52 protein-coding genes and 1 pseudogene (1 of these 53 cut by a window edge) are annotated in these 56,627 nt (G+C 74.7%); 16 read left to right on the forward strand and 37 right to left on the reverse strand.

Annotation, left to right across the window (positions count from 1 at the left end; translation table 11 throughout):
- Positions 1–147 carry the final stretch of an NAD-dependent epimerase/dehydratase family protein gene (locus OF117_RS00250; RefSeq protein WP_263550775.1) on the forward strand. The gene continues 813 nt to the left of window position 1, outside the view, so only the last 147 of its 960 coding nucleotides appear in the window; its start codon lies beyond the left edge, outside the window; it ends in the stop codon at positions 145–147.
- Between the two features lie 87 nt (positions 148–234).
- Here the strand turns inward: OF117_RS00250 and OF117_RS00255 are convergent, their stop codons facing one another.
- Positions 235–3,366 (reverse strand): efflux RND transporter permease subunit, encoded by a 3,132-nt coding sequence (locus OF117_RS00255; RefSeq protein ID WP_263550776.1) that lies wholly within the window; start codon positions 3,364–3,366, stop codon positions 235–237.
- A 91-nt stretch (positions 3,367–3,457) separates the two neighbouring features.
- Between OF117_RS00255 and OF117_RS00260 the strand changes: the two genes are divergently transcribed.
- Complete coding sequence (locus OF117_RS00260; protein WP_263550777.1) at positions 3,458–3,958, forward strand: MarR family transcriptional regulator; 501 nt, start codon at positions 3,458–3,460, stop codon at positions 3,956–3,958.
- A 72-nt stretch (positions 3,959–4,030) separates the two neighbouring features.
- Here OF117_RS00260 and OF117_RS00265 read toward each other — a convergent pair whose 3' ends face one another.
- Genes OF117_RS00265 through OF117_RS00275 form a run of 3 tightly spaced genes read right to left on the reverse strand, consistent with a single transcriptional unit; the run spans position 4,031 to position 5,616 of the window.
- Entirely contained in the window at positions 4,031–4,408 is a 378-nt protein-coding gene (locus OF117_RS00265) for a DUF4267 domain-containing protein (RefSeq protein WP_263550778.1), read from the reverse strand.
- A 6-nt stretch (positions 4,409–4,414) separates the two neighbouring features.
- The gene (locus tag OF117_RS00270) at positions 4,415–4,990 is read right to left on the reverse strand and encodes a hypothetical protein (protein ID WP_263550779.1); all 576 of its coding nucleotides are present in this window, start codon (positions 4,988–4,990) and stop codon (positions 4,415–4,417) included.
- Positions 4,987–5,616: a class I SAM-dependent methyltransferase gene (locus tag OF117_RS00275; RefSeq protein WP_263550780.1), complete on the reverse strand. Its 630-nt coding sequence runs from the start codon at positions 5,614–5,616 to the stop codon at positions 4,987–4,989. Before OF117_RS00275 ends, OF117_RS00270 begins: the two co-directional genes overlap by 4 nt.
- Before the next feature lie 65 nt (positions 5,617–5,681).
- On the opposite strand from OF117_RS00275, the gene OF117_RS00280 reads away from it, so the two are divergent.
- Positions 5,682–5,984, forward strand: coding sequence for a YciI-like protein (locus OF117_RS00280; RefSeq protein WP_263550781.1), 303 nt, complete (start codon positions 5,682–5,684; stop codon positions 5,982–5,984).
- A 64-nt stretch (positions 5,985–6,048) separates the two neighbouring features.
- Here OF117_RS00280 and OF117_RS00285 read toward each other — a convergent pair whose 3' ends face one another.
- The 13 genes from OF117_RS00285 to OF117_RS00345 form a co-directional block, all read right to left on the reverse strand.
- Positions 6,049–6,879: a DUF1932 domain-containing protein gene (locus tag OF117_RS00285; RefSeq protein ID WP_263550782.1), complete on the reverse strand. Its 831-nt coding sequence runs from the start codon at positions 6,877–6,879 to the stop codon at positions 6,049–6,051.
- A 156-nt stretch (positions 6,880–7,035) separates the two neighbouring features.
- The gene (locus OF117_RS00290; RefSeq protein WP_263550783.1) at positions 7,036–7,671 is read right to left on the reverse strand and encodes a superoxide dismutase family protein; all 636 of its coding nucleotides are present in this window, start codon (positions 7,669–7,671) and stop codon (positions 7,036–7,038) included.
- 227 nt (positions 7,672–7,898) lie between these two features.
- The gene (locus tag OF117_RS00295; protein ID WP_263550784.1) at positions 7,899–8,738 is read right to left on the reverse strand and encodes an ABC transporter permease; all 840 of its coding nucleotides are present in this window, start codon (positions 8,736–8,738) and stop codon (positions 7,899–7,901) included.
- Positions 8,735–9,736 carry an ATP-binding cassette domain-containing protein gene (locus OF117_RS00300; RefSeq protein ID WP_263550785.1) on the reverse strand — a complete coding sequence of 334 codons (1,002 nt, stop codon included), beginning with the start codon at positions 9,734–9,736 and terminating at the stop codon, positions 8,735–8,737. The genes OF117_RS00295 and OF117_RS00300 overlap by 4 nt, the downstream gene beginning before the upstream one ends.
- Before the next feature lie 261 nt (positions 9,737–9,997).
- Positions 9,998–11,626 carry an alpha/beta hydrolase gene (locus OF117_RS00305; RefSeq protein ID WP_263550786.1) on the reverse strand — a complete coding sequence of 543 codons (1,629 nt, stop codon included), beginning with the start codon at positions 11,624–11,626 and terminating at the stop codon, positions 9,998–10,000.
- A gap of 234 nt (positions 11,627–11,860) precedes the next feature.
- Positions 11,861–13,477, reverse strand: a complete 1,617-nt coding sequence (locus tag OF117_RS00310) for an alpha/beta hydrolase (RefSeq protein WP_263550787.1) — start codon at positions 13,475–13,477, stop codon at positions 11,861–11,863.
- 223 nt (positions 13,478–13,700) lie between these two features.
- Complete coding sequence (locus OF117_RS00315; RefSeq protein ID WP_411969408.1) at positions 13,701–14,171, reverse strand: acyl-CoA thioesterase; 471 nt, start codon at positions 14,169–14,171, stop codon at positions 13,701–13,703.
- 170 nt (positions 14,172–14,341) lie between these two features.
- Positions 14,342–15,325 (reverse strand): zinc-binding dehydrogenase, encoded by a 984-nt coding sequence (locus OF117_RS00320; protein ID WP_263550789.1) that lies wholly within the window; start codon positions 15,323–15,325, stop codon positions 14,342–14,344.
- A gap of 51 nt (positions 15,326–15,376) precedes the next feature.
- Entirely contained in the window at positions 15,377–16,909 is a 1,533-nt protein-coding gene (locus OF117_RS00325) for an aldehyde dehydrogenase (NADP(+)) (protein WP_263550790.1), read from the reverse strand.
- Between the two features lie 24 nt (positions 16,910–16,933).
- A complete protein-coding gene (locus OF117_RS00330; RefSeq protein WP_263550791.1) occupies positions 16,934–18,106 on the reverse strand; it encodes an L-talarate/galactarate dehydratase in 1,173 nt (390 codons plus the stop codon).
- Between the two features lie 23 nt (positions 18,107–18,129).
- Positions 18,130–19,461, reverse strand: a complete 1,332-nt coding sequence (locus OF117_RS00335) for an enolase C-terminal domain-like protein (protein ID WP_263550792.1) — start codon at positions 19,459–19,461, stop codon at positions 18,130–18,132.
- A 26-nt stretch (positions 19,462–19,487) separates the two neighbouring features.
- The gene (gene kdgD / locus OF117_RS00340) at positions 19,488–20,393 is read right to left on the reverse strand and encodes a 5-dehydro-4-deoxyglucarate dehydratase (RefSeq protein ID WP_263551425.1); all 906 of its coding nucleotides are present in this window, start codon (positions 20,391–20,393) and stop codon (positions 19,488–19,490) included.
- 184 nt (positions 20,394–20,577) lie between these two features.
- A complete protein-coding gene (locus OF117_RS00345; protein ID WP_263550793.1) occupies positions 20,578–21,465 on the reverse strand; it encodes a LysR family transcriptional regulator in 888 nt (295 codons plus the stop codon).
- A 149-nt stretch (positions 21,466–21,614) separates the two neighbouring features.
- Here OF117_RS00345 and OF117_RS00350 point away from each other — a divergent pair.
- From OF117_RS00350 to OF117_RS00365, 4 genes and pseudogenes are all read left to right on the forward strand, one after another.
- Positions 21,615–22,538 (forward strand): annotated as a pseudogene (locus OF117_RS00350) (tripartite tricarboxylate transporter substrate binding protein); the annotation flags it as partial.
- Between the two features lie 163 nt (positions 22,539–22,701).
- On the forward strand, positions 22,702–23,364 hold the full coding sequence (locus OF117_RS00355) for a tripartite tricarboxylate transporter TctB family protein (protein WP_263550794.1): 663 nt from the start codon (positions 22,702–22,704) through the stop codon (positions 23,362–23,364).
- A gap of 10 nt (positions 23,365–23,374) precedes the next feature.
- Complete coding sequence (locus OF117_RS00360; protein ID WP_263550795.1) at positions 23,375–24,889, forward strand: tripartite tricarboxylate transporter permease; 1,515 nt, start codon at positions 23,375–23,377, stop codon at positions 24,887–24,889.
- Complete coding sequence (locus tag OF117_RS00365) at positions 24,886–25,275, forward strand: universal stress protein (RefSeq protein ID WP_263550796.1); 390 nt, start codon at positions 24,886–24,888, stop codon at positions 25,273–25,275. Before OF117_RS00360 ends, OF117_RS00365 begins: the two co-directional genes overlap by 4 nt.
- 49 nt (positions 25,276–25,324) lie before the next feature.
- Here the strand turns inward: OF117_RS00365 and OF117_RS00370 are convergent, their stop codons facing one another.
- Positions 25,325–26,743 (reverse strand): ATP-binding protein, encoded by a 1,419-nt coding sequence (locus OF117_RS00370; RefSeq protein ID WP_263550797.1) that lies wholly within the window; start codon positions 26,741–26,743, stop codon positions 25,325–25,327.
- Complete coding sequence (locus OF117_RS00375; RefSeq protein WP_263550798.1) at positions 26,740–28,398, reverse strand: FAD-dependent oxidoreductase; 1,659 nt, start codon at positions 28,396–28,398, stop codon at positions 26,740–26,742. Before OF117_RS00375 ends, OF117_RS00370 begins: the two co-directional genes overlap by 4 nt.
- Positions 28,399–28,531: 133 nt before the next feature.
- On the opposite strand from OF117_RS00375, the gene OF117_RS00380 reads away from it, so the two are divergent.
- Positions 28,532–28,879 (forward strand): UBP-type zinc finger domain-containing protein, encoded by a 348-nt coding sequence (locus OF117_RS00380; protein WP_263550799.1) that lies wholly within the window; start codon positions 28,532–28,534, stop codon positions 28,877–28,879.
- 161 nt (positions 28,880–29,040) lie between these two features.
- Here OF117_RS00380 and OF117_RS00385 read toward each other — a convergent pair whose 3' ends face one another.
- A complete protein-coding gene (locus OF117_RS00385; protein WP_263550800.1) occupies positions 29,041–29,517 on the reverse strand; it encodes a winged helix-turn-helix transcriptional regulator in 477 nt (158 codons plus the stop codon).
- Between the two features lie 85 nt (positions 29,518–29,602).
- On the opposite strand from OF117_RS00385, the gene OF117_RS00390 reads away from it, so the two are divergent.
- Positions 29,603–30,133: a GNAT family N-acetyltransferase gene (locus OF117_RS00390; RefSeq protein WP_263550801.1), complete on the forward strand. Its 531-nt coding sequence runs from the start codon at positions 29,603–29,605 to the stop codon at positions 30,131–30,133.
- 61 nt (positions 30,134–30,194) lie between these two features.
- Complete coding sequence (locus OF117_RS00395) at positions 30,195–30,338, forward strand: hypothetical protein (protein WP_263550802.1); 144 nt, start codon at positions 30,195–30,197, stop codon at positions 30,336–30,338.
- A 124-nt stretch (positions 30,339–30,462) separates the two neighbouring features.
- On the opposite strand, the gene OF117_RS00400 is transcribed toward OF117_RS00395, so the two are convergent.
- The 6 genes from OF117_RS00400 to OF117_RS00425 all read right to left on the reverse strand — a co-directional run bounded on the left by OF117_RS00400 (position 30,463) and on the right by OF117_RS00425 (position 37,958).
- Positions 30,463–32,922: a xanthine dehydrogenase family protein molybdopterin-binding subunit gene (locus tag OF117_RS00400; protein WP_263550803.1), complete on the reverse strand. Its 2,460-nt coding sequence runs from the start codon at positions 32,920–32,922 to the stop codon at positions 30,463–30,465.
- Positions 32,919–33,440 (reverse strand): (2Fe-2S)-binding protein, encoded by a 522-nt coding sequence (locus tag OF117_RS00405; protein WP_263550804.1) that lies wholly within the window; start codon positions 33,438–33,440, stop codon positions 32,919–32,921. Before OF117_RS00405 ends, OF117_RS00400 begins: the two co-directional genes overlap by 4 nt.
- 8 nt (positions 33,441–33,448) lie before the next feature.
- A complete protein-coding gene (locus tag OF117_RS00410; RefSeq protein WP_263550805.1) occupies positions 33,449–34,318 on the reverse strand; it encodes an FAD binding domain-containing protein in 870 nt (289 codons plus the stop codon).
- Positions 34,319–34,464: 146 nt separating this feature from the next.
- A complete protein-coding gene (locus OF117_RS00415; protein WP_263550806.1) occupies positions 34,465–36,309 on the reverse strand; it encodes a helix-turn-helix domain-containing protein in 1,845 nt (614 codons plus the stop codon).
- 127 nt (positions 36,310–36,436) lie between these two features.
- Positions 36,437–37,198 carry a BTAD domain-containing putative transcriptional regulator gene (locus tag OF117_RS00420; RefSeq protein ID WP_263550807.1) on the reverse strand — a complete coding sequence of 254 codons (762 nt, stop codon included), beginning with the start codon at positions 37,196–37,198 and terminating at the stop codon, positions 36,437–36,439.
- Between the two features lie 253 nt (positions 37,199–37,451).
- A complete protein-coding gene (locus OF117_RS00425) occupies positions 37,452–37,958 on the reverse strand; it encodes a MarR family winged helix-turn-helix transcriptional regulator (protein WP_263550808.1) in 507 nt (168 codons plus the stop codon).
- Positions 37,959–38,047: 89 nt separating this feature from the next.
- On the opposite strand from OF117_RS00425, the gene OF117_RS00430 reads away from it, so the two are divergent.
- The gene (locus OF117_RS00430; RefSeq protein WP_263550809.1) at positions 38,048–39,058 is read left to right on the forward strand and encodes an EamA family transporter; all 1,011 of its coding nucleotides are present in this window, start codon (positions 38,048–38,050) and stop codon (positions 39,056–39,058) included.
- Here the strand turns inward: OF117_RS00430 and OF117_RS00435 are convergent.
- Both OF117_RS00435 and OF117_RS00440 read right to left on the reverse strand, forming a co-directional pair.
- Positions 38,998–41,241 carry a PhoX family protein gene (locus OF117_RS00435; protein WP_263550810.1) on the reverse strand — a complete coding sequence of 748 codons (2,244 nt, stop codon included), beginning with the start codon at positions 41,239–41,241 and terminating at the stop codon, positions 38,998–39,000. The genes OF117_RS00430 and OF117_RS00435 overlap by 61 nt on opposite strands.
- Before the next feature lie 125 nt (positions 41,242–41,366).
- Positions 41,367–43,049: an AMP-binding protein gene (locus OF117_RS00440; RefSeq protein WP_318014201.1), complete on the reverse strand. Its 1,683-nt coding sequence runs from the start codon at positions 43,047–43,049 to the stop codon at positions 41,367–41,369.
- 381 nt (positions 43,050–43,430) lie between these two features.
- Here OF117_RS00440 and OF117_RS00445 point away from each other — a divergent pair, with 381 nt between their 5' ends.
- The 3 genes from OF117_RS00445 to OF117_RS00455 all read left to right on the forward strand — a co-directional run bounded on the left by OF117_RS00445 (position 43,431) and on the right by OF117_RS00455 (position 46,299).
- The gene (locus tag OF117_RS00445; protein WP_263550811.1) at positions 43,431–44,516 is read left to right on the forward strand and encodes an S-(hydroxymethyl)mycothiol dehydrogenase; all 1,086 of its coding nucleotides are present in this window, start codon (positions 43,431–43,433) and stop codon (positions 44,514–44,516) included.
- The gene (locus tag OF117_RS00450; protein WP_263550812.1) at positions 44,516–45,130 is read left to right on the forward strand and encodes an MBL fold metallo-hydrolase; all 615 of its coding nucleotides are present in this window, start codon (positions 44,516–44,518) and stop codon (positions 45,128–45,130) included. Before OF117_RS00445 ends, OF117_RS00450 begins: the two co-directional genes overlap by 1 nt.
- A gap of 230 nt (positions 45,131–45,360) precedes the next feature.
- Positions 45,361–46,299, forward strand: coding sequence for a quinone oxidoreductase family protein (locus tag OF117_RS00455; RefSeq protein WP_263550813.1), 939 nt, complete (start codon positions 45,361–45,363; stop codon positions 46,297–46,299).
- 32 nt (positions 46,300–46,331) lie between these two features.
- Here OF117_RS00455 and OF117_RS00460 read toward each other — a convergent pair whose 3' ends face one another.
- Entirely contained in the window at positions 46,332–46,775 is a 444-nt protein-coding gene (locus OF117_RS00460; protein ID WP_263550814.1) for a hypothetical protein, read from the reverse strand.
- Between the two features lie 146 nt (positions 46,776–46,921).
- Between OF117_RS00460 and OF117_RS00465 the strand changes: the two genes are divergently transcribed.
- Complete coding sequence (locus tag OF117_RS00465) at positions 46,922–47,683, forward strand: class I SAM-dependent DNA methyltransferase (protein ID WP_263550815.1); 762 nt, start codon at positions 46,922–46,924, stop codon at positions 47,681–47,683.
- Positions 47,684–47,690: 7 nt separating this feature from the next.
- Here OF117_RS00465 and OF117_RS00470 read toward each other — a convergent pair whose 3' ends face one another.
- From OF117_RS00470 to hppD, 5 genes are all read right to left on the reverse strand, one after another.
- The gene (locus OF117_RS00470; protein WP_263550816.1) at positions 47,691–48,350 is read right to left on the reverse strand and encodes a class I SAM-dependent methyltransferase; all 660 of its coding nucleotides are present in this window, start codon (positions 48,348–48,350) and stop codon (positions 47,691–47,693) included.
- A 280-nt stretch (positions 48,351–48,630) separates the two neighbouring features.
- Positions 48,631–49,839, reverse strand: a complete 1,209-nt coding sequence (gene fahA, locus OF117_RS00475; RefSeq protein ID WP_263550817.1) for a fumarylacetoacetase — start codon at positions 49,837–49,839, stop codon at positions 48,631–48,633.
- Positions 49,836–50,693 carry a hypothetical protein gene (locus tag OF117_RS00480; RefSeq protein ID WP_263550818.1) on the reverse strand — a complete coding sequence of 286 codons (858 nt, stop codon included), beginning with the start codon at positions 50,691–50,693 and terminating at the stop codon, positions 49,836–49,838. Before OF117_RS00480 ends, fahA begins: the two co-directional genes overlap by 4 nt.
- On the reverse strand, positions 50,690–51,895 hold the full coding sequence (locus tag OF117_RS00485) for a homogentisate 1,2-dioxygenase (protein WP_263550819.1): 1,206 nt from the start codon (positions 51,893–51,895) through the stop codon (positions 50,690–50,692). Before OF117_RS00485 ends, OF117_RS00480 begins: the two co-directional genes overlap by 4 nt.
- Before the next feature lie 111 nt (positions 51,896–52,006).
- A complete protein-coding gene (gene hppD / locus OF117_RS00490) occupies positions 52,007–53,212 on the reverse strand; it encodes a 4-hydroxyphenylpyruvate dioxygenase (protein ID WP_263550820.1) in 1,206 nt (401 codons plus the stop codon).
- A 184-nt stretch (positions 53,213–53,396) separates the two neighbouring features.
- On the opposite strand from hppD, the gene OF117_RS00495 reads away from it, so the two are divergent.
- Entirely contained in the window at positions 53,397–53,918 is a 522-nt protein-coding gene (locus OF117_RS00495; RefSeq protein ID WP_263550821.1) for an Lrp/AsnC family transcriptional regulator, read from the forward strand.
- A gap of 282 nt (positions 53,919–54,200) precedes the next feature.
- Here the strand turns inward: OF117_RS00495 and OF117_RS00500 are convergent, their stop codons facing one another.
- From OF117_RS00500 to OF117_RS00510, 3 genes are all read right to left on the reverse strand, one after another.
- A complete protein-coding gene (locus OF117_RS00500) occupies positions 54,201–54,776 on the reverse strand; it encodes a hemerythrin domain-containing protein (RefSeq protein ID WP_263550822.1) in 576 nt (191 codons plus the stop codon).
- A 119-nt stretch (positions 54,777–54,895) separates the two neighbouring features.
- A complete protein-coding gene (locus tag OF117_RS00505; RefSeq protein ID WP_263550823.1) occupies positions 54,896–56,059 on the reverse strand; it encodes a DUF6221 family protein in 1,164 nt (387 codons plus the stop codon).
- Between the two features lie 57 nt (positions 56,060–56,116).
- The gene (locus OF117_RS00510) at positions 56,117–56,479 is read right to left on the reverse strand and encodes a zf-TFIIB domain-containing protein (RefSeq protein WP_263550824.1); all 363 of its coding nucleotides are present in this window, start codon (positions 56,477–56,479) and stop codon (positions 56,117–56,119) included.
- Positions 56,480–56,627 lie beyond the last annotated feature (148 nt).

Below are 56,627 nucleotides of genomic sequence, written 5' to 3' on the forward strand. Positions count from 1 at the left end.
CCGCTGACCCGGTTCCTCGCCGAGCAGCTGGCCACCGCCCACTGGTTCGACCAGCGCCGCACCCGGGAGGCGCTGGGCTGGGCGCCGCGCGTGCCGCTGGACGCGGGGTTCGCCCGCCTGGCCGCCTGGTACGCCGCGTCTGCGTGAGGAGGCGCCGGCGCCGCGGCGCGGCCGGGCGCCGGTCGCAGCGGGGTGACCGGCCGCCGCGGGGTGACCGGCCGGCCCGACCGCCCGTCAGGGCACCGGCACCGGCTCCCGCGGCCGCTCGACCTCCGGGGCGTCGGCCCGGTGCCGCGGCCGGCGGGCGCGGCGGCGCTCCCGCCGGGTCTCCAGCGACGTGTACAGGACCGGCACCAGCAGCAGGGTCAGCAGCGTCGAGCTGATCAACCCGCCGATGACCACCAGCGCCAGCGGCCGGGAGATGAACACCCCACCCCCGGTGAGGCCGAACGCCATGGGGGTCAGCGCCAGCACGGTGGCCGCCGCCGTCATGACGATCGGCCGGACCCGCTTGCGGGCGCCCTCGGTGACCGACTCGGCCAGCGAGCGGCCCTGCCCCCGGTACTGGTTGACCAGGTCGATGAGAACGATCGCGTTGGTCACCACGATGCCGACGAGCATCAGCACGCCGATCAGCGCCGGGACGCCGAGCGGGGTGCCCGTGGCCAGCAGCACCAGCAGCGCCCCGGTCGCCGCGAACGGCACCGACACCAGCAGGATCAGCGGCTGGGCCAGGCTGCGGAAGGTCCCCACCATCACGAGGTAGACGATCACCACCGCGACGGCCAGCGCCAGGCCGAGGTCGGCGAAGGCCTCGCTCTGGTCGGACGCGACACCCCCGATGGACACCTGCACCCCGGGCGGCAGGTCGAGCCCGTCGACGGCGGCCTGCAGCTCGGCGGTGAGCGTGCCCAGGTCGGCACCGGACGGGGTGGCCGAGATCGTCGCGCTGCGCTCGCCGTCGACGCGGCTGACCGAGCTGGGCACCTCCACCTGCTCGACGTCGGCCACCCGCGGCAGCGGCACCGGCCCGGTCGGCGTGGGCAGGACGACCGCGCGCAGCTGCTCGACGGTCTGCGGCGGGGCCGGCGGCCGGAGGACGACCGGCGTGGCGACGCCGTCGACGTCGACGCTGCCCACGGGCACGGCCGACGACAGGCCGGCCAGCGTCTGCGTCACCTGCGCCTCGGTCAGCCCGACCCGCGCGGCCGCCACCGGGTCGACGACCACCCGGACGACCGGCAGGGCACCGGTGAGGTCGTTGGTCACGTCGGTGGCCCCGGGGACGCCGGCGACGGCCTCCTCGACCCGCTCGGCGGCCGCGGCCAGCTCGCCGGCGTCCCCGGCCCGCACCAGCACGTCGACGGTGCTCGGGCCGAAGCCCGAACCGGCCGCGGCGACGGTGACGTCCCCGACCCCGGCCAGGCCCTCGGCGGTCGACCGGATGCGCTCCCGCGCCGCCTCGGCGTCGGCGTCCGCGTCCAGCGTCACCGCGAAGGTCGCCCGCGGAGCGCCGCCCCCGCCGGCGAAGGCGGCGAAGCCGCCGGCCGAGCCGACGGTGGTCTGAACCGTCTCCACCCCCGGCAGCCCGACCAGCTCCTGCTCCAGCGTCCGGGCCCGCTCGTCCTGCGCGGCCAGGCTGGTGCCGGCCGGGTGGGCGGCGGTCACCGTGACCGTGTTCTGCCCCGAGTCCCCGATGAAGTTCGTCTGCAGCAGCGGGGTGAGCGCCAGCGTGCCGACGAGGAGGACGAGCGCGCCCGCCACCGTCCACCGGCGGTGGGCCAGCACCGCCGCGAGGGCCGGCACGTAGAGCCGCTGCAGCCAGGTGCGCCGCTCGGCGGCCTCCGCCTCCGCCCGTTCGCGGGCGAGCTCGACCGGGTCCCGGTCGCCCTCGGGCGCCCGCAGGAACACCGAGGCCAGCGCCGGCACGATGGTGAGCGAGACGACCAGCGAGGCGAGCAGCGCGATGGCGACGGTGAGCGCGAACGGCCGGAACAGCTCGCCGACCATGCCGCCCACGAGCGCGATGGGGACGAACACCGCCGCCGTCGCGATCGTCGACGAGGTGACCGCCGCGGCGACCTCGCCGACCGCCCGCACGATGGCCGCCGTCCGCCCCTCGCCGTAGGACAGGTGCCGCCTGATGTTCTCGATCACCACGATCGAGTCGTCGACCACGCGGCCGATCGAGACGGTCAGCGCGCCGAGCGTGAGGATGTTCAGCGAGAAGCCCGCGACCTGCAGCGCGATGAACGTGACGCACAGCGAGACGGGGATCGAGACGGCCGACACCAGGGTGGAACGCACCGACGTCAGGAACACCAGGATGATCACCAGCGCGAAGACCAGGCCGAGCCCGCCCTCGGTCGCCAGCCCCTCGATGGACTCCTCGATGAACGGCGCCTGGTCGAAGACGACCGCCACGACGCTGCCCTCGCCCAGCGCCGACCGGACGTCGGGCAGCACCTCCCGCACCGCGCGGGAGATCTCCACGGTGTTCCCGTCGGGGGTCGAGGTGAGGCCCACCGCGAGCGCCGGTTCGCCGTTGACGCGCGAGTAGGCCGTCGGCGGGGCCGTGCCCGGCTCGACGCGGGCTACCTGGCCCAGCGTCGTCACGGCGCCGGCGGCGCCGGTGAGCGGCACGGCGCGCAGGTCCTGGACCGAGGTGAGCCGCGAGCCGGCCTGGACCGGCAGCGAGCGGTCGCCCTCGGTCACCGTCCCGGCCGGCAGCACCACGCCGTTGTCCTGCAGCACCGTGGTGACCTGCGCCGGCGACAGCCCGGCGGCGGCGAGGCCGGCGGGGTCGAGCGTGATCTCCACGCGGGGCTCGTCAGCGCCGGTGACCGTCACCTCGCGGACGCCGTCGATCCGCTCGAACAGCGGGACGACGTCGGCCTCGACCCGGTCGGCGACGTCGGCCGGGTCGCCGCGTGCGGCGACGGCCAGCTGGACGACGGGGAGGTCGGCCAGGGATCCGACGAGGACCTCCGGCTCGACGCCCTCGGGCAGCTGGGTGGCGGTCCGCGCGACCGCCGTCCGCAGCTCGTCGGTCGCGGCGTCGAGGTCGGAGCCGTACTCGAGCTCGACGGCGATGGTGGCCAGCCCGGTGCTCGCGGTGGAGGTGACGGCGAGGACGCCGTCGACCGAGCCGATCGCCTGCTCGAGCGGCTCGACGACCTGCCGTTCCACCACCTCGGGCGAGGCGCCCGGCTGGGCGGCCAGGACCGCGGCGGCCGGGATCCGCAGCGACGGGATCAGCTCCTGCTTCAGCGAGCCGGCCGACACCAGGCCGAAGACGAGGACCGCGATCGTCGCGAGCGCGACCAGGGCCCGGTTGCGCAGCGACAGGACGGCGAGACGGGACACCGGGCCTCCAGCGGCAGCGGACCGCCGGCCCGCGAGGTACTTTGCGTGAGCCAAAGTACCGGGCGCGAGCCGCACCGCAGGGAGGACGCGCGTGACACCCGACACCTCCGGCGACACGGGCTCGGTGGCGGGGCGCAGCGTGCCCCCGGACGTGGCCGAGGTGCTCCGCCTGGCGGAGGAGGTCGGGGCCTACGGCGTCCGCCGGCGGCTGGGCACCCTGCTGCACACGCCGCTGACGGTGCAGCAGCTGCGCTGCCTGACGATCCTCGTCGTCCAGGGGACGGCGACCCCCCACGTGCTCAGCGAGGCGCTGGAGGTGACGCCGGCGACGCTGACCGGCATCGCCGACCGCCTGGTGCGGGCCGGGATGGTCACCCGGCGGCCGGACGAGCGGGACGGCCGGGGACGGCGGCTGGCGCCCACACCGGCGGCGCAGGAGGTCGTGCGTCAGCTGATGGCCTCCGACATCGAGGCCGACGCCGCCGTGCTGTCGGCCCTGACGGCCGAGGAGCTGGCCGGCATCCGCCTCGGGCTGTCGGGGGTGCTCCGCGTGCTCCGCGCCTCGGCGGACGACGGTCCGGCCGCGCGCTGACCCCGACCCGCACGTCAGCGCACGCCGTCGGCCGGCGGCGCACGCCGCCGGCTCGGCTCGGCTCGGCTCGGCTCAGCGGCGGTGCCAGCGGACGGCGCCGCCCGCGGCGAGCCCCAGCACGACCGAGGACAGGACGGCGCTGCGGCGGGCGACGTCGCCGGTGTGCCGGGAGGTCCAGACCGCGGCGGCGTCCAGCGCGGTGAGCAGCAGCGTCACCTCGGTGGTGCGGCGGGCCTGCGGCGGCGGGCTGGCCAGGAGGGCGGCGCCCATGGCGATGTTGCGCGCGGCGACCAGCCGCACCAGCAGCGGCAGCGCCGCGTCGTCCGTGGTCGCGTCCCGGCGCACGCCGAGCAGACGGGTGATCGCCCGGGGCGCGAACAGGCCGGCCGTGCCCAGCCAGATCGACAGGGTTCCGACGCTCTTCCGGCTGACGTCCCACTCGCTGGTCACGGTCGCCTACTGCCCGGTGCCCGGGTCGCTCGAACCCCCCGCCCGCGCACCGGCGGCGCGGGCGGCCAGCACGAGGACCAGCGCGAGGATCGGCAGCGTTCCCCACGTGGCGACCACGTCGCTGACCGTGGCCACGGCGAACGCGCCGGCGGCCGGGGTGTCGAGCGGGCCCAGCACGTGCTCCGCGCCGAGGGCGGCCACGGACACCGGGACGGTGATCAGCGCCGAGATGCCGCCGCCGACGACGACGCCGGCGGCCACCGCGCTCGGCGCCGTCCGCACCGCCCGCCAGGCCAGGCCGGCGCCGCGGCCCAGCGCGCCGCGCGGCCGCAGGCCGCCGCCGTCGGGCAGGGCGGCGACCGCGCCGGTCACCCACAGCTGGGCGGCCAGGCCGGTGAGGAAACCGACCAGGTCGACCGCGAGCGCGGCGGCGAGGCTGGGGCTGCTCCACACCGGCAGGTGCCGGAGCACGTCGGGCACGGCGTTGACCAGCGCGGCCGCGCCCGCCGCCAGGAAGGCGGGTCCCGGGGAGCGGACCAGCAGGCGCAGGGCGGCCCGGACGACGGCGACCGGCCCGGTCACCGCGAGCGCGGGGCCACGATCTGCACCCAGCGGTCGCCGGCGCCGGTGCGGAGCCGGCTCGGATCGACCTGCAGGCCGGCGTCGCGGAGCGCGGTCACCAGCTGCCGGACGTCGAACCGGTCGGCCGGGTGGCGGGAGACGGCGCGCAGCCACGGGGCGTCGACCACGCGCGAGGTCATCTCGGTGAGCGCGAACAGCCCGCCCGGGCGCAGCACGCGGCCGGCCTCCCGCACAGCGGCCCGCCAGTCGTCGACGTGGTGCAGGGCGTGGAAGCTCACGACCAGGTCGACGCTGCCGTCGTCCACGGGCAGGGCGGTGGCGTCGCCGACCTCGAACCGCACCCGGTCGCCGAGGTCGGCGCAGCGGCGGCGCGCCCGCTCGACCGACGCGGCGTGCACGTCGAAGGCCCGCACGTCCGTGGCGCCGAACCGGGTGACCGCCACCCGGGCACCCAGGCCGCGCCGGCCGGTGCCGATCTCGACGCAGCTCCCCCCCAGCGCGCCGAGCCGGGCCAGCCGGGACCCCTCGATCCGCAGGCCGAACTCGTAGCGCAGCCGCGAGTCGACCCACAGGCGGTTGGCGTCCAGGAAGGTGGGGGGCGGGGTGCTCCGCCGGGTGCCGGCCATGGCGGGCGACCTACCCGCGCGGGACGACCCGACACCCGCTGCGGCCGGCGTGCGAGAGTGGCGCCGTGCAGCCGACACCGGAGTACTCCGTGCTGGAGTACACGCTGGCCGACGACTACCTGGAGCGCCGCGCGGCGCTGCGCGCGGACCACCTGGCGCTCGCCCGCGCGGCCCACGAGCGGGGCGAGCTGCTGCTCGCCGGCGCGCTGCCCGACCCCTACGACCGGGCGCTGCTGGTGTGGATCGCCCCTCGCGAGGTGGTCGAGCGGTTCGTCGAGCAGGACCCGTACGTGGTCCAGGGTCTGGTCACCGGGTGGACCGTGCGCCCGTGGAACGTCGCCGTGGGCGGGTCCTCCGGCGCGGCCTGAGCCGTCCGGGGTGGGTCACCGGGCAGGACCCGGACCCCGCGGCGGCCGGGATCCGCCGGGCCGGTCAGCGCAGCGTCCACCGCTCCGGCCGGTCGCGGAGCTCGGCGAGCTGGTCGCGGGCCGCGGCGGCCACCCGGGGCTCGACGCCGAGACCGACGAGCTGCTCGGCCGCGGCCGCCATCTCGTCGGCGCGGCGACGCGCGTGCTGGCGGGAACCGGCGACCATCCGGTCGACCGTCGCGGGGCCGAAGCGCGCCATCTCGCGGCCGATGTCCTCGCGCAGCCAGTCGGCGAGCCCGGCCGTCTCCGCTCCCTGCATCGCCTCGACGACCGCCGCCGCGGTGCCCTTCCAAAACACGCTGCGCAGCAGCTTGCGGCTGCTGGCCGCCCCGGCCGGGCCGTTGACGACCTGCACGACGACCCCCAGGTCCGCGAAGATCCCGGCGTACCGGACGGCGCCCTCTCCGGAGACCACCTGCGGCGTGTGCATGCCGTTGCCGGGGACGACGGCCATGAGTGCCACGTCGACGACCGGGACGCCGGTGTCGGCCAGCTCCGCGACGAGCGCGACCTTGACCGCGGGGGCGGCGGCGTTGAGGTCGGCCCACACCGTGCCCGGCCGGAGCGCGGGGCGGGCGTTGACCAGCGCGAGCACGGCGTCGTGGGAGCTGTTCACGCTCAGCACGAGGTCGGCGTCGCGCACGGCGTCGGCCTCGTCGGACCGGACCTCGACCCCCTCCGGGGGCACCACGCGCGCCCGGCCGGGGGGCAGGTCGGACGGCGGGTCGACCAGGGGGTCGTAGCCGCGGACGTCGGCGCCGGCGGCGACCAGGTCGCGGGCGATCTCCGAGCCGGCCTCGCCGAGGCCGAGCAGGGCGATGCGGACGGCGCTCATCGCTGCGCCGTCCCGGCCGGGGCCGTCGCGGTCGTCGGCCGGGAGCCGTCGGGCGGGAGCGGCACGGTTCCTCCGGTGCGGTCGGTGTCCTCGCGGGCGAGAGGACACCCTGCCACGGACACCCTGCCACGCCCGAGCCGGCGACCCGGACGCCGGTCAGCCCTCGACCGCCCCGCAGGCGATGCGGCCGCCGGAATCGCCGGTGCCGCGCGTCGTCTCGTCCGGCCCGCCCGCGGCGTACCGCTCCGGGATGTTGGCGAAGTTGTCGGCCCCGGCGTGCACCATGACCGCGCTGCCGTCGTCGTCGGTCAGGTCGGCCGGCGTGAGCGCGCCGGTGACCGCGGTGAGCGATCCGGTGCCCGACTCGGCCACGTACAGGCTCGGCAGGTCGCCGGGGTGCTGGCCGTGGTCGGACTCCCCCGCGCCGATGTGCCCGCCGGCCGACAGGAAGTCGCCGGTCATCGAGGGGTCGGTGGGGTTCGCGCTGTCCGGCTCGCAGACGCCGATCGAGTGCAGGTGCAGCCCGTGGAACCCCGGCGGGAGGCCGTCCACCTCCACGACCACCTCGGTGCCCTCGTCGACCTCGGTGATCTCGACCGTGCCGACCTCGGTGCCGTCGGGGTCGACCAGGGTGGCGCTGAGCTCCGGCTCGTCGGTCGACTCGGCCGGCGAGGTGTCCGCGGCGGCGGTGTCCTGCCCGGCGTCGGCGGGCGGGTCCTCGCCGCCTCCGCAGGCCGTGAGCAGGGCGACCGCGCTGGCGGTCACGAGCAGCGGGACGGGGGTGCGGCGCACGGATGTCTCCCTCGGTCGGCGTCGGCGGGCTGCGATGCAGCGGTGATGGTCCGTCATCCGCGGGTTGACCGGCGGGTTTCCGGCCACGCCGAGCGACGGAGGTGGCCCGTGGCCCCGGCGCGTCGACGCCCGGCATCACGGGAGGACGACGACGGGTCGTCGAGGGAGCCGTGCGCGCAGGGACCCGCCGACCTGTCCGGTTCGGTCGTCGTCCGCGCCGACCCGCGTCAGCGGCTGCGGTAGAGGCGCGTGGTGAGCGGCAGGAACACCAGCGCCAGACCGGCGGCGACGGCGAGCGACACCAGCACGGCACCGGTGTCCGGCGTGCCGGCCATCAGCGACCGCGAGGCCGTCGACAGGATCGAGATCGGGTTGACGTCGACGAACGCCTGCAGCGGCCCGGGCAGCGTGCGCGGGTCGACGAAGACGTTGGACAGGAACGTCAGCGGGAAGATGCCGGTGAAGCCGGCGTTCATGACCGCGTTGGGGGAGCGCAGCAGCAGGCCGAGCACCGAGAACACCCAGGACAGGCCGAACGAGAAGACCACGACCAGCGCGAGCGCGGCGACCACGCCGAGCAGGCCGCCCTCGGGCCGGTACCCGAGCACGACACCGACCACGAGGATCACCGTGCCGGCGAGCACGTAGCGCACGCTGTCGCCCAGCAGGGCCCCGAGCAGCGGGGCCGGCCGCCAGATCGGCAGCGAGCGGAAGCGGTCGACGACGCCCTTGGTGAGATCGGTGTTCAGCGAGACGCCGGAGTAGACCGTCGTGAACAGCACCGACATGACCAGGATGCCCGGCAGGATGTACTGCAGGTACGCGCCGGTGGAGCCGGCGATCGCGCCGCCGAACAGGTACGTGAACATCAGCACGAACATGACCGGTGAGATGGTCACGTCGAGCAGCTGCTCCGGCACGTGCTTGATCTTGAGCATGCCCCGCCAGCCGAAAGCCAGGGCGGTCGCCAGCCGCCCCGGGCGGGGCGGCCGGGCGGTGGATGCGATGGCCCGGCGGACGGCGGCGGTGTCGGCGGCGCCGGCCGGCGTCGTGGTCGTGCTGGTCATGACGCCTGCTCCTGCAGGGTGTCGGCGGCCGGGGCGGACGCGGCCGGGCCGTCGTCGGCGGTGTGGCCGGTGAGCGCCAGGAAGACCTCGTCCAGGCTGGGCCGGGCGAGGGAGAACTCGGCGATGCCGACGCCCGCGCGGGTCAGCGCCGCGACACCGAGCGCCGCCCGGCCGGCGTCCGGGCACTTCACGGTGAGGGCCGCCGCATCGGGGGCGAGCAGGACGCCGCCGACCGCGGCCTCGAGGATCTGCGCGGCCTCCGCGCGCCGCACGGGGTCGAGCAGGCGCACGTGCAGCGCGCCGGTGCCGACCGACGCCTTCAGCTGGCCCGGGGTGCCCTCGGCGATGACCCGGCCGTGGTCGATGACCGCGATGCCGTCGGCCAGCTGGTCGGCCTCCTCCAGGTACTGGGTGCAGAGCAGGATCGTCGTCCCGCCGGCCACGAGCGCGCGGGCGATCTCCCAGACCTGGTTGCGCGAACGGGGGTCGAGCCCCGTCGTCGGCTCGTCGAGGAACATCAGCTCCGGGGTGACGACGATGCTCGCGGCGATGTCGAGCCGCCGCCGCATGCCGCCGGAGTAGTGCTTGACCAGCTTCCCCGCGGCATCGGCGATGCCGAACGCCTCCAGCAGCTCGTCGGCCCGTGCCCGCGCCGCCCCCCGGCGCAGGCCGAGCAGCCGCCCGAGCAGCGCCAGGTTCTCCCGCCCGGTGAGCTCCTCGTCGACCGAGGCGAGCTGGCCGGTGAGGCTGACCAGCCCGCGGACGGCGTCGGCCTCGGCGACGACGTCGTGCCCCAGCACGCGAGCGCTGCCCGCGTCAGGGGCGATCAGCGTGGCCAGCATCCGGATCGTCGTCGTCTTGCCCGCGCCGTTGGGCCCCAGGACGCCGTAGATGGCGCCGGCCGGCACGGCGAGGTCGATGCCGTCGACCGCCCGGGTCGAACCGTACGACTTCGCCAGGCCGGTCGCCTCGATCGCGAGGGCGGTGCGGGCTGTCATGGCGCCTCCACCTACGGGGTCGGCTCGGAACGGGTCGCATGGTGCCTGCTGCCTACGACAGAACGTGCTCCGCCGGCTCATCGGTCGCCACCGATTTACGGCCCGCCCGTCCGGTCGCCGGGCTGCGCGCCATCGTCGGACTTCGAGCCGACTCGAGGTCAAGGCCCGGTCCGCCGAGGCGATCGCGATCCCGGCAGCTCGATGCGCTCGACGCTCCAGGCGTACCGGCCGGGGACGTGTCCGGCCGGCCCGTCCGGTGGCTCAGCGCCGTCCGACGAGCACCCCGGTCCAGGTGAAGGCGGTGCGGCTGCCGGCGGTGACCTCCTCCGGCGCGACGAAGGGCACCTCCTGCTCGCAGACGGTGCCCGGCTCGGGCAGCGCGAGCTCGACCAGGTAGTCCTCCACGGCCGCGTCCACGCAGGTCGACTTGCCGCCGTAAGCGGTGTGGCCGTCGCCGTCCATGGTGAGCAGCCGCGCGTTGCCCAGGTCGGCGACCAGGCGCAGCCCGCCCGGGTAGGGCGTGGCCGGGTCGTAGGTGGTGTTGACGACCAGCGGTGCCGGGGCGGCGGGGTCCACGGTGAACGGGCCCGCGTAGGAGTCCTCGTCGTGCACCGGCCACAAGCCGTAGTTCAGCTCGGCGTAACCGCTGTTCCGCCAGAAGTGCGGGAACGACGCCCACGACTCCGAGCCGCGGTCGAGGTAGACGTCGACGTCACCCTTCGGGTAGCGCTGCTCCGACGCGCCGATCGCGAAGTACAGGTCCAACGCGTTCGAGTAGGTGCCGTCCTCCTCGCGCCCGTACGAGGCGTCGACGATCGCCCGGATGGAGCTGCCGTCGCCGGCGGCCGCCTCGACGAGCGCCGCGGCCAGCGCGCCCCACGCCCTCTCCGCGTAGAGCAACGACGAGGTCGCGGTCCGGATGGAGTCACCGCTGACCGGTTCCGGGTTGGGCTCGTACCCGTCGGCCGGGAGGGGTTCGGCGTCGGCGGCGGCGACCAGGGCGTCGTAGGCCTGCGACGGGCTCTCGCCGCCGAAGCCGGAGCACGCCTCCTGGTCGGCGGCGCAGGCCTCGAAGAAGCGGGACAGGGCGAGCTCGAAGCCGGCGGTCTGCTCGGCGAGGTTGCTCAGCGGGTCGTTGATGTAGCCCTCGGCGTCGATCGGGCCGTCGAGCACGAGCGCGCGGTGGTTCTCGGGGAACAGCGCGGCGTACGTCGCCCCGAGGAAGGTGCCGTACGAGAAACCCAGGTAGCTGAGCTTCTCGTCACCGACGGCCGCGCGCAGCAGGTCCAGGTCGCGCGCCACGTTCGCGGTGGAGACGTGCTCGAGGATCGGGCCGTTGCTCTCCAAGCAGGCGTCGACGTACGTCTGCACCTTCGTCATGTAGGCGTCCACGTCGATGTCGAGCGGCGTGGGGAAGGGGCTGGAGTAGATGCCGGTGGTCTCCTGGTCCACCCCGCAGTCGATGCCCGGAGTGCTCTGGCCGGTGCCGCGCGGGTCGAAGGCGACGAGGTCGAAGCGCTCGTTCAGCCCGCTCAGGAAGCCGGCACCCGCCCGTTGCAGGTAGTAGACCGACGGGGCACCAGGGCCACCGAAGTTGAAGAACAGCGACCCGATGCGCTGGTCGGGGGCGGTCGCCGGCGCCTTGGCGACGGCGATCTGCACCTGCTCACCGTCCGGATCGTCGTGGTCCAGGGGGAGGCCGGCTGTGGCGCACTGGACGCCGGCGGCGGTGGCCTCCTCCGTCAGCCCGCAGTCGACCCACGCCAGGTCGGGCACCGTGGCGGTGGACGGCGCCGGAGACGGCGCCGCGGGACCGGCCGCGGCACCGGAGGCCCCCACGGGGACCGACACTGCGAGCGCGACGCCGACGACGGCGGCGCGACGGGACACGGTTGCAGGCACGCGCGACCCCCCGTGGCAGAGGGCGCTGCGCGACCGAGCACCCGGTGGTCCCGGATCGAACACCCGGCTCCCGGCGATCACAAGTCGGTCTCGCGCGGACTCCGCCGGACTCCGCCGACCTCCGCCCCCGTGACGGCGGCGGGGGTGCGCTCCCGGGACAGGACCCTCCGCGCGCCGACGTGCCGGTGCCCCGCGGGGCATCGGCACGTCGGGTGCGGTGGATCAGCGGATGTGGGCGATGTGCGGCAGGGCGGTGCGCACGGCCGCCGAGGCCTCGGCCGGAGACGGCGCCGGGGCGACGAACGGCGTCTCCTCTTCGCAGACCGTCCCGGCCTCGGGCAGGGCGAGGTCGAACAGGTAGGCCTGGGTGGCTCCGTCGATGCAGGTCGACTTGCCGCCGTAGGCGGTGTGCCCGTCGCCGTCCATGGTGATCAGCCGGGCGTTGCCCAGGTCCTCGACGCTCCGGAGGGCCGCGTAGTACGGCGTCGCCGGGTCGTAGGTCGTGCCGATGACCAACGGTGCGGGCGCCGCCGGGTCGATGTCGAACGGCCCGGCATAGACGTCCTCGTCCTCGACCGGCCACAGCGCCAACGGGATCTCGGAGTAGGCGTAGTTCGGCCAGAAGTGCCGGATGGCCGCCCACTCGTCCTCGCCGCGCTCGATGTAGCTGTCGACGTCGGTCGGCCACTGCCTCTCGCTGCCCTGGATGGCGAAGAACCGGTCCGTCGACGGGTCACCCTCGGGGTAGACGATCTGGTCGATGATGGCCCGCACCAGCGAGCCGTCACCGGCCTCGGCCTCGGCCAGGGCCAGGGCCAGCAGTCCCCACAGCCGCTTCGCGTACAGCAGGGTGGTCGTGATGTCGCGGATGTCGTCGGCGATCACCGGCGTGGGGTCGGCGGTGTAGCGGTCCGCCGGGAGGGGGTCGGCCGCCGCGCGGGCGAGCAGCGCGTCGTAGGCGGCCAGCGGGTCCGCCCCGCCGAAGCCGGAGCAGGCCTCCTGGTCCTGCCCGCACGCGGCCGCGAACCGGTCGAGGGCCCGCTCGAAGCTGGCGGCCTGGGCGGTGGCGAGGCCCACCGGGTCGGAGATGTACCGCGCGATGTCGACCGGCCCGTCGAGCACGAGGGCCCGGTAGCCGTCGGGGAACAGGGCGGCATAGGTGGCGCCGAGGAAGGTGCCGTAGGAGAAGCCGATGTAGCTCAGCTTCTCGTCGCCCACGGCCTGGCGCAGCTGGTCGAGGTCACGCGCGACGTTGGCGGTCGAGAGGTGCGCGAGTGCATCGGGGTCGTTGGTGGCCACGCAGGCGTCGACGTAGGCCTGCGCCCCCGCGACGAGTTCCTCGGGGTTCACGTCGAACGGAGTGGGAGCGGGGCGCGGGAAGAACTCCCCGCTCAGCAGGTCGACCTGGCAGTTCACGGAGGGGACGCTCTGCCCGACGCCGCGCGGGTCGAACGCGACGATGTCGAAGCGCTCGTTGAGGGCGGCGAACAAGCCCGGCCCGGCCGCCTGGAGGTACTCGACCGCCGGCCCACCCGGCCCGCCGAAGTTGTAGAACAGCGAGCCGATCCGGTTCGCCTCGTCCGCCGCCGGCACCTTCGCCACGGCGATGGAGACCTGCTCGCCAGAGGGCTCGTCGTAGTCCAGCGGCAGCTCGGCCGAGGCGCACTGGACGCCGGCCGCGACGGCCTCCTCGGTCTCCCCGCAGTCGACCCAGTCGAGCGTCGGCACGGTGGCCGTCGTCGTGGCCGTCGTCGGGGCCGTCGTCGTCGCCGTCGCCGCGGTCGGCTCCGTGGCGCCGACCGCGGAGGCGCCGGTGGCGATCGTGGAGGTGACGGCCACGCCGACGACGGCGGCGCGGAGGGACGCGGTTGTCTTCACAGGCAGCCCCCGTGTCGGTGGGCACTGCTCTGCGAGCGCCCGGTGATCGGCATGGAACAGCACGAACACCGGGCATCACAAGTCGGTCACGCGCCGTGGATCTCCGAATCTGCACGTCAGCGTCCCGCGCCGGGGTCGTCCAGCGGAGGGGATCCGTGCGCGTGACGCGCGCGGATCCCCTCCGTCAGGTCGTCGGCTCGTCCGCCGCGGCCTTGATCTCGCTGTTCACCCGCTCGATCTCGCGGCGCAGCGCGCGCCGCCGCTCGGCGGCCGCGTGCCGGCGGCGCTCCTCCGCCGTGCGCGGGACCCACCGCGGCACCTCGACCGGACGGCGGTCCGGGTCGACCGCGACCATCGTGAAGTAGCAGCTGTTGGTGTGCCGGAGGGTGCGGCGGACGAGGTCCTGCGTCGTCACCCGGACGCCGATCTCCATGGAGGTGCGGCCGGTGTAGTTGACGCTGGCCTGGAAGGTCACCAGTTCGCCGACGTGGATGGGCTCGCGGAAGACGACCCGGTCGACCGACAGGGTCACCGCGTAGTTCCGCGCCCACCGCGTCGCGCAGGTGTAGGCGACCTGGTCGAGGTACTTGAGCAGCGTGCCGCCGTGCACGTTGCCCGCGAAGTTCGACATGTCCGGCGTCATCAGGATGGTCATGGACAACCGGTGCAGGTCGTCCTCGTCACCGCCGGGTGCTACCGGCCCTGGATCGTCCACGGGGTCCTCCTTCCCTGCCGCCGATCCTCACCCGCGGGGGACGGCGAGGTCGACCGACACGGGCACGAGCCCGCCGTCCCCCGGGGCGGCCGCCGGACCGGCCCCCGGCGTCACCGTGCCGCGCCGGTGATGTCGATGCCGATCTTCACCGCGCCCCGCCCGAGGTCGCGGGCCGCCTCCAACGCCTCCGGCACCTCCTCGAGCGGGAAGTCCGATCCCAGGCAGTGGTCGACCTCGACCCGCCCGGCGGCGACGTGCTCGACCGCGTCGCGGAAGGCGCGCAGCCCGGGCTCGCCCTGCGCTCCGGAGGCGAACAGCACACGCGCCGACTTCCGGTAGGCGGCGTACGTCGGAAAGGGGGCGTCCCCGAACCGCTCGGGGAAGCCGAAGCAGCCGACCGTGCCCTGCACCCGGACGGCGGCGACCGCCTCCGCCCGGGTCGCGTCGAGACCGACGGCCTCGACGACGAGGTCGGCCCCGACGCCGCCGGTGAGTTCGTGCACGGCCTCGACCAGCGACTCCCCCGGCGCGAGGACCGTGACGTCGGCCCCCAGGCGGCGGGCCACGGCCAGCCGCGCGGGACTGCGGTCGGACACCACGACCCGCGCGGCGCCCAGCCGCCGGAGCTGCTGGAGGAAGAACAACCCGGCCGACCCGGCCCCGACGACCGCGGCGGTCGCCACCGGCCCGGCGGGTGCGAACAGGCGCATCGCGAACAGCGTGGTGCCGTACTGCTGCGCCATGAGCAGACGGGCCGGGTCGCCGTCCGGCGGGAGCGGGACGAGGTGGTGCTCGGACACCAGTTGCTGCTCGGCGAAGCACCCGCCGACCACGGGCACGGTGAGCACGCGGTCGCCCGGCGCGAAGGCGGACGAACGGCTCTCCAGCACCGTCCCGACCCCCTCGTGCCCCGGGTAGCCGGGACGGCCGACGCCCTCGGGCTTGAGGAACCCGTGGTGGACGGCGTGGACGTCCGAGCCGCAGATCGACGCCCGCTCCATGCCGACGACGACGTCGCCCTCGCGCCGCGGCACGGGCGCGGGGAACTCGCCGACCTCGACCCGCCCCGGCCCGGGGACGAACGCCGCTCGCATCAGGGCCCTGCCCGGTGGACGGGCGGCGCGGCCACCGGCTCCGGCGCCCGCTCAGGCACCGGCCGGGCGGAGCACCCCGTCGACGCGGCGCGGGATGCCGGTGAAGCCGTCGGTGAGCTCCTCCGGGAGGACCTCCTGCGGCGCGTTCTGCCAGGCGACCGGGCGCAGGAACCGGCGGACCGCCGTGGTGCCGACGGAGGTGTGCTGGGAGTTCGTGCTGGGCCAGGGCCCGCCGTGGTGCTGCGCCCACGACACCGCCACCCCGGTCGGGTAGGCGTCGTAGACCAGCCGCCCGGCGCGGCCGCGCAGCTGCTGCGACACCGCCAGCGGCAGCGCGGTCTCACCGTCGCCCCGTAGCACCGTCGCGGTCAGCGACGACGGCATCCTCTCCAGCGCGGCCGACAGCCCGGCCTCCCCGTCGTAGCGGGCCACGACGGCCACCGGTCCGAAGCACTCCTCGGTCACGGCGTCCGGCAGGTCGGCGGCGTCCGTGGTGAGCAGCAGGGGCACGGCCTCGAAGCCCGCACCCGCCGGGTCGGCCCCCCGCGCGACCGGCCGGACGGCGCGCTGCCGGGCGAGCTCCCCGGAGATCCGCGCGTAGGCGGCCGCGATGCCCTCGTTGAGCAGCACCTGGGCCGGCAGCCGACCCACGGCGGTCGCCATTGCGTCGACCAGCGCGTCGCCGTCCGCGCCCGAGGGCACGAACGCCAGCCCCGGCTTGGTGCAGAACTGCCCGGCGCCCAGGGTGAACGACCCGACCAGCCCGGTGGCGATGTCGGCGGCCCGCTCCGCGGCCGCCTGCGGCGTGACGACCACCGGGTTGAGGCTGCTCAGCTCGCCGAAGAACGGGATCGGGTCGGGTCGGGACTCGATGATCTGCAGCAGCGCCCGGCCTCCGCCCACCGAGCCGGTGAAGCCGACGGCACGGATCGCCGGGTGGGCCATCAGGTCGGCGCCGCCCTGCACGCCGTGGACCAGGCCGAGGGTCCCCTCCGGCGCGCCGGCCTTCCGCGCCGCCTGCTCCAGCACCTCGAACACCAGCTGGGAGGTGGCCGGGTGGGAGCCGTGGGCCTTGACCACCACCGGGCAGCCGGCCGCCAGGGCCGAGGCGGTGTCGCCGCCGGGCACGGAGAAGGCCAGCGGGAAGTTGCTCGCGCCGAAGACGGCGACCGGGCCGATCGGCACGAGCATCCGGCGCAGGTCGGGGCGCGGCCCCATCGGCGTGTCGCCGGCGGGGTCGAGCGCCGCCTCCAGGTAGCCGCCCTCCTCCAGCACCTCGGCGAACAGGCGCAACTGGAAGCGGGTGCGGGTCAGCTCGCCGTTCAGCCGGGTCGCGCCGAGGGCCGTCTCCCGGTCGGCGACGGCGACCACGTCGTCCCGCCGGCCCTCCAGCGCGTCGGCGAGCGCCCGCAGCAGCGCGGCGCGGCCGGCCCGCCCCCGCTCCTCCAGCGCCGGTGCGGCCGCCAGCGCGGCGGTGCAGAGGCGGTCGACCTCCGCGGTCGTGGTCTCCTGCGCGACGACCTCGACGGTCGCGCCGGTGCGCGGGTCGATGCTGGCGACTCCGCGGACGGTGTCATCTGCCATGGGTTCCTCCAGGTGGGACGGGGTTCAGCGGGGCGCGTCGACGTGCACGCGATCCACGGTCCAGGCGCGCAGCTGGTCGCTGGGGGTCACGCCCAGGCCCGGGCGGTCGGAGAGGTGCATCCGGCCGTCCCGCGTCTCGAGCCGCTCGTCGAACAGGGGGTGCAGCCAGTCGAAGTGCTCGACCCACGGCTCGATCGGGTAGGCGGCGGCCAGGTGGACGTGGATCTCCATGGCGAAGTGCGGCGCCAGCCCCAGGTTGCGGTGCTCGGCGAGGGCGGCCAGCTTCAGGAACTGCGTGATGCCGCCGACCCGCGGCGCGTCGGGCTGGAGGATGTCGACCGCGCCCCGGCGGATGAGCTCGTGGTGCTCCGCCACGCTGGTGAGCATCTCGCCGGTGGCGATCGCGGTGTCCAGCGAACGGGCCAGCTGGGCGTGGCCCTCGGCGTCGTAGGCGTCGAGCGGCTCCTCGATCCACACCAGGTCGAACTCCTCCAGCCGGCGGCCGACCCGCATCGCGGTCGAGCGGTCCCACTGCTGGTTGGCGTCGACCATGAAGGGGACGCCGTCGCCGAGGTGCTCGCGCACGGCGCGCACCCGGCGCAGGTCCTCGGCGGAGTCCGGCAGGCCGACCTTGATCTTGATGCCCCCGACGCCCGACTCGAGGGTCCGGGTGGCGTTCTCCTTCACCTGCTCGACCGACTCGTGCAGGAAGCCGCCGGAGGTGTTGTAGCAGCGCACCGAGTCGCGGTGCGCACCGAGGAGCTTGGCCAGCGGCAGGCCGGCCCGTTTGGCCTTCAGGTCCCACAGCGCCACGTCGATCGCCGCGATGGCCTGGGTGGCGGCACCGCTGCGGCCGACGGAGGCACCGGCCCACACCAGCTTGGTCCACAGCCGGCCGATGTCGCTGGGGTCCTCCCCGATGAGGTCCGGGGCGATCTCGCGGGCGTGCGCGAACTGGGCCGGGCCGCCGGCGCGCTTGCTGTAGCTGAAGCCGACGCCCTCCAGCCCGGCCTCGGTGCGGATCTCGGCGAACAGGAAGGCGACCTCGGTCATCGGCCGCTGCCGGCCGGTGAAGACCTTCGCGTCGCTGATCGGGTTGGGCAGCGGCAGCGTGACCGAGGAGAGGGTCACCGACTCGATGCGGTCGAGCACCGCCGGGGCGCTGCGGGGGGCGAGGGTGGGGACGGTCGTGGTCACGGGGGCTCCTGGGTCGCGGACGGTCAGCGGACGAGGCAGGGACGCTTCGGGTCGAAGGACCAGCCGGGGACGAGGTACTGCATGGCGGCGGCGTCGTCGCGGGCACCCAGGCCGTGCTCCAGGTAGAGCTGGTGGGCGGCCCCGAGCGCGTCGCGGTCGATCTCCACACCGAGCCCGGGTGCGGTGGGCACCGCGATGGCGCCGTCCCGGATCCGCAGGGGCTCGCGGGTGAGCACCTGCCCGTCCTGCCAGATCCAGTGCGTGTCCAGCGCGGTGACGCTGCCGGGGGCGGCGGCGCCGACGTGGGTGAACATCGCCAGCGAGACGTCGAAGTGGTTGTTGCTGTGCGAGCCCCAGGTCAGCCCGAAGTCGGCGCACAGCTGGGCGACCCGGACCGAGCCGCGCATCGTCCAGAAGTGCGGGTCGGCCAGCGGGATGTCCACCGCGGAGGCCCGGATCGCGTGCGCCATCTGCCGCCAGTCGGTGGCGATCATGTTGGTCGCGGTCGGCAGTCCGGTGGCCCGCCGGAACTCGGCCATCACCTCGCGCCCGGAGAAACCGCCCTCGGCCCCGACCGGGTCCTCGGCGTAGGCGAGCACACCGTGCAGGTCGCGGCACAGCTCGACGGCCTCGGTCAGCAGCCAGCCGCCGTTGGGGTCCAGCGTGATCCGCGCGTCCGGGAACCGCTCGGCCAGCGCGCGGACGGCGGCCACCTCCTCCTCGCCGGGCAGCACGCCGCCCTTGAGCTTGAAGTCGGAGAACCCGTAGCGGGCCTGCGCCGCCTCGGCCAGCGCCACGACGGCGTCGGGCGTCAGCGCCGGCTCCCGGCGCAGCCGCTCCCAGTCGTCGGCGGGGTCGTCCTCGGCGAGGTAGGGCAGGTCGGTGGCCCGCCGGTCGCCGACGTAGAAGAGGTAGCCGAGCATCGGGACGGCGTCGCGCTGCTGCCCCTCGCCCAGCAGCTCGGCCACCGGCACGCCCAGGTGCTGGCCGAGCAGGTCGAGCAGGGCCGACTCCAGCGCCGTCACCGCGTGGATCGTCGTCCGCAGGTCGAAGGTCTGCAGTCCGCGGCCGGCGGCGTCCCGGTCGGCGAAGGCGGTCGCCACCGACCGCAGGAGCTGGGCGAACTGCGCGACCGGCCGGCCGGTCAGCAACGCGCCGGCGTCCTCGATGGTGCGCCGGATGGCCTCCCCGCCGGGCACCTCCCCGACGCCGACCCGCCCCTCGCTGTCGGTGACCAGCGCGATATTGCGGGTGAAGAAGGGACCGTGCGCGCCGCTGAGGTTCAGCAGCATGCTGTCGTGCCCGGCGACGGGCACCGCTTCGACGGACACGACGGTGGGCGTGCGGCCTGTCATCGCTCGTTCCTCCGGGCGGTGGGCGGTCAGGAGACCTTCTCGACCAGTGCGGTCAGCTCGGCCAGCTCCGCCTCCGTGAGGTCGGTCAGCGGCGGGCGCACGCGGCCGCCGTCCCGGCCGACGGCGGTGAGCCCGGCCTTGACGATGGAGACGGCGTACCCCTTGGCGCGGTCGCGGATGTCGAGGTAGGGCAGCACGAACTCGCCGAGCATCCGGTACACCGCCGTCCGGTCCTGCGCGCGCACCGCCGCGTAGAAGCGGAGGGCGAACTCGGGCAGGAAGTTGTACAGCGCCGACGAGTAGGTGCTCACGCCGAGCTGGAGCAGCGGCAACGCGAACGTCTCGGCCGTGGGCAGGCCGCCGACGTAGATCAGCCGGTCGCCGACCCGGGCGTAGGTCCGGGTCATCTGCTCGATGTCGCCGACGCCGTCCTTGAGCCCGATCAGGTTCGGGTTGCGGTCGGCGACCTCGGCCACGGTGGCGTCGGTGAGCACGGCGTTGGCCCGGCTGTAGACGATGACGCCCAGGTCGGTCGCTCGGCAGACCGCGCCGATGTGCTCGACCAGGCCGCGCTGGTCGGCCTCGGTGAGGTACGGCGGGAACAGCAGCAGCCCCGAGGCCCCGGCGGCCTGGGCGGCCTTCGCCTGCGCCACCGACACCACCGTGCCGCCGGTCGCCGGCGCGACGACCGGCACCCTGCCGGCCACCTCGTCGACGGCGACGCGCACCACGCGGTCCATCTCCTCGGAGGTCAGCGAGAAGCCCTCACCGGTCCCGCCGGCGGCGAACAGCCCGGCGACGTCGAAGCCGGACTGCCAGGCGAGGTGCTGCCGGTAGCGCGGCTCGTCGAACTGCAGGTCGGCGTCGAAGTGGGTCACCGGGAAGGAGAGCAGGCCGGACTTCAGCCGGGCGGCGAGCTCTTCGGGGGACATCGCGGTCACGGGGTCGTCCTCGGGATCGACGGGGCGCCGCGCTCGACCGGCGCGGGCGGTGGTCGGCGTCACCGTAGGAACGCCTGTCGATGCGTGTCCAAGTGCGCTTCCGCATCGCGCGATGCCCGATGAGCATCGACGGGGTCGGCACCGGGGTGCAGGACCGCGGGTTGGACGATGCGGTTCAGAACCGCCGGCCGGACAGGACGCGCAACACCTGCCGCAGCGCGGGGTTGCGGGAGCCGCGGAGCCAGAGCAGGTGCAGCTCGACCGGCTCGGGCACGGGCAGGTCGAGGGCGACGAAGTCGACACCGGCGATGCCGAGCCGGGCCGCGGACGCCGGCACGAAGGCGATCCCCCGTCTCGCGGCGACCAGCCACACCATGGTGAGCACCTGGCTCACGGTGTGGACGACGTTCTCGTGGGCGAGCGGCACGGAGGTCACGACCAGGTCGTAGAAGTACCGCGCACTGACCGGCGAGTGCATGATCACCGGCTCGGCGGCCAGGTCGGCCGGTCCGGCGGGACGGCCGAGCCGGGTCAGGGGATGCCCCTCGGGCACCGCGACCAGGAGGGCCTCCCGGTGCAGCAGCCGGGAGTCGAAGGTCTCCCGGTCGAAGGGCGGGCGGCTCAGGCCGAGGTCGAGTTCCTCGCGCAGCAGCGCGGCGACCTGCTCCCGGGTGACGCCCTCCTGCAGGTCGATGTCGACGTCCGGCAGCTCCGCCGCGAGCACGTTGAGCAGCCGGCCGAGCGTCCCGTACGTCGACGCGGCGGTGAAGCCGATCCGCACCAGACCGGCCGAGCCCGAGGACACCCGGCGCGCCAGCGCCGGGGCCGCGTCGGCGAGGGCGAGCAGCCGGCGGGCCTCGGTGAGGAAGGCCTGCCCGGCGGCCGTGAGGACGACCCGGCGGTTGTCGCGTTCGAGCAGTTGCGCGCCGACGACCCGCTCGAGCTTCTGGATCTGCCGGCTGAGCGGGGGTTGGGTGATCTGCAGCCGCTCGGCGGCGCGCCCGAAGTGGAGCTCCTCCGCGACGGCCACGAAGCCGCGGAGCTGCTCCAGGGTGAACGCCATGCCGTCAAGGTATCAACCAATGCTCCATTGGTTTTGGACAGGCATGAGACGCCGTCCATACGCTCCGCTCGACCGAGATCCGGTGAGCCCGCTCACACCGACGGACCACCACCCCGCGCGTTCGACGAGCGCTCGACGAGGAGATGGACATGCCCAGCACCCACCACGCCCGGCGGACCGCGCTCGCGGCCGCAGGCCTCGCCGCGACCCTCACCCTGGCCGCCTGCGGCGGCAACCTCGGCGGCGGGAGCACCGAGGCCGGCGCCGACACCTTCCCCGACGGCCCCATCACGTGGCTGGTCGGCCAGGACCCGGGCGGCAGCACCGACCTGATCACCCGCGCCATCGCCGAGCAGCTCTCCGACGAGCTCGGCGTCCCCGTCACGGTCGAGAACCGCCCCGGCGCCAACGGCGCGGTGGCCGCCCAGGAGCTCGCCGGCGCCGAGCCGGACGGCCAGACGCTGCTGACCTTCGTCGGGAGCCTGGCCTACATCACCCCCCTCGCGGTGAGCGAGGAGGAGGCGGTCGACATCAACGACTACGAGGTCGTCACCGGCCTCTCGCTCGACGACTACGTCCTCGTCACCGCGCCGTCCTCGGGCTTCACCACCGTCGACGACCTCGCGGCGGCCGGGCGGCCGGTCACCTTCGGCACCACCGGCGTCGGCACCGGCAGCCAGCTCTCCCAGGAGCTGCTGTTCAACCAGGCCGGCATCGACGCCACCGCGGTGCCCTTCGACGGCGGGGCGCCCACGCTGACCGCCGTCCTCGGCGGTCAGGTCGACGTCGCGTCCGTGCAGCTCGGCGAGGCGATCACCCAGATCGAGGCGGGCGAGCTGACCCCGATCGTCACCTTCGCCGAGGAGCGCCCGAGCTACCTCCCCGACGTCCCGACCGCGATCGAGGCCGGATACGACGTGCCGGTGCAGCAGTCGCGCGCGGTCGTCGCGCCCCAGGGCACCCCGGAGGAGGTGCTCGACGAGCTGCGGACGGCCTTCGAGGGCGTCTTCGGGTCGGAGACCTACCAGACGTTCAACGAGGAGCGGCTGCTCACCCCCAACGAGCTCGGCGGCGACGAGCTGCAGGCGCAGTGGACCGAGAACCTCGAGCGCTACCGCACCGTGGTCGACGAGTACGGCATCGACCTGAGCGGGACCGCGGGACCGACCCCGCGGGGTCGGTCACGCGACCCGCACCCCGGGGCACGGCCCCGGCGACCGGAGCCGAGGAGGAGCCATGACATCCGCCCGCAACGGCACGGCGCGGCCCTCCGGTCCCGGCGGCACCCCCGCCGCCGGGACCGGCCCGGCCGGCGACCCGGCCGGCGACCCGGCCGGCGACCCGGTCCCCGCTCGGCCGGCGCCGCAGGACGGCGGCGTCCCCGCTGTCGCGGAGGCCGCCGACGAGGTCCTGGACGACGAGGTGGCCGCCGACGAGGTGCTGGAGGAGGAGCGCCCGCCACCCGCGGGCCCGGTCGCCAACGCCCTGATCGCCCTCGGCGTCATCGCCCTCGGCGTGGTGACGGCGGTCGGCGCCACCGCGCTGGAGCTCGGCACCGCCTCGGCGCCCCGCCCCGGGCTGTGGCCGTTCCTGATCGGCATCGCGCTGGTCGCCTTCGGCGTGGGCCTGCTGGCGCTGGTCCGCCGGACCGCCGACGCCGAGCGCTTCACGCGGGCGAGCTGGCTGGTCGTCGCGGGGCTGGCCACCATGGTCGCCTTCGTCGCGCTCGTCGGCGTGATCGGCTTCGAGATCCCCGCCGCGCTGCTGCTGTTCGTGTGGCTGCGGTTGCTCGGTCGCGAGGGCTGGCGGCTGTCGCTGGTCACCAGCGTCGCCGCGGTCGTCGCCTTCTACCTGGTCTTCGTCGTGGCCCTCTCGGTCCCGATCCCCCACCTGTTCTGAGGAGTCAGCGGTGGATCTCGCCCCGGTGCTGGACGGCTTCGGCGTCGTCCTCGAACCCACGAACCTGCTCTACTGCCTGCTGGGCGTGCTCATCGGCATGCTCATCGGCGTCCTGCCCGGCCTGGGTCCGGCGGCCACCATCGCCATCCTGCTGCCGCTGACCCTCGGCATCGAGCCGGTCACCGCCATCATCATGCTGGCCGGCATCTTCTACGGCGCCCAGTACGGCGGGACGATCACCTCGGTCCTGCTCCGGCTGCCCGGCGAGGCCTCCTCGGTGGTGACCGTCTTCGACGGGCACGCGCTGGCGCGCTCCGGTCGCGCCGGGACGGCGCTGGGCATCGCGGCCATCGGTTCCTTCGTCGGCGGGACCGTGTCGGTCGTCGCCCTCTCCCTGGTCGCGCCGCTGGTGGCCGGCTTCGCCCTGGACTTCGGCCCTCCGGAGTACACGGCACTCGCCCTGCTGGGCATCCTGCTCGTCTCCACGGTCAGCGTCGGCGACCGGCTCAAGGCGGTCACCGCCGCCGCCGTCGGACTGCTGCTGGCCACGGTGGGCCGGGACAGCTTCACCGGCGCCGAGCGCTTCACGTTCGACAACCTGAACCTGGCCGACGGCCTGGACTTCGTGCCGATCGCGATGGGCCTGTTCGGCCTCGGCGAGATCCTCTACAACCTGGAGGAGCGGCACCGGGCCGTGCAGGCCCCGTCGACGGTCGCCAACGTGTGGCCCTCGCGGGCGGACCTGCGCCAGTCCTCCGGCGCGATCGGCCGCGGCTCGGTCCTCGGCTTCTTCCTCGGCATCCTGCCCGGCGGCGGGGCGACCCTGTCCTCCCTGGCGGCCTACGCGCTGGAGAAGCGGCGGTCGAAGACCCCCGAGCGGTTCGGCAAGGGCGCGGTCGAGGGCGTGGCCGCCCCCGAGACGGCGAACAACGCCGCCGCGACGTCGTCGTTCATCCCGCTGCTCACCCTGGGCATCCCCGCGAACGCGACGATGGCGGTGATCTTCGGGGCGCTGCTCATCCAGGGCATCACGCCCGGTCCCCAGCTCGTCGACCAGGACCCCGAGCTGTTCTGGGGCGTGGTCAACTCCATGTACATCGGCAACATCCTGCTGCTGATCATGAGCATCCCGCTGGTCGGCGTGTTCGTGCGCATCCTGCGGGTCCGCGCGACGGTGCTGGCGCCGATCACGGTCCTCATCACGCTGATCGGCGTCTACACCGTCCGGAACAGCGTCTTCGACATCGGCCTGGTCGTCGTCTTCGGCGCCCTCGGCTACCTGATGAAGAAGCTCGGCTTCGACCCCGGGCCGCTCGTGCTGGCCTTCGTGCTCGGTGCCCTGCTGGAGAACAACCTGCGCCGGTCGCTGCTGATCTTCGAGGGCGACCCGAGCGGCTTCCTGACCCGCCCGATCTCCGGGACGCTGCTGGTCCTGCTCCTGGTCGTGGCGGTCCTGCCTGTGATCACCAAGACCGTCGCCCGGCGCCGTGCCGCGCGCCCGGCCGAGACCGAGGAGCTCGTGTGACCGTCCTGCTCGGATACCTGCCGACCCCCGAGGGCGACGCCGCCTTCCTGGCCGCGCTCGGGGAGGCCCGCCGCCGGGGGGAGCGCCTCGTCGTGGTCAATTCGCCCCGCAGCGGGGCGCCGGTGAGCACCGAGGTCGCCCCGGACACCGCCGTCCGGACGATGACCGCACGGGCCGAGGAGGCCGGCGTCGAGCTGGAGCTGCGGCAGGCCGCTCACGACGGTGACGCGGCCGACGAGGTCCTGCGCGTCGCGGGCGAGGCGGACGCCTCGGTGATCGTGATCGGCCTGCGCCGCCGGTCGCCGGTGGGCAAGCTGCTGATGGGCAGCACCGCGCAGCGCATCCTGCTCGACGCCGACCGCCCGGTGCTCGCGGTCAAGCCCTGACCCCGAGCGGAGGAGATCCGTGCGCGTGACCCGCACGGATCTCCTCCGGTCAGGTCAGGGGCAGGCGCACCTGGAAGCGGGTGTCCCCCGGGGCCGAGCGCACCCGCAGGTCGCCGCCGTGCCGCTGGACGACGATCCGCCACGAGACGTCCAGGCCCAGCCCGGTCCCCTGCCCGACCGGCTTGGTGGTGAAGAACGGCTCGAAGATCCGCCGCCGCAGCTCCTCGGGCACGCCGGGTCCGGTGTCGGCCACCTCGACCAGGGCGCTGTCGCCGTCGCGGGCGGTGCGCAGGGTGAGGGTCCCCTCCCCGGCCATCGCATCGAGCGCGTTGACCACCAGGTTGGTCCACACCTGGTTGAGCTCGCCGGCGTAGGCCGGCACCCGCGGCAGCGAGCGGTCGTACTCCTTGACCACCCGGACGCCGGCGCCGATCTTGCGGCCGAGCATCACCAGCGTCGCGTCCAGGCCGGCGTGCAGGTCGGTCGGCTGGTGCGGCGCGCGGTCCAGCTGGGAGTACTGCTTGGCCGCGTCGACCAGCGCGGTGATGCGGCCGGTGCTGTCGGTGATCTCCGCGAGCAGCGTCTCGGTCTCGACGGTGTACGCCAGCCAGCGCAGCGCCGGTTCCAGGAAGGACGGCGCCACGGTGGCCGCCACCCGGTCGAGGTCGCCGGCGTCCAGTCCGGCACCCACGAAGACGGCGGCGAGCTCCCACGGCGAGGCGATCCCGCGCTGCTCCAGCCAGTCGCCCAGCTCGTCCTCGCGGTCGGACCGCTGCAGCGCGGTCAGCTCCACACCGCCGTCGATGCGGGCGACGAAGTCCTCCTGCAGCCCGGTCAGGGAGCGCAGGACGGCACCGTCGATGCGACCGTCGGACAGCAGCGCCAGCTTGTGCCGCATCCCGGCGAACCGGTCGCGGAGCGCGGCGGTGGCCCGCGCCGCGGCCGCCGCCGGGTTGTTCAGCTCGTGGGTCAGGCCGGCGGTCAGCTTGCCGAGGGCGAGCAGCCGCTCCCGCTGGCCGACCAGCTCGGCCGCGCTGCGCTGCCCGACGAACATCCCCTCCAGCAGGTGCACCGCCATCGGGTACCACCGCCGGAACACGGTGGCGAACTGCTCGGCGGGCAGCGCCAGGAACCGGCAGTCGGTGAGCGCGGTGACGCTGCCGCCGTAGACCTGGTCGAGCCGGTCGCCGAAGTAGAACTGCACGGCGCCGGCGTAGACCCCCGGGGAGTCGGTCCGGACGATCTCCACGTCGTCGCCCCCGACCCGCCGCGACATCCGCAGCGCGCCCTCGAGCAGCACGTAGAAGCACTCGGCCGGCTCGCCCTCCCGGTAGAGGGCCGTGCCGGCGGGGCAGCCCACGACGTCACCGTGCTCGGCGACCCACGCCAGCTGGTCGTCGTCGAGGTCCTCGAAGAGGAACAGCTCGCGCAGCTCGGCCGGTCCGAGCCGCGCGGCCGGGCCGCTCACCGCTCCCCCAGGTAGCGGTGCACGAGCGTGACCGCCATGGCGCCCTCCCCGACCGCCGAGGCGACCCGCTTGACCGAGTCGGCCCGGACGTCACCGGCGACGAAGACGCCCGGCAGGCTCGACTCCAGGAAGTAGGGGTCGCGCTCCAGCGGCCAGCCCGCCGGCGGGCGGCCCTCGCGCAGCAGGCCCGGGCCGGTCGGGATGAACCCCCGCCCGTCCCGCAGCACCTGCCCGTCGAGCCAGTCGGTGCGCGGCGCCCCGCCGATGAAGACGAACAGGTGGGACGCCGGCACCGTCGTCCGTTCTCCCGTCCGGGCGTCCTGCAGGGTGAGCGCCTCCAGGTGGCCGTCGCCCCGCGCCGCGGCCACCGTCGTGCAGGTGTGCACGGTGACGGTGTCGATCCCGGACAGCTGCTCGACCAGGTAGTGCGACATCGAGCTCTGCAGCGACGAGCCGCGCACCAGCAGGTGCACCGCGCGGGCGTACCGCGCGAAGAAGACCGCCGCCTGGCCGGCGGAGTTGGCCCCACCGACCACGTACACCTCCCGGCCGGCGCACTCGGCCGCCTCGGTCAGCGCCGAGCCGTAGTACACGCCGCGGCCGGTGAGGCCCTCCGCGCCGGGCACGTCGAGCTGGCGGTACGACACACCGGTGGCCAGGACGACGGCGTGCGCGGCGATGCTGCCGCCGTCGGCGAAGCGCAGCACCCGCTTGGGGCCGTGGACCTCCAGCGCCACCGCGTCGCGGGCGAGCAGCAGCTCGGCGCCGAACCTGCCCGCCTGCCGCCGCGCCCGCTCGGCGAGCTGGCCGCCGGAGACGCCGTCCGGGAAGCCGAGGTAGTTCTCGATGCGGCTGCTCTGGCCGGCCTGGCCTCCGGTGGCCGACCGCTCGACGAGCACCGTCCGCAGCCCCTCGGACGCCCCGTACACGGCCGCGCCGAGCCCGGCCGGGCCGCCGCCGACCACGACCAGGTCGTAGAAGTCGGCGGTCGGCTCGACCCCGAGGCCGACGACTGCGGCGACCTCCGCCTCGGACGGCGAGCGCAGCACCCGGGCGTCCGGCGTCACGACGACCGGGACGTCGTCCTCGGAGGCCCCGGCGGCGGCCAGCAGCCGGCGGGCCTCCGGCTCGTCGACGCCGTACCACCGGTAGGGGACGGCGTTGCGCGCGAGGAAGTCGCGGATCCGGAACGACGGCGCCGACCACCGGTGCCCCACCAGCTTGACGTCCTCGACGGCCGTGTCGCGGCTGTCCCGCCAGGCCTCGGTCATCGCGTCGACGACCGGGTAGAGCTTCTCCTCCGGCGGGTCCCACGGCTTGAGCAGGTAGGCGTCGACGTCGACGAGGTTGATCGCCTGGATGGCCGCGTCGGTGTCGGCGTACGCGGTCAGCAGGCAGCGTCGCGCCCGCGGGAACAGGTCCATCGCCTGCTCGAGGAACTCGATGCCGTTCATCGCCGGCATCCGGTAGTCGGCCAGCAGGACCGCGACCCGGTCGCCGCGGAGCTTGAGCTCGCGCAGCGTCTCGAGCGCCTCCGCGCCGGAGCCCGCGCGCAGCACCCGGTGGTCGTCGCCGTAGCGGCGGCGCAGGTCGCGGGCGACCGCGCGGGACACCCCCGGGTCGTCGTCCACGCTGAGCAGGACCGGCTTGCCCATCGGGCCTCCCGTCACGGCGGTCCGGGCGGCGGCGGACGCCGGCCGGCGGACAGCACGGCGGCGGCGGGCTTGCGGCGACCACCCCGCGCGCGCAATCTCACGCTAGACCGTCGGCGTGGACACGGGAGGGGCCATGACGGCACCGGCCGGCATCGACGTGACGGCCCCGCCCTCCGGCGCGGGGTGCCTGGAGTGCGAGGCGACCGGCGGGTGGTGGTTCCACCTGCGCCGGTGCGCGCAGTGCGGGCACGTCGGCTGCTGCGATTCCTCGCCGTCCCGCCACGCGCGGGCGCACGCCGCGGACACCGGCCACCCGGTGATCCGCAGCTTCGAGCCCGGCGAGAGCTGGTTCTACGACTTCACCACCGAGCGGATGCTGCGCGGGCCCGAACTCGCCCCGCCGCAGCACCACCCGCTCGACCAGCCGGCCCCCGGGCCGCGCGGCCGGGTACCGGCCGACTGGCAGGTCCACCTCCGCTGAGGGGCCTCCGCGACCCGGTCTCGCGGACCGGCCTCGCCCCGCGGTGCCGGTCCTCGTGCTGCAGGGTGAGGGCGGCCACCGCACGGTGGGGGTCGACGGGGGGGCGCGGGAGGACGGCGACGGCCGGCCCGCCGTGAGGACGCCCGGGTGACGCCGCGCGGTCAGGCGGACGGCGGCTCGCCCGCGGCGACCGGCTGGATGCGCGGTCGCACCTCGCGCGCCCCGGAGAGCTCGTGCCCCGCGCCGCAGACCAGCGCCAGCCGCACCGGCTCCCCGCAGTCGCGGTGCCGCAGCTCGACCGGGCGGTCCCCCTCCTCGGCCAGCCACCGGTCGCCCCAGTGCATGAGCGCCACCAGCGTGGGATAGAGGTCGAGGCCCTTCTCGGTCAGCCGGTACTCGTGCCGCTGCCGCTCCCCCTCGGCGCGGTAGGGCACCCGGCGGAGGATGCCCTGCTCGACGAGCGTCGCCAGCCGGTCGGTCAGCACCGCCTTGGGGGCACCGAGCACCCGCTGCAGGTCGGCGAACCGCCGTACGCCGAGGAAGGCCTCGCGGAGCACCAGCAGGCTCCACTTCTCCCCCACCACCGCGAGCGTGCCCGCCACCGAGCAGCGCGACCGGTCCCACGAGGCGTCCGTCACAGGTGCAGCGTATCCGACGCTGAGTTCACTTGACGAACCTGGCCATAGAAGAGCAAAGTTCGTATCACGAACTCAGGAGGTCGCCATGGACGTCGTGGTCCCGACCCGGCCGGTGAGCCCGGACGACCTGCCGCGCTTCGGCCGGCTCTGGCCGCGGCTGTCGCCCGACACCGTCTACCGCCGCTTCCACGCGCCCCTGCGCAGCCTCCCGCCGGAGACGGTCCGCCGCTTCGTCGAGGTCGACCACGACCGGCGCGAGGCCGTGGTAGCGACGCTCGGCGACGAGGTGATCGGCGTGGCCCGCTACGACCGCTCCCCCGACGACCCGGGGACGGCGGAGTTCGCGATCGTCGTCGAGGACGCGTGGCAGGGCGCCGGCGTGGGCCGGCAGCTGCTCGTCGAGCTGGTCGACCTCGCCGCCCGGCGCGGCGTGCACACCTTCACCGCGACCGTGCAGCCGGACAACGAGCGGGTCCTCGGCCTGATCCGCCGCGTGCTGCCCGGCTCGACGCTGCACCCCGACGGCGACGTGGTCGAGGTGCGCAGCCCGCTGCGCCCGCCCGCCGCGGCCGCGCCGGCCGCCGTCCCGCCCGAGCCCCTGGCCCTGTCCTGCTGAGCCCTGTCCTGCTGAGCCCTGTCCTGCTGAGCCCTGTCCTGCTGGATCCGGAGGAACCGCCGTGACCGTCCTGCGCACCTACCTCGCCCGCACCCGTGCGGCCCGCGCCCGCCGGCGCGACGAGCGCGCCCTGCGCCGCGCGCTGGCCGGCGCGCCGACCCTCGAGTCGGCGCACGAGATCGCCGCCCTCGCCGCCCGTCGCTGACCGTGAGCGCGGTCCGGTGATGCCCGCGTGACGCGGGGGTGACACCGCTCCGGGACAGTTCCCGGCGGCGGGGCGGTGGTCGCCGCCCGCGGCCGGCGGCCCGGTACGCGCGCCGCTCCCCGGGTCACCGTCCGCCGGTCACGACTCCGGCCGCCCTGATGGCGGCCCGGAGCCGGTCCGGGGTCATGGGCAGCTCGGTGACCCGCACGCCGAGCGGCGCGAGCGCGTCGTTGACCGCCGCGTTCAGCGCGGCGGGAGCCATCATCCGACCGCCCTCCCCGCCCCCCTTGATCCCGTGCGGCGTGTAGGGCGACGGCGTCTCCACGTGGCCGATGCGCAGGTGCGGTACCTCCATGGCCGTCGGGATCGAGTAGTCCAGGAAGCTGCTGGTGATCAATTGGCCGGTGTCGTCGTAGACGAACTCCTCGTAGAGCGCCGTGCCGATGCCCTGGGCGGTACCCCCGACGATGTGGCCGGCCAGGGAGCGCGGGTTCACCAGCGTGCCGCAGTCGTGCACGGCGGCGTAGGCGAGGATCCGCACCTCACCGGTGGCGATGTCCACCTCGACTACGGGGACGTGGCAGGCGTGCCCCATGAACGGGTAGAAGACGCCGAGGTCCTTGCGGTCCGCCGAGGGCATCGTCGTGTAGGGGTGGTCGAAGACCTGGCTCTCCTCCAGGCCGCTCTCCACGTCCTCCGGGAAGCTGTGCTTGAACAGGTGCAGGGCGATCGCGATGTCCCCGAGGGTCTTGCGCTGCTCGGGCACCCCCCTGACCTGGTAGCCGCCGTCGAACCACTCGAGGTCGTCCGGGTCGACCTCCATCAGCTCCGAGGCCGCCCGTCGGGCCTTCCGCTTGATCTTCGCGCTGGCTCCTTCCACCGCACCCGCGAGCATCACGGTGGTACGTGACCCTCCAGGGCCGGTGGCCGGCAACCCACCCTGGCTGCCGTGGTAGATGATCGAGACGTCGTGCGGATCGCAGTCGAACTCTTCGGCGACCAATTGGGCCACCATCGTCTCGGGGCTGTTGCCCCAGAACGCGCAGCTGTACAGGGTGGCCGTGATCCCCCCGGTCGCGTCCACGTTGAGGGTGACCGATTCCGGCATCGACGTCACCGGTGCGCCGGGCTCGTCGAACCAGAACCAGAACTCGGTGGCGGAGAAGACGCTCCGTTCCTGGGCGGCGATGAGCCCGACGCCGAGGTAGCGGCCCTCCTCGCGCGCCTGGGTCTGCTCGGCCCGCCAGCGGTCGTACTCGCCGATCTCGAGGGCCTGGTCCAGGACGGCGTCGTAGTTCCCCGAGTCGTAGACGTTGCCGGTGGGGATGAAGTACGGGAACTGGTCCGGCCGGATGAAGTTGCGGCGCCGGATCTGCACGGGGTCCATGCCTAGCTCCCGCGCGGCCTTGTCCACCATCTGTTCGAGCATCCAGTTGTTGACCTCGGAACCGAAGCCGCGGTAGGCGCCCTGCTGGTTCTTGTTCGTCAACGCCGCCCGGACGCGGTACCGGACGCTGTCGATCGTGTACGGACCCGTGACCTGGGCGAGCGCATTGCCGTGGTGCCCCACGCCGAACTGGATGTAGGCCCCGTAGTCGTCGACGGTGTCGATGTCGATGCCGCGGATCCGGCCGTCCCTCGTCACCGCGAGCCGGACGTCGTACACCCGGTCGCTGCCGTGGTGGTCGCAGTTGGAGATGTTGTCGACCCGGTCCTCGAGGTAGACCACCGGCCGCCCGACGAGCCGCGAGCACATCGCGGCCAGCACCAGCGGCTTGGTGACGAACAGTTTCGAGCCGAAGCTGCCGCCCGCCGGCACCTGGTGGATGTCCAGCTTGTTGGCGGGGATCCTGAGGGTGTTGGCCACCATGAACAGGTAGCTCGTGAACGACAGCGAGTTGGTGTGCGCGGTCAGCTGCCCGGTGCTCGGGTCGAAGTCGGCGATCGCGCCCACCGTCTCCAGCGGCTGGCCGCCGGAGCGGTGCCAGCGCAACCGGTCCCGCACCACGAGGTCCGCGGCCGCGAAATCCGCGTCGACGTCACCGAAGTCGAACGTGCGCTCGTAGGCCAGGTTGCTGCCGAGCGCCTCGTGCACGAGGGGCGCGCCGGCATCGAGTGCACGCTCCGGGTCGACGACGGGGGGCAGCGGGTCGTAGTCGACGTCGATGAGGGCGAGTGCGTCCTCGGCCAGGTAGCGGTCGTCGGCGACCACGACCGCCACCCCCTCGCCCACGTAGCGCACCTTGTCGACGGCCAGACAGCGCCACGTGTGCTTGGCCGGGTCGGGGCCGAAGTCGGGCAGCGGTTCGGTCAGCTCCGCCGCTTGCGCCCCGGTGACCACGGCGTACACCCCGTCCAGCGCAGCCGCGGCGTCGGTGTCGATGGAGACGATGCGGGCGTGCGCGTGGGGGCTGCGCAGCACGGCGGCGTGCAACGTGCCCGGACGCACGAGGTCGGCGATGTAACCGCCGCGGCCGCGCAGGAACTTCGGGTCCTCGACGCGCCGGATCGACTTGCCCACCCACTTACGGTTCTCCGGGTGGCTGCGCACCGGGGGTGCCGGCGGACGAGCGGTGGTGGTCATGCCTTCGCCTCCGTCGGCACGGTCGGGTCCCACGGGTTCTCGCTGCGCATCCGGGGTGCGGCGGCGAGCACCGCCTCCACGATGTACTGGTAGCCGGTGCACCGGCACAGGTTGCTGGCGATGCCCTCGCGCACCTGGTCGGGCGTCGGGTCGGGGACCTGCTCGAGGATCTCGACCGCCCGCATCAGCATCCCGGGCGTGCAGTAACCGCACTGCAGCCCCTGTTTGTCCCAGAACTCCTCCTGCAGCGGATGCAGCCGCATCCCGTCGGCCAGCCCCTCCACCGTGCGCACGGACCGCCCGTCGGCCTGGACCGCCAGCGTGATGCAGGCCCGGACGCTGGCATCGTCGAGCAGGACGGTGCACGTGCCGCAGACCCCGTGCTCGCAACCGATGTGCGTGCCCGGCAGGCCCAGGTCGTCGCGCAGCACGTCGACGAGCAGCCGCCGCGGCTGCACCGCGAGGACGTGCCGGCGCCCGTTGACGGTCAGCGTGATCTCCTGCAGTTCCTCGGTCATGTCGGGTCTCACCTCCGGTCGAGCGCGCGCTCCGTGGCGCGCTCCAGCGCCTCGCGCAGGCAGCTCCTGGCGATGTCGATACGGGTGGCCGAGCCGGCGTGCAGATCTCCGGCGGGGTCGAGCCCTGCCGTCCCCGCGTCGACGGCCGCATCGATGGCCGCGCTCCCGGCGGTCGATCCTTCCCATGCCTGCTCCGCTGCGGTGAGGCGCAGCGGCGTCCCGCCGAGACCGCTGGCCGCGATGGCGGACCGGGTGATCCGCCCGTCGGCCAGGGCGACGAGCACAGCGACGGCGACGACGGCGAAGTTGCCGTGCGTGCGCGAGAACTCGACGAAGGCGTGCCCGCCGGGGAAGGACCGGAAGCGCACCTCGGTGAGGATCTCGTCGGCTCCGAGCGCGGTCGTGAAGGGACCTTGGAAGAAGTCGGCGGCGGTGATCCGCCGCTCGCCCCCGGGACCGACGGCGGTCAGCTCGGCGTCCATCGCGAGGGCGACGGCGGGGAGCTCGGCGGCCGGGTCGGCGTGGGCGATGCTGCCGACGACGGTGCCGCTGTTGCGGATCGGCGGGTGCGCCACGTGCCCCAGCGCCTCGGCGAGCAGCGGCGCGGCCAGCGCGACCTCCGGGCTCCGCTCGGCCGTTGCCTGCCGGACCATGGCGCCGATGACGAGCTCCCCGCCGGCGAGCCTGATGGTGTCCAGCCCCGCCACGCGGCGGAGGTCGATGACGTGGCCGGGCTGGGCGAGCCGGAAGTTCATCAGCGGCACCAGGCTCTGGCCTCCGGCGAGGACGCGAGCGTCGTCGGCGGCGTGTTCCGCGAGCAGGGCGACCGCGTCCGCGACGGTGGTCGGCGACGAGTAGCGGAAGGGCGGCGGCTTCACGGCGGCCTCCTCGGTGCGACCGGCTCCTCGGGATGTGCGGCGATCGTCCCGGGCGGTCCCGTGCGGCGACCATGGTGCGGCGGCCAGCAAGCCGTCCGACGGTTGGGGCGTGGCACAACGCCTCCCCGCGGCCGACCCGCCTCCGGTCAGGACAGGTCGTGGACCGTCAGCGCGAGTTGGAGCTCGAGACGCACATCCGGGCCCCGGAGATCACGATCGAGCAGCCGTTCCACCTTGGCCAGGCGGTAGGCGACGGTGTTGGGGTGGACGACGAGCACCGAGGCGGTCGTGGCGGTCGAACACCCCGTCGACAGCCAGGTCCGGAGCGTGGCCAGGAGATCACCGCCCCGTCCGCGGTCGTGCTCGATCAGCGGCGCGAGCTGCCGCCGCGCGAAGCTGCGAAGGACCTCCGAGGTCCCGGTCTCCAGCAACAACGCGCTGAGACCGAGGCTGCGGACGTCGACGAAGCCCCCGGGGACTCGCGCCGTCCGCCGGAGTCGGGCCGCACCGGCAGCGATCCGGAAGGCGACGGCGTAGTCCGCCACGCGCGTCACGGTCGGACCGACGGCCACCGTGACGGTGGCCCCGGACCCCAGGGCCCGCTGCAGATTCTCGTGGGCACGCCGCAGTCCGGCCGCCGGGTCGTGCTCGGCCGGGGCGAGCAGGACCTCGAGGTCCTCGTAGGGACCGATGAGGGCGGGCACCTCCCGCTCGGTGGCGGCCCGGACCGACCTTCGCCACCGGTCCACGGGCTGCGGGGGATCGACGGCGAGCACGGCCAGCACGTGCGGGCGCAGCAGGTCGTGGCCGAGTGCGGCCGCGCGCGCGACGACGGTGCGTTGCTCCAGCCCCTCCGACCGGAGCAACCCGCCGATCAGATCACCGGACGCCCGGGCCTCGACCTCGGCCAGCCGCCGCTGGTGGCGCAGTTCCAATCCGACCACGAGAGCGAAGCGCTCGATGACCTGCCGCTCCGCGGACGTCGGGCCGCCCCGCGGGTCGACCACCCAGAGACGACCTGCGAGATCGTCGTCGAGCACCAGGGGCACGACCCACACCTCCGGCTCGGGTCGGGGTGGGTGACCGACCGCCGCCGCGCCGGGCCGCCCTCCCCGGCCGTCGGGCACACGCATCGCGGAGCAGCGGTGTGCCGACCCGGCGCGTGCCGCCCACCGGGCAGCGCGGTGCCGGGACGCGACCGGCGGCGGCCGGTACCCCTCCTCCGGCGCCCGGGCCAGGACGTCCCCTCCGGCGTCCTCGACGGTCACCGAGGCCCGGCACGTGGTCGCCAGAGCCGACACCAGACCCGGGAGACCGACGTCTGCCATGGCCAGTCCCATGAGGGCGTGGTCCTGCTGCTCGGCCCACTCCTGCAGCGCCCGACCGCGCCGCAGCTCGTCGTTCGCCCGTGACAGCTCGCCGATCGTGCGCTCCTGCGCGACACGCAGCCGCGCGCTCTCCAGCGCGACTGCCGCCTGGTCGGCCAGCAGCTCGACCAGCTCCCGGTCTGCGACGCCGAACGTGCGCGGGGCCGCCGAGTGACCCACGAGCACACCGGACCGCGCCGTCGCGGCACCCAGGGGGGCGGCGACCAGGCTCCGGTAGCCCTGCGCCTCGGCGAGCACGCGAAGCCTGCCGTGTCGACGGTCCGCGAGCACGTCCGGCACCACGACCGTGCGGTTCTCGCGGAAGGCCCGGGCCGCGGGGGTGTCCAGGTCCGGACCCGGCGGATGGATCAGCGGTGATCCGTCGTCCGCGACCATCGCGACGTAATCGGCCGTCAGCCCGGACGAGCCGGCCAGCTGCAGGCGCTCCCCTCTCGAGTCGGCCAGGAGGACGGCGCAGTACTCGAACCCGATGAGCGAGCAGGCGCCGGCCGCGACGCGGCCGAGCAGCACGTCCGGCGACTCGGCCGCGTTGGCCGCACGGACGATGTCGCCGACGGCGGCCATCCAGGAGCGCAGCGGGACGGGCACCCCAGGCGCGCGCACGCGCCCACTGTGGCGCCGCTCGCCGGCGGAGGACAAGGGACACGATGCCGGGTCGGTCAGGTCGGCCGGACAGGCCGCCGTCCCGACTCTGCGGGACGGCGGCCGCCGGACGGGACCGACGGCCCGGTCAGCGCGCGGGGACCCGCGCCAGCCGGGCGACCGGGCGCTGCCGCGGGCACAGGCCAGCGACCAGGCCGTCCATCTGCGCGCTGGGCGCGACGCCGAGCTCGTCGTCGAGCAACGTCCGGAAGGCGTGGTAGGCGCGCAGCGCCTCGGCCAGGTTGCCCTCGGCCAGGTGCACCCGGACGACGGCGCGGTGCGCGCTCTCCCGCAGCGGCTCGGCCCGCACCGCGGCGTAGGCCGCCTGCACGGCCTCGCCGTAACGCCCGCCGTCGGCGAGTCTGCCCGCCAGCGCCTCGAGGGCGTGCATGCGCAACTGGCGCAGCCGCTCCCGCTCGACGATCACCCAGTCGTCGTACCAGCCGGGCAGCAGCTCCCCGCGCGGACCGACGTCCGGGACCAGGAGGTCGTCCAGCGGCGTCCCGGGGTCGAGGACCGCGCGTGCCCACTCGGCCAGCTCGCGGACGTCGACCCGGACGCCGGCGGCCAGCGCCAGGGCGCCGCCGGAGACCTCGACCAGCCCGGGGACCACCTTCTGCAGCCGCCACAGCGCGGAGCGCAGGCTGCCGTGCGCCTGCTCCTCGGGCACGTCGGGCCACAGCGAGCCGGCGACCGCCGTCCGGGTGGGCCGGCCGACCAGCCCGAGGAGGGCGACCAGCCGCTGCACCCCGTGCGGCAGGTCCTCGACGGCGGCGCCGCCGGGCCGGCCGCACGGCTGCAGCGTGAAGCCGTCGAGCAGCCCGATCCGCACGTGCGCCGTCGCGTCCACGCCGCGTCCCCCTCGGACATCCACGGGTCGCCGCGCGGCGGACGCCCCGGTGCCGCAATGCGCGATCGTGAAGAGGGCGGCCGGGGCTGTCAACGAGTCCGGCACCGCCCCGGGCACCGGGCTGCCGCCGCGCACGGAACGCGCGGACGACGTCACGCTGCGCGGTGGGTACCGGCGTCCGAGCCGGCGTGGGTACCGGCGTGGGAGCCGACGTGGGAGCCGGCGTGGGCGCGCACCCGGTCCGCCCCCGCGATCAGCCCGCGGCGTGCCGCTCGACGGAGGCGAGCGCCCTGCGGAGCAGGTGGTTGAGCCGCCGCTGGTCGGCGGCCGGCAGGTCGGCCAGCAGCTGCTGCTGCACGGCCAGCCCCGCCCCGACCGCCTCGTCGACGAGCGCTCGCCCGGCGTCGGTGAGCACCACGAGCAGCGCCCGCCGGTCGGCCGGGTCGGGCCGGCGCTCGACGAGCCCGGCCCGCTCCAGCCGGTCGAGCCGGCTGGTCATGCCGCCGCTGGTCAGCATGAGCGCGCTGGTCAGCCGGCCCGGCGACAGCCCGTGCGGATGGCCGGCGCGCCGCAGCGTGGCCAGCACGTCGAAGTCGGCGCGGGTGATGCCGAAGCGGCCGTAGCAGCGCTCCTGGGAGTCGCCGACCAGGCGGGCCAGCCGGTAGACGCGGCCGAACAGTGCCATGGCGGTGGTCTCGAGCTCGGGACGCTCGCGCGCCCACTGGTCGACGATCGTGTCGACGCCGTCCCGCTCGGTCACGGCGAGTATCGTCGCACGAATCTCTCTTGACGGCTACACGACAGCAAGTATCTTGTCGTCAAGCTACTTGCTGTCGAGGAGTGAGGGCTGTGGACACGACGACCGCTCCCCCGCCGGTCCGGCCGGCGGCGCACGACCGGGCGCGCCTGTGGGCGCTGACGGCGGCCACGGCCGTGGCACCCGCGACCTGGGGCACCACGTACGCGGTCACGACGGAGTGGCTGCCGCCGGACCGGCCGCTGCTGGCCGCGACCGCCCGGGCGCTGCCCGCCGGTCTGCTGCTGGTCGCCGTGGGGCGCCGGCTGCCGCGGGGCGTGTGGTGGTGGAAGGCCGCCGTCCTCGGCACGCTGAACATCGGCGCGTTCTTCGCCCTGCTGTTCGTGGCCGCGTACCGGCTGCCCGGTGGGGTCGCCGCCGTCCTCGGAGCGGCGCAGCCGCTGGTCGTCGCCGTGCTCGCCGTGCCGCTGCTCGGCGAACGGCTGCGCGGTCGCACGCTGCTGCTCGGCGCGACCGGCGTCATCGGGGTCGCCCTGGTCGTGCTCGGCGGCCAGGCGCGGCTGGACGCCGTCGGCGTCGCCGCGGGCCTGGCCGGCACCGCCTCGATGGCCGCGGGCGTCACGCTGACCAAGCGGTGGGGCCGTCCGGTCCCCGTCCTGGCCTTCACCGGGTGGCAGCTGACCGCCGGGGGCCTGGTGCTGCTGCCCGCCGTGCTCGCCGTGGAGGGGCTCCCCCCGGGCGTGACAGCCGGGCAGCTGGGCGGCTTCGTCTACCTCGGCGCCGTCGGCACCGCGCTCGCGTACGCGCTGTGGCTGCGCGGCGTGCTGGCGCTGCCGGCCGACCGGGTGAGCTTCCTCGGGCTGCTCTCCCCGGTGGTCGCCGCCGCGGTGGGGTGGGCGCTGCTGGGCCAGCAGCTCGGCCCGGCGCAGGTCGCCGGTACGGCGCTCGCCCTGGGCAGCCTCGTGCTCGCCCAGCGTCCCGGTGCCGATGCACGGGCGGCCCGGCCGATCCCGGCGGGCACGGCCGGGCCGCCGGTCACGGCTCAGCTGCCGATGCGACCGCCGTCCTCGCGGTGGACGACCGCGACGCCCGGCCGCGGGTAGCCGCCGTCGGGCCAGACGCTCGACGGGCTCTCGAGCGTGGAGCCGTCGGTCTCACCCGGGTGCTGCACCGAGACGAAGACCGAACGGGCGTCCGGGGTGATGAGCGGACCGCTGCACTCGGCGCCGCGGGGCACGGTGAGGAAGGCCTTGACCCGCCCCCGCTCGGGTCCGGCCGTGGGCACCGCGAACAGCCCGTCATTGGTGCCGCCGATCGTGCCGGCCTCCTGGTTGACCGCCGAGAGCACGTTGCCGTCGGTCGCGATCCACAGGTTGCCGGCCGGGTCGAAGTCCAGGTTGTCGGGGCAGGAGATGGCGCTGACCTGCGACGGGTCGTACCCGGCGAAGTACGTGCCCGGGTAGGCCGGGTCGCCGGCGAGGAGGAAGATCCGCCAGTAGAAGTCGTCGCCGGTGGTGCCGTCGGTCTCCTGCCACTCGATGACGTGGCCGTTGCGGTTGCCCGGGCGCGGCTGGAAGGCGCCGTCCTCCAGGTCGAACGCGTACGACACCGTCACCGGGTTCGCCTCGTCGGCGCCCGGCTGTGCGTCGGTGGCGGTCCGTTCGTCGTTGTTGGTCAGGGCCGCGTAGACCCGGCCGTTGACCGGGTTGACCTGGATGTCCTCCGGGCGGTCCATCTTGGTGGGGACCTTGGCGGCGTCGACCACGATCTCGTTCCCGTCGGCGTCCAGCACCGGGTTGCCGGACTCGTCGAGCTGCTTGCCGAGCCGGTCGGCGGCCAGCCGGGTGAACGTGAGCACCCAGGCGACGTCCTTGCCGGGGATCATCGACCCGCCGTCCTCCACCAGCGGGATCCACCGGCCGGTGCCGTCGAACTCCCCGTCCGGTGGCACCGTCCCGGCGCCGTCGATCGTCTCCTGCGGCGAGTCGCCGGTGAAGTGCGCGACGTAGAGGTCGCCATCCTCGAGCAGGGTCAGGTTGTGCCGCCGCGCATCCTCGCCGGTACCGCGCCGGTAGCGCTTCTTCGACACGAACTTGTAGATGTAGTCGAACCGCTCGTCGTCCCCGGAGTAGGCCACGACGCGACCGTCCTCGGCGATCCGGACGTTGGCGCCCTCGTGCTTGAACCGGCCCAGCGCGGTGCGCTTCTTCGGCGTCGAGGTGGGGTCGTGCGGGTCGAGCTCGACGATCCAGCCGAAGCGGTTCGGCTCCTGGGGCTCCCGCGCCAGGTCGAACCGCGGGTCGACCTCGTCCCAACGGCGTCCGGCGGGCTCGTCGGTCGGGACGCCGTAGCGCGAGTACCGCGGCTCGGCCGCGTCCTCCTCGACCGGGGTGGTGGCGCCGAAGTAGAGGTTGAAGTTCTCCTCGCCGTGCAGCGTCGTACCCCACGGCGTCGTGCCGCCGGCGCAGTTGTTCAGCGTGCCGAGGACGGTCCGGCCCTCGGGGTCGGCGGAGGTGCGCACGTACTCCGAGCCGGCGGCCGGGCCGGTGAGCTCCATCTCCGTGCTCGCGGTGATCCGGCGGTTGTGGCTGCGCCGCTCCGAGAGCTTCCAGGCGCCCCTGCCCTTCCGCTCGATCTGCACCACCGAGATGCCGTGGGCCATCATCGCGATGCGCTTCTGGTCGGCGGTCGTCGGTGCCTCCTGGTCGGCGACGCCGGCGAACATCAGCTGCTCGTCGGTGTACTCGTGGTTGACCACCAGCAGGGCCCGCTCGTCGCTGCGGCCCAGCGGCAGGAAACCGACGTAGTCGCAGTTGTAGCCGAACTGCTGCGCCTGGGCCTCCGGCGTCTGGGCGGCGATGTCGAACGCCGGGGCACCCTCCTCGACCGGATCCCCCCAGGCGACGACGACCGAGTGGTCGTACCCCGCGGCGGTGACCAGCTCGTCGAGCAGGTTCTGCCCGACCGGCTCGAAGGTCAGGGCACCGTCCCGCGCGGCCTTCGCCGCCGTCTCGTCACGCGCGGACCCCCGTGCCGCGGCGGCCGGCACGAGCGGTGCCGCGACCACGAGGAGGGCGCCGGCACCGGCGGCCTGGAGCACCTTCCGGCGGCTGACCGCCGACTGCACGACATCGGCGAACGTCGGGTTGCCGGTGCGGTTGGGCACCGGCGCGTCGCAGGCGTTGCCGCACTTGTAGTGGCAGGTGACATGGGTGCGGCTGCCGTGCCGGAACCCCGTCCGGAGGAGGGGGAGCAGCCGGCGGGACGGGCGTGCGACGTCGGTCATCGATGTCCTTCGCTGGGATGGGTGGGACCGCCGGAACCCTGGTCCGCGGACGGGACCGTGACGTGGCGGCCGGGTGAACGCTCGGTGAGCGCTCCCGGCGGGGTGGCCGCCCGCGCCACGGTCGCTCAGGCGTTGCGCACGGCGGCGGCCCGCTGGAGCCCGAGCTCCTCGACCGAGATCTCCCGCATCTCGACCTTGCGCACCTTGCCGGTCACCGTCATCGGGAAGGCATCGACGATCTTGACGTACCGCGGGATCTTGTAGTGGGCGAGCCGGCCGGCGCAGAACTCGCGCAGCGCGTCGGCGCTGAGCGGCTCGGCGCCGTCACGCAGCCGCACCCAGGCCATCAGCTCCTCGCCGTAGCGCTCGTCGGGCACCCCGATCACCTGGGCGTCGACGACGTCGGGGTGGGTGTAGAGGAACTCCTCGACCTCCCGCGGGTACACGTTCTCGCCGCCGCGGATGACCATGTCCTTGATCCGGCCGACGATGTTGAGGTAGCCCTCCTCGTCCATGACCGCGAGGTCACCGGTGTGCATCCACCGCGCCCGGTCGACGACCTCGGCGGTCTTCTCCGGCTCGTCCCAGTAGCCCAGCATCACCGAGTAGCCGCGGGTGCAGAACTCCCCCGGCGTCCCGCGGGGCACGGTCAGCCCGGTCTCGGGGTCGACGACCTTGACCTCCAGGTGCGGGTGCACCCGGCCGACGGTCGAGGTCCGCCGGTCCAGGTCGTCGTCGGCGCCCGTCTGGGTCGACACCGGCGAGGTCTCGGTCATGCCGTAGCAGATCGTCACCTCGGTCATGCCCATCTCGCCGACGACCCGTTTCATCACCTCCACCGGGCACGGGGAGCCGGCCATGATGCCGGTGCGCAGGCTGGACAGGTCGTGGTCGGCGAAGTCGGGCAGCGCCAGCTCGGCGATGAACATGGTCGGGACGCCGTACAGCGACGTGCAGCGTTCCTCCTGCACCGCCCGGAGCGTCAGCGCCGGGTCGAAGCCGGGGGCCGGGATGACCATGGTCGCGCCGTGCGAGGTGGCGCCGAGGTTGCCCATGCCCATGCCGAAGCAGTGGTAGTAGGGCACCGGGATGCACACCCGGTCGGCCTCGGTGTAGCCGCAGCCCTCACCGACGAAGAAGCCGTTGTTGAGCAGGTTGTGGTGGGTGAGCGTGGCGCCCTTGGGAAAGCCCGTGGTGCCGGAGGTGTACTGGATGTTGATCGGGTCGTCGGCCGACAGCTGGGCGGCGCGCTCGGCCAGCAGCGACCGGTCGGCCGCCCGGCCGCTGTCCATCAGCCGCTGCCACTCGGGGTCGCCCAGGAAGACGACCTCCCGCAGGTCCGGGCAGTCGGCGCGGACCTCGGCCACCATGGCGCGGTAGTCGGAGGACTTGAACTCCGGCGCCGAGACGAGCACCGAGACGCCGGACTGCTCGAGCACGTACGCCAGCTCGTGCGTGCGGTAGGCGGGGTTGACGTTGACCAGGATGGCGCCGAGCTTGGCCGTCCCGTACTGGACGAAGACCCACTCGGCGCAGTTGGGCGCCCAGATGCCCACCCGGTCGCCCTTGCCGACGCCGAGCGCGTCGAGGCCCAGGGCGCAGGCGTCGACCTCGGCCACCAGCTGCGGGTAGGTCCAGCGGCGGCCGGTCGCGCACTCGACCAGCGCCTCGTGGTCGCCCACGCGCGCCGCCGTCCGGTCCAGGTCGGCGCCGATGGTGTCGCCGAGCAGCGGCACCGTCGACGTCCCGCTGCTGTAGGAGGGCAGGGCCGGCACCGCCGGTCCCGTCTGCCGTCGCGCGTCGGTCACCGTCGCACCTCCGGGTCCTGCCGTCGCGTCCCTGCCCCGCACTCTGGCACGACGCGGCGGCCGACGCCGGACCGGGCACCGCCCGGGAACGGACGACGCTCCGGACGGCGGCGGGCCCGCGGCCGTTCGACCGCGGGGCCCGTGCGACGCCGATCAGCCCTCGGTGAACCCGGCCGCGTCGAGGCGGACCACCTCGCGGTCCGTCCCTCGCCGGTGAGGCCGGTCAGGCCGTCGATGACGTCGACCCCGTTGCCGTCGAGGTCGAGCACGTGCACCCGTGCGGCGCCCTCCGCCTCGGCACCGCGGCCGGGCGCCCCGCAGCGGTGCCCGGGGGGCGGGGCAGGGGAAGCCGTGGGGCGGCGGCTGGCATAGCCTCCGGCCATGGCATCGGAGGTGAAGGCCGTGGTCGCCCGCGGCAAGGGCGCGCCCGTGGGCATCGAGACGATCGTCGTCCCGGATCCCGGTCCCGGCGAAGCGGTGGTCGACGTGCAGGCCTGCGGGGTCTGCCACACGGACCTGCACTACCGCGAGGGCGGGATCTCCGACGACTACCCGTTCCTGCTCGGCCAAGAGGCCGCCGGACGGGTGTCGGCGGTCGGCGAGGGCGTGGCCGAGGTGGCCGTCGGCGACTACGTCGTCCTCAACTGGCGCGCGGTCTGCGGGCGGTGCCGGGCCTGCCTGGCCGGCAAGCCGTGGTACTGCTTCGCCACGCACAACGCCGCGCAGAAGATGACGCTCGCCGACGGCACCGAGCTCTCCCCCGCGCTGGGCATCGGCGCCTTCGCCGAGAAGACGCTGGTGCACGCCGGCCAGTGCACCAAGGTCGACCCGGCCGCCCCGCCGACCGCCGCCGGGCTCCTCGGCTGCGGGGTGATGGCCGGCGTCGGGGCCGCGATCAACACCGGCGCGGTCCAGCGCGGCGAGAGCGTCGCCGTCTTCGGCTGCGGCGGCGTCGGCGACGCCGCCATCGCCGGCGCCCGGCTCGCCGGGGCGACCACGATCATCGGCGTCGACCTCGACGACCGGAAGCTCGAGTGGGCGCGGAAGATGGGCGCCACCCACACCGTCAACGCCTCGAGGACCGACCCCGTGCAGGCGGTCAAGGAGCTCACCGGCGGCTTCGGCGTCGACGTCGCCATCGACGCCGTCGGCCACCCGAAGGTCTTCGAGCAGGCCTTCTCCGCGCGCGACCTGGCCGGTCGGGTCGTCCTGGTCGGAGTCCCGACGCCGGACATGCGCATCGACCTGCCGCTGCTGGACGTGTTCGGCCGGGGCGGGGCGATCAAGTCCTCCTGGTACGGCGACTGCCTGCCCTCCCGCGATTTCCCCATGCTCGTCGACCTCTACCTGCAGGGCCGCTTCGACCTCGACGCCTTCGTCTCCGAGACCATCGGCCTGGACGAGGTGGAGGCCGCGTTCGAGAAGATGCACCGCGGCGAGGTCCTGCGCAGCGTGGTGGTGTTCTGATGGCCGGCGTCCTGAGCGTCGACCGGGTCGTCGTCAGCGGTGTGTTCAGCCTCGACGGGCAGGACTTCGACGTCGACAACAACGTCTGGCTGGTCGGGGACGACGACGAGGTGCTGGTGGTCGACGCACCGCACGACGCCGCCCCGATCCTGGACGCCGTGGGCGGCCGCCGGGTGACCGCGATCGTGCTCACCCACGGGCACAACGACCACATCACGGCCGCGGTCGACCTGCGGGCGGCCACCGGGGCGCCGATCTGGTTCCACCCCGCCGACCGGATGCTCTGGGACGCCGTGCACCCCGGCGTCGACCCCGACGAGGAACTGGCCGAGGGCACCCGGTTCCGCGTCGCCGGCAGCACCCTGCAGGCGCTGCACACCCCCGGGCACTCCCCCGGCAGCACCTGCCTGCACGCACCCGACCTGGGCACGGTCTTCACCGGCGACACGCTCTTCCGCGGCGGCCCCGGCGCCACCGGCCGCTCCTACAGCGACAAGCCGACGATCCTGCACTCGATCAGATCCCGGCTGCTGACGCTGCACGGCGACACCGTCGTCCGCACCGGCCACGGCGAGGACACCACCATCGCCGCGGAACTGACGACCGTCCGCTGACCGGCCGCCCCGCGTGGCTGCTCTCGCACCTGCTCGCGGTCGCCGGGTTCCTGCTCTTCCCCAGTACCTGGCCCCGGCGCCGGTGCGGATCCTGCACGGCCTGCTGCTGGGCGCGAGCTGCCTCCTGCTCGCCCGCGCGCTCCGACCGCCCGCCGGGTCGGCGGCCGGGTCAGCGGCCGGGTCAGCGGCCGGGTCAGCGGCCGCTGCGGTGCGGTGGTGAGATCAGCGGCATGCGCGCGGTCTTCTTCGACTTCCACGGCGGTCCCGATGTCCTCGGCTACCGGGAGGCGCCCGATCCCGAGCCCGCCGAGGGGCAGGTGCTGGTCCGGGTCGAGGCCGTGGGCGTCAACTACCGCGACGTCTACGAGCGGGCCGGCGCGGGCTACGGCTCGCCGCCGCCGGCCGTGCTCGGCGCGGAGGGGGCGGGCACGGTCGTCGACACCGGCGAGCGGGTGGCCTGGGTCGCCGTCCCGGGCAGCTACGCCGAGCTGGTCGCCGCGCCGCGCGAGCAGCTGGTGCCGGTGCCCGACGGGGTCGGCAGCGACGTCGCAGCGGCGAGCCTCCTGCAGGGCATCACCGCGCAGTACCTGTGCGCCGACTCCTACCCGGTCCAGCCGGGCGACTGGGTGATCGTCCACGCCGCGGCCGGCGGGGTGGGCCTGCTGCTCACCCAGCTGGTCAAGGCCCGGGGCGGACGGGTGATCGCCACGACGTCGAACGAGGAGAAGGCCGCCCTGGCCCGCAAGGCCGGCGCCGACGAGGTGCTCGGCTACGAGGGCTTCGCCGATCGGGCCCGCGAGATCACCGGCGGCGAGGGCGTCGCGGCCGTCTACGACGGCATCGGACGGACGACGTTCTCCGCCGGGCTCACCGCGCTGCGCCCGACCGGGAGCATGATCATCTACGGCGCGGCGAGCGGCGCACCCGAACCCGTGCACGTGTCGACCCTGCAGAAGCTGGGGTCGCTGTACGTCCAGCGCCCGACGATGAACACCTACCTCCGGACGCCGGAGATGCTGCAGACCCGCGCCCGCCAAGTCCTCGACCTGGTCGCCCGCGGCGACCTCGACGTCCGGATCGGCGCCCGCTACCCGCTCGAGCAGGCACGGCAGGCGCACGAGGACCTCGAGGCCCGGAAGACCACCGGGAAGCTCCTCCTCGTGCCGTAGGGCGGCGTTCCCCGGCGCCGGGGCGGGCCCGCTCAGCGCTGGGAGACCGGCTCGCTGATCACGTGGTCGACCGGCAGCCCGCAGGTCCGCGCGATGCGGCTGGGCAGGTCGATGCGCAACCAGCGCGAGACGCCCAGCGGCAGGGTGGAGACCAGCACCTCGTCGGCGGAGAAGCGGTTCAGCGCCTGCCGCGTGGCCTCCAGCGCGTCGGCGTCCCCCACCTCGCCGTCGACGACGGCGCCGAGGTCGCGCAGGCGGGTGAGCGCGCGGTCGAGCCGCTGCCGCGCCAGCGCGTAGGCCCGCTCCTCCGGCGACGGCCCGGCTCCGAGGTCCTCGGCCAGCGCCTGGTCGTGCAGCGGGGTCGCCGGGACGACGACGTAGAAGGTGGCGAGCCCCTTGTTCACCCGCCGCTGGACGGCCTCGACCAGCGCCTTGCCGCCGAGCGTCTGGTTGGCCACGACCAGGCAGCGCGCCATGCCCGCATTGTGCTCCCCGGCCCGGCGACCGGTAGGTCCCGGCGCACGCCGATGGGTCCCGGCGCACGCCGATGGGTCCCGGCGCAGGCCGAGCCGGGCGGGCGGTCGCCCTTCCCCGCGCGTCCGGTCGGCGCCATGCTCGACCCGTGGCAGCCACGCACGAGTCGGTCACCCGGGCGGAGACCCGCGACGCGTACCAGGAGCCCTTGGCCCGGGCGCACCACGAGGGGTTCGGATCGCTGGCGGAGGCCGCCGCCGACGACGTCGTCGGGCTGCTGCACCGGGCCGGCCACACCGGCGGGCTGGTCGTCGACCTCGGCTGCGGCAGCGGCATCGGTGCCCGCGTGCTCGGCGAGGCCGGCTACGACGTCCTGGGCGTCGACGCCTCCCCGGCGATGCTGGAGATCGCCCGTGCGACCGCCCCGCGGGCGGACTTCCTCGTCGCGTCGCTCCACGAGGTGGACATCCCCCCGTGCGTGGCCGTGACCGCAGTCGGGGAGAGCGTCAACTACGCCGTGGGCGGACTGCCCGGGCCGCGGACGCTGCGGGCGCTGGCGCGGCGGGTGGCGGGGTCGCTGGCTCCCGGCGGGGTCTTCGTCCTCGACGTCGCGGGGCCCGGGCGGCACGGGGCGGACGTCCACCAGGCGGTCACCGACCGGCCCGACTGGACGGTGTGCCTGACCGCCACGGAGGACCGGGTGGCCGGCACCCTGACCCGGCACGTGATCACCTTCACCCGCGGCACGCACGGGTGGTCCCGCTCCGACGAGGTCCACCACCTCGTGCTGTTCGACCCGGAAACCGTCGAGGAGGCGCTGACGGCGGAGGGGCTGGCCGTGGAGCGCATCACCGGTTACGGCGGGGTGCCGCTCGGGCGGGGCTGGGCCGGCTGGATCGCCCGCCGCTGACCGCTGGTCAGGGGGTGCGGACCGCGGTCCCGAGGACCTGCGGGGTGGTGGGGGTCGACAGCCGGGTGTCCGGGAACCGGAAGCGGTCGAGCCGCTCGATCGCGAACCCGGCCTCCGCCATCGCCGCGGCGGTGTCCCGGCCCGTGCGGCAGCCACCGGCCAGCCGCGGCCACACCGTCGCGTCGGCGATCCGCTGGACCCGGGACAGGACGCGGCCGTCGGCCCGCACGTGCTCCCAGACGTGCAAGCGCCCGCCCGGCCGGAGCACGCGACGGATCTCGCGCAGCGCCGCGGCCACGTCCGGCACGGAGCAGAGCACCAGCGTCGAGACGGCGGCGTCGAACACCCCGTCCGCCGCCGGGAGCCGGTCGGCCACCCCGTCGACGACCGTCACCGGCACCGGCGCGCCGGCCGCGGCCCGGCGAGCCAGCTCGCGCAGGTGCGCCTCCGGCTCGACGGCGACCACCTCCCGGACGGTGGGCGGGTAGTGCGCGAAGTTCGCCCCCGAGCCGGCACCGACCTCCACCACCCGACCGGCGCAGCCGGCCAGCAGCCGCCGCCGGTGCTCCGCGGCGCCGCGACCCTCCATCGCCCGCGCCAGCCGCGCGTAGACGCGGGCGAACACCGGGTGGTGCACCGGCGCCGGGACGCCCGGCCGTCCCGCCATGACCCACCTCCTCGAGCGGCGCCTCCCCGCGGCGGACCGCCTGCCGGCATCCTGCCCGCCCGGACGAGCGCACCGCGGCGTCCCGTCATCGGCTGAGCCGGTCGGTCCCGGAGCGCGCGCTCGATCTCCCGGGCCGCGGCCACGACCCGCTCCCCGTGGACGGCTCCGGGGCCGGGCTGGACGCGAGGTGGCGGCGCGGGCACGCAGACGGGGGCGACGACCGCTCCGTGGTGGCGCACCGGCGCGCTGACCGAGGGCGCCGTCGTGCCCGGGGGCACCGTCAGACCGCCGGCACGACCTGCCCGCTGACCTCGCCGAAGCCGATCCGCGTGCCGTCCGGGCCCGGCGCCGTCCCGCTGATCGTGACGACGTCACCGTCCTCGAGGAAGGTGCGGCTGGTCCCGTCGGCCAGCGCGAGCGGCTCCTGCCCGTTCCAGGAGAGCTCGATGAACGATCCGCGCTGGTCGCGTCGCGCGCCGCTGACCGTGCCCGAGGCGAACAGGTCCCCGGTGCGCAGGGAGGCACCGTTGACGGTCATGTGCGCCAGCTGCTGCGCCGGCGTCCAGTACAGCTGGCCGAACGGCGGCCGGCTGACCAGCTCTCCGTTCAGCCGCACCTCGAGCGTGATGTCCAGGCCCCACGGGTGGCCGTCGTCGCGGAGGTAGGGCAGCGGCTCGGGGTCGCGCGGCGGCGCGGCCACCCGGGCGGCCCCCAGCGCGGCCAGGGGCACGACCCAGGGGGCGATCGACGTGAGGAACGACTTGCCGAGGAAGGGGCCGAGGGGCACGTACTCCCAGGCCTGCAGGTCGCGTGCCGACCAGTCGTTGACCAGGCACACGCCGAAGACGTGGTCGGCGAAGGCGTGCACCGGCACCGGCGCACCCAGCTCGGACGGCACGCCGACCACGAAGCCGACCTCGGCCTCGATGTCCAGCCGCTGGGAGGGCCCGAAGGAGGGCACCGGATCGCCGGGGGCCCTGCGCTGGCCGCAGGGCCGCCGCACCGGCGTCCCGGACACCCGCACCGTGCCCGAGCGGCCGTGGTAGCCGATCGGCAGGTGCCGCCAGTTGGGCGTCAGCGGCTCGGAGTCCGGGCGGAACATCCGGCCGAGGTTCTCGGCGTGGTGCTGCGAGCTGTAGAAGTCGACGTAGTCGCCGACGGAGAACGGCAGCCGCAAGGTGACGTCGGTGCGCGGCCGCAGGTGCGGTTCCACTGCGCCCCGGTGCGCCGGGTCGGCGAGCCAGCGGGTCACGAGGTCGCGCACCTCCCGCCAGCTCGCCGGCCCCTGCGCCATGAACGCGTCCAGCGTCCCCGTCGCGTGCACCGGGTCGCCGGTCACGCCGGCCAGGTCGAGCACGAAGTCGCCGATGGCGACGCCGGTCCGCGGCGCCGTGCCCGGGGTGGAGAAGACGCCGTACGGCAGGTTCGCCGGGCCGAACACGGTGTCCGCGGGCAGGTCCAGCCAGGTGCTCGGTGCGCTCCCGGTCACGCGGGCATCCTCTCCGGCGAGGGCAGCAGCCCGAGGGTGACGAGGTCGTCGACCGGTTCCTGCACGCTGCAGGTGCCGAACGACGTGAACGCGGTCCGGGCCCGGCGCGCCTGCGACGGCGGCCAGTCGCGCACGGCAGCCACCAGGACGGCGGGATCCCGCTCGGCCAGCCACCCGGCCGCGAGGTCGGCGTCGGCTCCGCCCGCGAGCGCGTCGGCAGCGACGAGCACGTTGAGGAAGCCCGAGTGCTCGAACCCGGTGGCCGGGTCGGTGTGCCGGACGGCGTGGTGCAGGCCGGCGGTGCACTTGACCGGCACCCCACGGCGGGTGCACGCGGCCAGCGCACCGGCCAGCTCCGCCTCGTCGGGGAACAGCTCGGCGCGCAGGCCACCGGTGCGGAGCTTGGCCCGGTACCACGTGCCGGCCAGGACGTCGAGCACCTCGGCCCGCGCCGGGCCGCGCGGCAGCTCGACGGCGGCCGGCACCGGCGGTGGGAGGACGGCGCCGAGCACCTGCACGGCCGCCCGCGCGGCCACCCGGTCAGGCACGACGGGCACCTCGACGGCGGCCAGGGTGAGTCGCGGCTCCGCGGCGACGCGGGCGGCGGCCGCCGGCAGGTCGGCGGCCGCCGCGATCAGCGACAGCTCGAGGACGGGGCCGTCGTCCAGGTGGTCGGTCAGCTCGCCGAGCCGACCGGCCGGCACGACGAACGGTCCGACCAGGGCGCCCAGGGCCCGCCGCAGCCCGCGGTGCGCCGGCACGGCGGCGGCCATCGGGGCGTCGCCGGGCGGGAACAGCGCCGCGTCGTCGAAGAGGCCGTCGAACAGACCTGCCGGGGCCACCTCGACGGTCACCGGCCGGGTCCGCGGCCCGACCACGACCAGGCGTACCGACCGTCGTCCGCGACGGTGCCGCCCTCGCCGAGGGCGAGCGGCCGGAAGGTGTCGACCATGACGGCCAGCTCGTCGAAGAACTCCACCCCCAGCGACCGCTCCACCGCGCCGGGCTGCGGGCCGTGGCTGTGCCCGCCGGGGTGCAGGCTGACCGAGCCCTTGCCGATGCCCGAGCCCTTGCGGGCCTCGTAGTCGCCGTCGACGTAGAACATGACCTCGTCGCTGTCGACGTTGGCGTGGTAGTAGGGCACGGGGACCGCCAGCGGGTGGTAGTCGACCTTCCGGGGCACGAAGTTGCAGACCACGAAGTTGTGCCCCTCGAAGACCTGGTGCACCGGCGGAGGCTGGTGCACCCGGCCGGTGATGGGCTCGTAGTCGGCGACGTTGAACGCGTAGGGGTACAGGCAGCCGTCCCAGCCGACCACGTCGAACGGGTGCTCAGGCAGCACGTGCACCGTGCCTGCCAGGCCGCCGGGACCGTCGCCGCGGTGCTTGACGTACAGCTCGACGTCGGTGCCCTCGGCGAGCAGCGGCTCCTCCGGCGCACGGAGGTCGCGCTCGCAGTAGGGGGCGTGCTCGAGGAACTGCCCGTACCGGGAGAGGAACCGCTTGGGCGGCGCGATGTGGCTGTTGGCCTCGATCACGTACGTGCGCAGCGGCTCGTCCCCCGTCGGCACCCAGCGGTGGGTGGTCGCTCGCGGCAGGAGGACGTAGTCGCCCGCGCCGACGTCCAGGGCGCCGAACACCGTCTCGACCGTCGCCGTCCCGCGTTCCACGAACACGCACTCGTCACCCACCGCGTTGCGGTAGTACGGGCTGGGCAGGGCGCTGACCGCGTAGGAGAGGCGGACGTCGCCGTTGCCGAGCACCAGCCGCCGGCCGGTGACCGCGTCGACGGCCTTGTGCTCCTCCCCCGGGAACAGATCGTGCAGCTTGAGGTGCCGCGGCACCAGCGGGCTGTTGGTCGTCAGCGACTGGTCGGGCAGCTCCCACGGCCGGGCGTCGACCATCGCCGACGGGATGCCCCGGTGGTACAGCAGCGCGGAGTCCGAGGAGAAGCCCTCCTCCCCGACCAGCTCCTCGGAGTACAGACCGCCGTCCGGACGGCGGAACTGGGTGTGCCGCTTCGGCGGGACCTCGCCCACCTGCCGGTAGAACGCCATCTCGTCCTCCTCGTGACCGACGGGAACGGCCCCCTCGGGGCCGCTGGGCTCGGCCCCGCCGCAGGAGCCCACCGCGAGCCTGCGAGCGGTGGGGAGCAGCGGGGTCCTTCCTCAGAAGTTGCCGCGCTTCTCCTGCTCGCGCTCGATCGCCTCGAACAGCGCCTTGAAATTGCCCTTGCCGAAGCCGAGCGAGCCGTGCCGCTCGATCAGCTCGAAGAAGACCGTCGGCCGGTCACCGATCGGCTTGGTGAAGATCTGCAGCAGGTAGCCGTCCTCGTCCCGGTCGACCAGGATGCCGCGCTGCTGCAGTTCCTCGATCGGCGCGCGCACCTCCCCGATGCGGGCGCGCAGCGCCGGGTCCTCGTAGTAGGAGTCCGGCGTGCTCAGGAACTCGATGCCCTCCGCGCGCAGCGCGTCCACCGTGCGGAGGATGTCGTTGGTGGCCAGTGCGACGTGCTGGGCGCCGGGGCCGCGGTAGAACTCCAGGTACTCGTCGATCTGCGACTTCTTCTTCGCGATCGCCGGCTCGTTGAGGGGGAACTTCACCCGGTGGTTGCCGTTCGCGACCACCTTGCTCATCAGCGCGGAGTAGTCGGTGGCGATGTCGTCGCCGATGAACTCGGCCATGTTGGTGAAGCCCATGACGCGGTTGTAGAAGCCGACCCATTCGTCCATGGCGCCGAGCTCGACGTTGCCGACCACGTGGTCGACGGCCTGGAACAGCCGCTCGGGCGCCCCGTCCCGCTTGCGGTAGGACGACGTGCGGGCGACGTAGCCCGGCAGGTACGGACCGGAGTACCGGGACCGGTCGACCAGCGTGTGCCGGGTGTCGCCGTAGGCGGCGATCGCCGCGATGCGCACCGTGCCGTGCTCGTCGGTGAGGTCCTGCGGCTCCTGGAGCACCGTGGCGCCCTGGCTGCGGGCGTTGGCGATGCAGCGGTCGACGTCCGGCACGGTCAGTGCGATGTCGACGATCCCGTCACCGTGGACCCGGTGGTGGTCGGCCAGCGCGCTGTCGGGGTCGTAGGCCCCCGTGACGACGAAGCGCGCGGCACCGGACCGCAGCACGAACGCGTGGTGGTCACGGTTGCCGGTCTCCGGACCGGAGTAGGCGATCAGCTCCATGCCGAAGGCCGACTGGAAGAAGTGCGCGGTCTGCACGGCGTTGCCGACCACCCAGACCAGCGCGTCCCAGCCGCTCACCGGGAACGGGTCGTGCGAGTCGTCGTACTCCACCAGGCCGACGAGCTGCTTGAGCTGGTCGACGTCGAGCTGGGCGAGGCGCTCCTCGTCGTTCAGGGTCTGCTCGAGGCTCATGTCGTTCCCTCCTGTCGCGGGCCGTGTCCCGGCGTCGCGAACACTGCACACCCACCGGGAGCAGCTGCGCAACCAGCACTCGCCTCCATGACCTGTCTGCTCAACCCGGGCACCTGAAGGGGCGATGACCTAGTCTTTCTGCACAGGGGGGCCGGACCCGGCGCGACGGGAGCGGAGGGCACGGATGGCGCGACGACCCGCCGATGCGCTGGACATCGCGCTGCTGGAGGCGCTGCGCGACAACCCGCGCGCCGGCGACCTCGAGCTCTCCCGGCTGACCGGGGTCGCCCGTGGCACCGTGACCGCCCGGCTGCGCCGGCTGGAGGAGGCCGGCGTGGTCAGCGGCCACGGTCCGGACGTGGACGTGACGGCAGCGGGCTTCGGCGTCCAGGCCTTCGTCACCCTGGAGATCGCCCAGGGCGCGATCGAGGACGTGACCCGTGACCTCGAGGCCATCCCCGGCGTCCTGGAGGCGCACGCCACCACTGGCAGCGGCGACGTGCTGTGCCGGGTCGCCGCCGCCTCCCACGAGGACCTGCAGCGGACGCTGCTGGCCATCGACCGCTCCTCCTCGGTGCGCCGGTCCACCAGCGTCATCGCGCTCTCCTGCCTGGTGCCGTGGCGCACGCTGCCGTTGCTGCGGTCGGAGGCGGCACCGGGCACCGGCCGCTCCCCTACGGCCAGCCGGCCGGGACGGGTGCCGTGACCCGCGGGGGCACCGGCACGGTCTGCAGATCGCGGGCGACGACCACCTCGCCGGCGAGGACGCCGGCCGCCTCGGCGAGGAAGGCGGCCTCGTCCCAGCGTCGTGCCGGGGGTCGGCAGCGCGCCCGGGGTCGAACAGCAGGCCCTCGCCGTCCCAGCGGAGCAGGTAGCCGTCGTGGTTGCAGGTCCGCGTCGGGACCTGGCTGGCCGTGCCGAGGACGACGAGCTCGCGGGCGCTCACCCGGGAGGTGGCGCGGTCACCGTGGCCTCCCTCGCAGCGTCCTCAGCGCTCGGTGCCCCGCCTGCTCACCGCGTCGCGCAGGCGGTCGAACAGCCCGGCGACGGGGCCGAGCAGCTTGTCGCCCGGGGGCTCGTCGGGCGCCGAGGGGTGCGGCCGGGTCGGCGCGATCTTCTTCACCGACTCGACCTTGGCACCCAGTTCGACCAGTTCCTGCCGGGAGAACACCTGGCGCATGTGCGGGAACATCTGGCCCTCCTCCTCGGCCACGTGCTCCCGGATCTCCTGCATCAGCGTCGCCAGCTCCGCGTCGAAACTCGCGTCGTCGGGGTCGAGCGACTCCAGCCGCTTCATGGTCTTCTCGGCCTCGGCGTGCTCGTGCTTGGCCCGCTCGGCCTCCTCGGCGCTCACCTTGTCCTTCACCGCCGGGTAGACCTCGGCCTCCTCCGCGACCGAGTGGCGCACCAGCTCGATGGTGACCTGGTCGACCAGGTCCTTGCGGCGCCGCCGCTCGGTCTCGCCCGTGGCGCCGCGGAGCGCGTCGAGCTCCGCGAACATCCGCTCCACCTCGCGGTGGTCGTGGGTGAGCACCTCGATCACGTCGCGCTGCTGGTCGGCCATCCGGAGGTCCTCCTCGTCGTCGAGGAAACGGGTCGCGCGTCTTGCGACCGTGCTGTGGTTCCCCCGGCGCGGTGACGGGAAACCGCCGGTCGACGGCGAGGGACCCGGCGCGACGGTGGTCACGGACGCCATTCGGGCCGGTAGTCGCGGTGGTCGGCGTACGGCAGCGCCAGCAGGGCGAGGGTGAGCGCGGCCAGCTGGTGGGGGTCGCGGGGGGACAGCGGGAAGTCGGCCATCCCGCTGGGACGCCGCCCGAGGAAGTGCATGTCCGGCCGGACGTCGCGGCAGGCCAGGACCAGGTGCCGCTTGGCGGCGCACTCGGCGTGCACGCGGGCCGGGTCGTGCCGGGCGACGTGCTCGGCCGTCCTCCGGTCCGCCGCCCCGGTGCCCCGTGGGTCCGTGCTCCAGTCCTTGCGGCCGCTGTCCTCGGCGGCGTCGGCGGCCACCCGGTCGTCCTCGGCGATCCGGGCCAGCAGGAACTCGTCGAGACCCGGCCGTGCGTCCCACTGGTCGTCCGTCCCCCAGCCGACGTCCATGCCCGCATCCTGGCCGCTCGACCGGTGCAGGGCGACCCGGGAACGCGCCCGCGACCTCCCGCTCGTTCGGTCGCGCGACCGGGGCCGGCCCCGCAGCCACCGGAGCAGCCAGGCCGTCGTCCGCTCGACGACCTCCTCGAGTGCGCCGGGCTCCTCGAACAGGTGGGTGGCCCCGGGGACGACGGCCACCTCGTGCTCGGCGGCCAGGTGCGCGGCGGCGTCCCGGTTGAGCCGGAGCACCTGGACGTCGTGCCCGCCGACCACCAGCAGCGTCGGCGCCCGCACCCGCTCGAGCGCGTCGCCGGCCAGGTCGGGTCGCCCGCCGCGGGAGACGACCGCGCGGACCGCCTCGGGCCGGTCGGCCGCGGTGATCAACGCGGCCGCCGCACCGGTGCTGGCGCCGAACGTGGCCAGCGGCAGCCCGGCCGTCCCCTCGGCGGCCCCGAGCCAGTCGGCGGCCGCGGTCAGCCGGCCGGCGAGCAGGTCGATGTCGAAGCGCAGCGCCCGGGTCCGGGCGTCGATCCGCTCCTCCTCCTCGGTGAGCAGGTCCAGCAACAGGGTGCCGAGACCGGCGTCGTGCAATCCGGCCGCCACCCGCCGGTTGCGCGGGCTGTGCCGGCTGCTGCCGCTGCCGTGCGCGAACAGCACCACGCCGCGGGCGCCCTCCGGGACCACCAGGTCACCGTCGAGCACCGCGCCGGACGCCGGCACCCGCACCGGGCGTCGCAACCCGCCCGCAGAAGCCATGCCCATGGACCGCCCTGCCGATCACCCGCCGTGGGCCGCGCGGCCGTGCCCGGCCGGTCAGCCGAACAGGTCGCCGAGGAAGCTCTCCTTCTTGCGCTTGTGCCCGTACCCGTGCGAGCTCGACTTCTGGCCGCGCACCTGGGAGAGCACCTCGTTGACCACGGCGCCGAGGCCCGCCGCCTGGCCGGACGACGTCCCGTAGGAGGCCCCGCCCTGCGGCGCGCCGCCGTGCGCCGCGTGCCCCGAGCCGCTCGACGGCTGCCGCGACCCGGCGTGCCAGGCGTTCTCCGCGTCGACGAGCCGTTCGAGCTCACCGCGGTCGAGGAAGATGCCCCGGCAGTCGGAGCACTGGTCGACGTGCACGCCGTTGCGCTCGTAGGTGCGCATCGTGCCGTGGCACTTGGGACAGGTCAGCTCCATGCGGGGCCAACGCGCGCGCGACCGGGCGGGGTTCCCACCGGGTTCCGCGCCGGACGACGTCCGTCGTGGCGGCGGCCGCACGGTCGGGGACGGCCCACGGGGGGACGGCCGGTCACACTTCGGGCAGAAGGCACGTCGGAGCCCACGG

It is taken from the genome of Geodermatophilus sp. YIM 151500 (genome assembly GCF_025716945.1).
GTDB lineage: Bacteria > Actinomycetota > Actinomycetes > Mycobacteriales > Geodermatophilaceae > YIM-151500.

Coding starts and splice junctions, on each gene's coding strand:
- OF117_RS00460 (WP_263550814.1), bottom strand. CDS start 46,775: ATGGCGCGCTGCCTGGTCGTGGCCAACCAGACGCTCGGCGGCAAGGCG.
- OF117_RS00295 (WP_263550784.1), bottom strand. CDS start 8,738: ATGACCAGCACGACCACGACGCCGGCCGGCGCCGCCGACACCGCCGCC.
- OF117_RS00355 (WP_263550794.1), top strand. CDS start 22,702: ATGACATCCGCCCGCAACGGCACGGCGCGGCCCTCCGGTCCCGGCGGC.
- OF117_RS00455 (WP_263550813.1), top strand. CDS start 45,361: ATGCGCGCGGTCTTCTTCGACTTCCACGGCGGTCCCGATGTCCTCGGC.
- OF117_RS00315 (WP_411969408.1), bottom strand. CDS start 14,171: ATGACCATCCTGATGACGCCGGACATGTCGAACTTCGCGGGCAACGTG.
- OF117_RS00405 (WP_263550804.1), bottom strand. CDS start 33,440: ATGACCGAGGAACTGCAGGAGATCACGCTGACCGTCAACGGGCGCCGG.
- OF117_RS00320 (WP_263550789.1), bottom strand. CDS start 15,325: ATGCGAGCGGCGTTCGTCCCCGGGCCGGGGCGGGTCGAGGTCGGCGAG.
- OF117_RS00325 (WP_263550790.1), bottom strand. CDS start 16,909: ATGGCAGATGACACCGTCCGCGGAGTCGCCAGCATCGACCCGCGCACC.
- OF117_RS00500 (WP_263550822.1), bottom strand. CDS start 54,776: ATGGCCGACCAGCAGCGCGACGTGATCGAGGTGCTCACCCACGACCAC.
- kdgD (WP_263551425.1), bottom strand. CDS start 20,393: ATGTCCCCCGAAGAGCTCGCCGCCCGGCTGAAGTCCGGCCTGCTCTCC.
- OF117_RS00335 (WP_263550792.1), bottom strand. CDS start 19,461: ATGACAGGCCGCACGCCCACCGTCGTGTCCGTCGAAGCGGTGCCCGTC.
- OF117_RS00485 (WP_263550819.1), bottom strand. CDS start 51,895: ATGGCGTTCTACCGGCAGGTGGGCGAGGTCCCGCCGAAGCGGCACACC.
- OF117_RS00445 (WP_263550811.1), top strand. CDS start 43,431: ATGGCATCGGAGGTGAAGGCCGTGGTCGCCCGCGGCAAGGGCGCGCCC.
- OF117_RS00345 (WP_263550793.1), bottom strand. CDS start 21,465: ATGGCGTTCACCCTGGAGCAGCTCCGCGGCTTCGTGGCCGTCGCGGAG.
- OF117_RS00495 (WP_263550821.1), top strand. CDS start 53,397: ATGGCGCGACGACCCGCCGATGCGCTGGACATCGCGCTGCTGGAGGCG.
- OF117_RS00275 (WP_263550780.1), bottom strand. CDS start 5,616: ATGGCCGGCACCCGGCGGAGCACCCCGCCCCCCACCTTCCTGGACGCC.
- OF117_RS00400 (WP_263550803.1), bottom strand. CDS start 32,922: ATGACCACCACCGCTCGTCCGCCGGCACCCCCGGTGCGCAGCCACCCG.
- OF117_RS00450 (WP_263550812.1), top strand. CDS start 44,516: ATGGCCGGCGTCCTGAGCGTCGACCGGGTCGTCGTCAGCGGTGTGTTC.
- OF117_RS00435 (WP_263550810.1), bottom strand. CDS start 41,241: ATGACCGACGTCGCACGCCCGTCCCGCCGGCTGCTCCCCCTCCTCCGG.
- OF117_RS00505 (WP_263550823.1), bottom strand. CDS start 56,059: ATGGCTTCTGCGGGCGGGTTGCGACGCCCGGTGCGGGTGCCGGCGTCC.
- OF117_RS00285 (WP_263550782.1), bottom strand. CDS start 6,879: ATGAGCGCCGTCCGCATCGCCCTGCTCGGCCTCGGCGAGGCCGGCTCG.
- OF117_RS00390 (WP_263550801.1), top strand. CDS start 29,603: ATGGACGTCGTGGTCCCGACCCGGCCGGTGAGCCCGGACGACCTGCCG.
- OF117_RS00375 (WP_263550798.1), bottom strand. CDS start 28,398: ATGGGCAAGCCGGTCCTGCTCAGCGTGGACGACGACCCGGGGGTGTCC.
- OF117_RS00470 (WP_263550816.1), bottom strand. CDS start 48,350: ATGGCGGGACGGCCGGGCGTCCCGGCGCCGGTGCACCACCCGGTGTTC.
- OF117_RS00510 (WP_263550824.1), bottom strand. CDS start 56,479: ATGGAGCTGACCTGTCCCAAGTGCCACGGCACGATGCGCACCTACGAG.
- OF117_RS00300 (WP_263550785.1), bottom strand. CDS start 9,736: ATGACAGCCCGCACCGCCCTCGCGATCGAGGCGACCGGCCTGGCGAAG.
- OF117_RS00380 (WP_263550799.1), top strand. CDS start 28,532: ATGACGGCACCGGCCGGCATCGACGTGACGGCCCCGCCCTCCGGCGCG.
- hppD (WP_263550820.1), bottom strand. CDS start 53,212: ATGAGCCTCGAGCAGACCCTGAACGACGAGGAGCGCCTCGCCCAGCTC.